The following is a 47,973-nucleotide window of genomic DNA, read 5'->3' on the forward strand; positions in this document are numbered from 1 at the left end:
GCCAGAGCGCCGGATCGACGGACCAGAACAGCGGCGGGCGTGGGCTTCCACCACGGCGGCCAGGCGGTCGGCGGCATCGGGGACACCAACTGAGCGCGCCGCGTCGGCCATCGACTCCAGCTTCAAGCGGCTCGCCAGCAAGGCGGAGAGCTCGGCGTCGAGCCGTTCGGGCGACAGCTCGTCGTCGCGCACCAGCACGGCACCGCCGGCGTCCACCAGTGCACGGGCGTTGGCCGTCTGGTGGTCGCCGGGCGCATACGGCAGCGGCACCAGTACGGCGGGCACGCCCACCACGGCCAACTCCGCCACCGTCGTGCCACCGGCTCGGCACACCACGATGTCGGCGGCGGCAAGCAGGAGCGGCAAGCGCTGCTCGTACTCCACGGGCCGGTGCCAGGGGCCGACCGGCGTCGACATCTCGGCCCAGTCGCGCCGGCCGACCACGTGGTACACGACCGTGTCGTCGCGCCCCGCCCAGCCCACGACAGCCCGGTTGATCGAGCGGGCGCCCAGCGAACCGCCGAACACCCCCACCACGAAGCGGTCGTCAGGCAGCCCAAGCGCGGCGCGAGCGGTCGCCCGGCCGGGCACCGAACGCACCTCGTCGCGGACTGGGTTGCCGGTCACGACGGCGCGCGGCAGCGGCGTGCCCGGGAACGACACCGCAGCGGCCCGGGCGAAGCGGCCCGCCAACCGGTTCGCCAAGCCGGGTACGGCGTTCTGGTCGTGGAGCACCAACGGCACCCGCAGCACCACGGCCGCCAACGCGCACGGCACCGAGGCGTAGCCGCCGACCGAGAGCACCACGGCGGGCCGCAAGCGGAAGACGAGCACCAGTCCTTGCACGACGGCGCCCAGCAGGCCGAACACCGCACCCACGTTGTCGAGCGTCAGCCGGCGGGCGATGCCCCGCCCCGGCAAGAGCGTCACCGAAAAGCCTTCGGCGGGCACCAGTGTCGCTTCCAGCCCGCGGCGCGAGCCGACGAAGTGAATCGACTCCGGCGAGTGCCCACGGGCCACCAGCGCCTTGGCCGCGGACAGCGCAGGCAGCACGTGGCCTGCCGTGCCGCCCCCGGCGATGACCGCCCAGGTGCGTTCGGCCATCAGTCGGCGGGACGGCTGCGCCGGCTCTGCCTGGCGATGTTCAACAGGATGCCGACGGCGCCCATGATGATGACGAGCGACGAGCCGCCGAACGACACGAACGGCATCGGCACCCCGGTCACCGGGAGGATGCCGATGACGGCGCCGATGTTGATGAAGGCCTGCCCCCCGATCCAGGCGGTGACCCCCGCGGCGAGCAGCATGCCGAAGCGGTCGGGCGCCCGCACCGCGGCGCGCACGCCGAGCACGGCGAAGGCCACGAACAGCCCGAGCACGAGCAGGCTGCCGATCAAGCCCATCTCCTCGCCGATGATGGTGAAGATGAAGTCGGTGTGGGCGTTGGGCAGGAAGCCCCACTTGGCCCGACTGGCACCCACGCCCACCCCGGTGATGCCGCCGTCGGCCAGCCCCACGATCGACTGGGCCACTTGGTACCCGGTGTTGTCGGCGTCGGCCCAGGGATCGAGGAACGACATCATGCGAGCCCGCCGGTACGGCTCGGCCATGCCCAACACGAACGCACCGACCACAGAGACCACGCCGAGGGTGGCCATATGGCGCAACGGCGTGCCCGCCACGAACAGCAGGGCCATGGTGATGCAGCCGAGCACCAAGGTGGTACCCATGTCGGGCTGGAGCATGACGAGGAAGGCCACGGCGCCGAAGGCCAGCAACGACGGGCGCAGCGTCTCCCGGGCGTCGTCGACCCGGTTGCCGCGCCGGGCCAGGAGGTCGGCGATGAACAGCAGCACAGCGAGCTTGGCCATCTCCGACGGCTGGATGCGCCAACTGCCGATGCCGAGCCACCGGCTGGAGCCGCTCACCGTGATGCCGACGCCGGGCACGAGCACCAGCGTGAGCAAGGCGAAGCTGGCTGCCATGGCGGGCACGGTGAAGCGTCGCCATGTGCGGTAGTCGGTGCGAGCGGCCACCACCAGCACGGCGGTGCCCACGCCCAGCCACATCAGTTGGCGCTTGAAGAACAGCCACGCCGAGCCGTAGCGCCGCAGCGCCTCCACCGACGACGACGACAGCACCATGACCAGGCCGATGACGCACAACACCGTGACGAGGGCCAGCAGCAACAGGTACCCGGTCGAAGTTGCGGACTTTTCGCGCTGCTTTGCCGCGCGATTCGTACGCAACTTCGGGTTCGACGCCGCCTGCGTTTTCGGCGCAGGCGGGCGCCGATGGGCGGTGGGGTGGCGGGTGCGGGTGGCGGCGCGAGCCGCCACCAGGCGGGCGTGGGCCTCGGGGTCGATCGTGGAGGGCATCAGGCGTCCACCTGTTCGAGGACGGCGCGGCGGAAGTCGTCGCCGCGCTCGGCGTAGTTGCGGTACCAGTCGAACGACGCGCACCCCGGCGACAACAGCACCACGTCGCCCGGTTGGGCGGCGGTGCGGGCCTGGGCGACGGCTTCGTCCATCGACGTCGCCACCGTCACCGGCACGACACCGAAAAAAGCCTTCTCCACCTCGCCTGCGGCATCGCCGATGGCGACGACGGCGCGCAGCTTGGGCGCCACCGAGCGCAGCACGCCGAGGTCGAGCCCCTTGTTGCGCCCGCCCGCCACCAGCACCACCGAGTCGAACCCCGACACGGCGGCGAGCACCGAAGCGGGCGTCGTCGCCTTGGAGTCGTCGAAGAACCGCACCCCACCAGCGTCGCCTACCAGCTCCACGCGATGGGGGAGCCCCCGGAACTCGGCCAACACGTGCGCGCACGACGCCAGGTCGGCACCGGCGGCCACGGCCGCGCCGACGGCGGCCAACGAGTTCGACACATCGTGCGGCAACGTGCGGGGCAGCTCGGCCAACGGCACCACAGGACCGATCGGCCCCACCAGTGCTTCGCCTTCCACGCGCCAGTCGGCGTCACCGCGTCCGAACGTCTCCAGCCGCGCCGGAACCGAGGCGGCAGCGAGCATCACCGCGGCGTCCTCGGCGTTCACCAAGGCCAGGTCGTCGTCGGCCTGGTTGGCCCAGATGCGGGCCTTGGCCGCGGTGTAGTGCGCCATGGTCGGGTGCCAGTCGAGGTGGTCTTCGGCCAGGTTCAGCCACACCGCCACGCGGGGACGGAACCCGTCGGTGTGCTGCAACTGGAACGACGACACCTCGGCCACCACCACGTCGACATCGCGTTCGACGGCGTCGACCAAGGGCAGGCCGATGTTCCCGGCCGCCACCGCCCGACGGCCTGAGCGGTTGAGCATCTCGGCCACCAGCGTGGTCACCGTCGTCTTGCCGTTGGTGCCGGTGACGGCCACCAGCGGCATCGACGCCCGCCGCCACGCGAGCTCGATCTCGCTGAGCACGGGCACGCCCGCGGCGGCCGCCGCCGCGAACACGGGATGGTGGGCGGGCACGCCAGGGCTGGGCACCACCAGGTCGGCGCCCGCCAGGTCGAGCTCGGCCAGCACCTCGACGTCGGCGGCTTCCACCGGACGGTCGTCGTAGACGGCCACGTCGTAACCGTCCTCGCGCAGCACTCGGCTCACGGCCCGGCCGGTGACGCCCAGGCCCACCACCACCGCTCGCATCAGTCGACGCCGCCGAGGGAGATGAAGTCGGCGTAGAAGACGCCGAGGGCCATGGCCGTGCACAGACCCGCCAGGATCCAGAAGCGCACGATGACCGTGGTCTCCGGCCACCCGGCCAACTCGAAGTGGTGGTGGATGGGGGCCATGCGGAAGACCCGGCGGTGGAAGAAACGGAAGCTGACCACCTGCACGATCACCGACAAGGTGACGAGCACGTAGAGCCCGCTGATGACCGGCAGCAAGAGGTCGAGCTTCATCACCAGCGCCAGCGCGGCCAGGCCGCCGCCGATGGCCAGCGAGCCGGTGTCGCCCATGAAGATGCGGGCGGGGGCGGCGTTCCACCACAGGAACCCGGCGCAGGCGCCGGTCAGCGCCACCGCCAACAGGGCGAGGTCGAGGGCCTGGGAGATGCCGTACACGTCGAGGTGCCGGAACTGCCAGAACCCCATGATGGCGAAGGCGGAAAAGGCAAAGGCGGCGGAGCCCGCGGCCAACCCGTCGAGGCCGTCGGTCAGGTTCACGGCGTTCGACGAGCCGATGATCACCAACACGGCCCACACCATCCACACCCAGCCGAGGTCGGGGGTGCCCGGCGCACCGGCCCGGGTGAAGGAAAGAGCGTCGTCGACGCCCACCCACCATGTGGCGAGGAAGGCGAAGCCACCGGCCACCACCAACTGCCCGGCCATCTTGGCCCGCTTGTTGAGGCCGAGGGAGCGCTGGCGCCGCACCTTGATCCAGTCGTCGGCCAGGCCGACGACGCCCAAGCCCACCACTACCAACAGCACGAGCAGCCCGGCCCGGGTGTAGATGGCGCCCGCCCGGGCGTGGCCGACGAGGTAGCCGACGACGGCGCCCGCCACGATCATCAGGCCGCCCATGGTCGGCGTGCCCGCCTTGGTGATGTGGCCCTCGGGGCCGTCCTCGCGTATCTGCTGGCCGATGCCCTGGGCCTGTAACCAGCGGATCAACAACGGGGTGCCGATCAGCGAGAAGAGCAGGGCGATCCCGCCCGAGAGCACGAGGGCGATCACGAGCGCGCCTCCAACAGGCGGCGGGCCACTACGCGGTCGTCGAAGTCGACGGTCACGTCGCCCGTCGTCTGGCCCGTCTCGTGCCCCTTGCCCGCGATGACCACGATGTCGCCCGGCCCCGCGGCCTCCAGCGCCAACGCGATGGCGGCCTCCCGATCGGGTTCGACGACAACCGACCGCCGCAGCGGCACGCCCGCCAACACTTCGCCGATGATGGCCATGGGGTCTTCGCTCCGGGGGTTGTCGTTGGTGAGCACGGCGACGTCGGCCAAGGTCGACGCCGCCTCCCCCATCTGCGGGCGCTTGGCCCTGTCGCGGTCGCCGCCGCAGCCGAAGACCGCTATGACCCGGCCCTCCGACGCAGCGCGGGCCGACTGCAGCACCCTCGTCAGCCCGTCGGGCGTATGGGCGTAGTCGACCACCACGGTGAAGTCCTGGCCCGCGTCGACCGGCTCGAAGCGGCCGGGCACGGCCCGCAACGACGACAGCCCGGCGGCCACCGCCTCGGCCGCCACGCCGAGGGCGTCGGCCATGGCCGCCGCGCACAAGGCGTTGCTCACGTTGAAGTCGCCGCCGAGGTGCAGTTCGACCGACTGGCCCCGCCAGGAGAACGAGCTTCCCGTCGTGCGCAGGGCCAAGCCGTCGGCATCGGCCATGGAGTACGCCCGCACCGGCAGGGCCACGCTCTCCAACAGCCGACGGCCCCACGGGTCGTCGCCGTTCACCACGCCGAGGCGGGCGCGCCCCGGATCGAACAACGACGCTTTCGCCGCGAAGTACGACTCCATGTCTCGGTGGTAGTCGAGGTGGTCCTGGCTCAAGTTGGTGAAGGCCACCACCTCGAACCACGTGCCGTCGACCCGGTGCTGGGCCAGTGCGTGCGACGACACCTCCATCGTCACCGCCCCGCGGCCCTCCTCGACGGAACGGGCCAGCAACGCCTGCAGCTCGGGCGCTTCCGGCGTGGTGCGGGCGCCGCCCAGCGTGCCGATCACCGCAGTGCTGACGCCCGCCGCTTCGAGCACCGAGCGCAGGAAGTAGGTGGTCGTCGTCTTGCCGTTGGTGCCGGTCACCCCCGCCACCCGCAGTTGTCGCGACGGATGGCCGTGGAGGGCCGAGGCGATGGGGCCCATCGAGGCCCGGGCGGACGCCACCCGCACCTGGGTGGCGTCGACCGGCAGCACCCGTTCGCACAGCAGCGCCACGGCGCCCGCCGACACTGCGGCGGGAGCGAAGTCGTGGCCGTCGGCCGCCCCGCCGGGAACGCAGCAGAACAGGGTGCCCGCCACGACCTGCTGCGAGTCGTGGGTGACGGAACGAACGTCGACGTCGAGGTCGCCGCGTCGCTCGAGCACGTCGACGCCGCCGAGAAGGGAAGCGAGTTGCACGGGAGCGCGCGCTCCTACGGGGAATTTCGCGAGCTGGGGGACGGGGGGATGGTAGTGGTGCCGTCCGAGGGGTCACCGGCTTCGCCCACGCCTTCGGCGTCCTTGGGATTGGTGGCAGGCACGCCGCTGGCGGGCGCCTGCGGCACCGCGGCGGGCGGCGGGATGCGGTACTGCCGCAAGGCGTAGCGCAAGATCTCGGCGAACACCGGCGCCGCCACCAGCCCGCCGAAGATCGTCGTGGGCTCGTCGAGCATGACGATGGCGGTCAGCTCCGGCTGCTCGGAGGGCACGAAGCCTGCGAAGCTCGACACGTAGGCGCCCGGCTTGTAGCCACGGGCGTCCTCCAAGGGCTTGCGAGCGGTGCCCGTCTTGCCGCCCACGGTGTAGCCGTCGATGGCGGCCTGCTTGCCGGTGCCCACCCGCACCACCTCGTTGAGCATCGAGGTCATCTGCCCCGCCGTCTCGGGCGAGATCACCCGGCGGGTGTCGGAGGGCTTGGTGTCGTGGCGCTCGCCCTTGGTGTCGATGGTCGCCTTCACCAGCTTGGGCCCCACGTACACGCCGCCGTTGGCCACCGTGTTGTAGGCGGCCAGCATCTGCAGGGCGGTGACGGCCACGCCTTGGCCGATGGAGACGGTGGCCAGCGAGGTGCCCGAGTACTTGGCCGGGTCGAGCAACAGGCCCGACGACTCGCCGGGGAACTCGATGGGCGTGCGCTCGCCGAAGCCGAAGTCGCGCATGTAGTCGTCGAGCCGGTTCTTGCCCAGCTTCTGGCCGATCATGATCGACCCCACGTTCGACGAGTTGGCCACGATGTCGGTGATCGACCACTGCTCGGTCGGGTGCGGGTCGTGCTCCTTGAACGTGTGGTCGGCCACCCGGATGGTCCCGGGCACCACCAGCTTGTCGGTGGGCTGGATGAGGTTCTCCTCCAGCGCCCCGGAGATGGTGATCATCTTGTTGACCGAGCCCGGCTCGTAGACGTTGGTCAACGCCATGTTGTTGGGGGCGGGCTCGATGGCGCCGCTCTCGCCCTTGCGCAGGTTGGCCATGGCCAGCACTTCGCCGGTGCGGGTCTGCATGACGATGGCCATGCCGCCGTGTGCGCTGGACTGCAGGATCTGCGCGCCCAGCGCCCGCTCGGTCTCGTACTGCAACGAACGGTCGATGGTCAGCACCAAGTCGTCGCCGCGGGCCGACGGCACGAACTGGCGCACGCCGCCGGGGATCTCACGCCCGCTCGGGTCGCGCTCGACCACCATGCGTCCGGGCTTGCCCCGCAATGCTTTCTCGAACTTCGTCTCCAAGCCCGACAGGCCCTCGTTGTCGAGGCCCACCCGGCCCAGGAGCGAGGCCGCCAGGTCACCCGCGGGCAGGAACCGCTGGGGTTCGTCGAGCAGCGAGATGCCCGCCAGGTTGAGGTCCTTGACCTGCTTGGCCGTCTCGTCGTCGACCTTGCGGGCCAGGTACACGAAGGCGGCCTTGCGGGTCAGCCGTGTCTGCAGCTCTGCCGGCTCCAACTTGAGGATGGGGGCCAACGCCTCGGAAGCGCCCAACGGGTCGACCACCAGGCGGGGGTCGGCCCACACCGTCGACTGGCGCACCGACAGCGCCAGCTCCCGGCCGTCGCGGTCGAAGATCGAGCCCCGCTCGGCGGGCAGGGCCATGGCGCGCACGCGCTGCGATTCCCCCACGGCGACGAAGCGGTCGCGCGACAACCCCTGCAACTGCGTCACCCGCGCCGCGAGCACGGTGAAGGCCATGACCAGTACGACGAGCAGGGCGACGAGGCGCTTGCGCGACCGGGCCGTGACGACGGCCTGGTCCGACCGGGGGCGGCGTTCGCTCGAACGCGACGCCGGCGCCGGCGTGCCCGGCCGCCGTGGCCGGGTGCTCGGCGCCTGCCCCTTGCGGGGCGTCCGGGTGGTGGTGCTCACGGCCTCGACGCCAAGTGGGGCTTGACGGCGGTCCAGTCGGGCGACTGCGGGGCGGCGTGCTCGCGGGCGCCCTTGCCCGCGGTCGGCGGCGGCCCGCCGTTGACGCCGGTGGGCGACAGGTAGCGCACGCCGGGCGGCGTCACCATGCCGAGCCGCTCCTGGGCGGCGGCCACGATGCGCTGGGGCGATTCGAGTTCGGCCACCTGTAGGCGCAAGCGCTCGTACTGGGCCTGCTGCTCGGCTGCGTTGGCCTCGACCCGCTGCAGGCGGAACTGCCCCTGCGTCAGGACCACGTGCGAGGCCACCAACCCGAAGAGGCCGCCGACGGCCACCAGCACCATGAACCCGATGCGCAGTCGCGCCCGGCGCCGCCGGTCGACCTGGCGGTTGTCCTCCGGCTTGACGACGCGCAGGGGCGGCCGCTGCTTGGGCGCCTGCTTCGGCGCCGGGGCGGGCGCGGCAACGGCACGGTCGTAGTGCGTGGCGGTCATCGCGACATCCCTGGTGCAGTGGCGGAGAGCTTCTCGACGGCGCGCAGGCGGGCGCTTTCGGCCCGGGGGTTGCGCGCCACTTCTTCGGCGGAGGGGCTGCGGCTGCCCCGGTTGAGCAGGCGCACGGTGGGCACCGCCCCGCACCCGCACGGCAGGGCGGGCGGGCACACGCACCCGCCGGTGGCGGCGTAACGGAAGCGGTCCTTGACGATACGGTCCTCGCCCGAGTGGTAGGCGAGCACGACGCAGCGGCCGCCGGGGCGGAGCACGTCGACGGCGGCGTCGAGGGCGCCGGGCAGGATGGCCAGCTCGTCGTTGACGGCGATGCGCACCGCTTGGAACACGCGCTTGGCGGGGTGGCCGCCCGTGCGCCGGGCCGCGGCGGGGATGGCGTCGCGCACCACCTCGGCCAGTTGCGCGGTGGTGGTGATGGGCCGGTTGGCCACGACACGCGAGGCGATGCGGCGGGCAAAACGCCGCTCGCCGTTCTCGGCGAACAGCCAGGCCAGCTCGCGCTCGTCGGTCTCGTTGACGATGTCAGCCGCGGTGCGACCGCCCGACTGGTCCATGCGCATGTCGAGCGGGGCGTCCGCTCGGTAGCTGAACCCTCGTGCCGCCATGTCCAATTGATAGGACGACACGCCCAGATCGAAAAGCACCCCGCTGACGGGTTCCTGAACGAACTCGGGCAAACGGTCGAAGCGGGCGTGCACCAACTGCACGCGATCGCCGAAGGGCGCCAGCGTGCGGGCAGCGGCGGCCAGGGCGTCGGCGTCCTGGTCGATGCCCAGCAGCCGCGATTGGGGATGAGCCCCCAGCAGGGCCCGGGCATGGCCTCCGCCTCCGAGCGTTGCGTCGATCAGCAACCCCGGAGGCACGTCGCCGAAGATGGCGACGATCTCGTCGGCCATCACCGGCTCGTGCTCGAACACCTGGCTCATCCGCAGCCCCTCGACCGGCTTGCAGCCGTCGGGATGTCTCCCCGATCGACAAAGGCAGAAGCGGGCGGAGTAGGGATCTTCCACCTCGCCGATCGAGGGGCAGCGCATGTTCCAGGCAATGCTCCAGCTACCACCGTTCTCCAGATCTAGATGTCGTCCTCCTCGTCCTCGGTCAGCCGGCGTTCTGCCGGCACGACCTTCGCCTCCCACACGGCCGGGCTCCACAGCTCGACCCTGGTGATGGCGCCGTTCACCAACACATCGCCGTCCAGCCGGGCGAACTCCCGCAGGTGATGCGGGATGGCGATCCGCCCCTGCTTGTCCACGTCGACTTCCTGCGTCCCCTGTGCCCACAGCCGGGCCAGGTTCCGTTCCGCACGGCTCTCCTCGGCGGCCGCTTCCATCTGCGTCATCTGCTTGTCGAAGTCCTCGGGCGTCCAGAGGGCGAGGCAGCGATCGTGGAACTGGGTGAGATAGCCCCCGTGCTCGAAGGCGGCGCGGAACTTGGCGGGCAGGATCACCCGCCCTTTCGGGTCGAGCGAGTGCTCGTACCTCCCGAAGAACCGCGCCATTCGAATCGTGTGCTCCCACTTTGCTCCTCGATGCGCTCAGGAACCCCTCCCCTTCGCGCCACTTGGCGCCACCATACGCCCCACTCCCCCACCCGTCAATCCCACTTCACCCCCTTTCCCACCCCGGGGCGTACGGTTTTGCCCCATGACGTCCCTGGATGAGGCAATTGCCGCCGTCGAAGCTGCCGCCGACGACGCCGAACAGCGCCGCTGCATCCCCGAGCCGGCCCTCGAGGCGCTGCGCGGCCTCGGCGTAAACCGGATGCTCCTGCCCGCCGAGTTGGGCGGCTCGGAGACGCCGGTGGCCGACGTCATCGACACGCTGGCGGCCATCGGGGCCGCCGACGGCAGCACGGCGTGGTGTGCGTCGATCGCCTCGGGCAGCAAGGTGTTCGCGGGCTACCTCCCCCGGCCGGTGGCTGCCGAGGTGTTCGCCCGGCCCGATGACGGCGCCGCCGGGGTGTTCGCCGCTCTGGGCACATATAAGGAAGGGCGCCTGAGCGGGCGGTGGCCGTTCACCAGCAACTGCCTGCACTCGTCATGGATCGGGATGGGCGCCTTCGTCGAGGGCGATCCCGTGCCCCGCCTCTTCTTCCTGCCTGCCGACCAGGTGACAGTGCACGAGACGTGGGACACCAGCGGCCTGTGCGCCACCGGGAGCCACGACGTCTCGGTCGACGACGTGGCCGTCGGGCTCGACTACTCGTGCTCGTTTCTCGACGGCCCATGGGCCGCCGGGGACATGTGGCGCATGCCCCTGTTCACGGTGCTGGCGCCGTGCCTGGTGGCGGGCTTGGTCGGCGTCGCCCGCGGCGCCGTCGACCAGGTGTTGGCCCACCTCCCGGACGACCCGGTGCACCTGGCCGAGCTGGCCGCCGCCGACAGCGCCATCCAGGCTGCGCACGCCGCGCTGGTGGTAAACGCCCAGCACATCACCGCCTTGGCCGCCGAGGGGATCCGTGCCGACCGCCGCACGCAGGCCCGGTCGATGCTGGCCGTCCAGCACGCCTGCGACACGGCCGTGGAGGTCGTCTCGACGGCCCACCGCCTGGGCGGCGGCCGGGCTGCGTACTCCTCCAGCCGCCTCCTGCGCTCGCTGCGCGACGTGCATGCGGGCAGGCAGCACGTGGCGTTTTCGCACCGCCATCGACCCGTGCTGGCCCGCATTTTGGCGGGCTCCGAGGAGATGGCGCCACCGTTGGTCATCTAGAAACTTTGTGCAGGTGTCTAGTCAACGGGCGACAGTGCGCGTATCATGTCGCTTGCTACACCACTGGGGGGACACCGACCATGGAAGCCACGCTGAAGGACATCGAGTCGAAGTTCGCAACGACTCGAACCAGCGCGTCCCATGGGCTCGGCACCCGGCGAACATCGCGAACATAAGCGACTCCTCGCCGCGAGCCTGACCCGACGACGCATCGTCGGATCACCCCCGTGCAACACCATCCTGCGCCGGTAGCTTAACGGTAAACGGGCGTAAGCCTTAAGAGCCTTGGTCTTGTAAACCAAAAGATGCGGGTTCGAATCCCGCCCGGCGTACGCAGGTGCAACACACGGAAACGGCCCTCGGCTCGGTACTTGATCGGGCCGAGGGCTTTTCTGTTTCCGACACAGGACATTTCATGCACAACGACCGACACCTCCGAACTTCGAGCGCCCGGCCCGTACTGGCCGCCTCGCGCCCGTCGGGTCGCCGGTAAGGGTGGTGGGGCGGCGATGAAGCTCAAGGCGATCCACCCCACCATCGCCGAAGCCATCGAACTGCCCCGGCTCGTCGCCCTCGGCGACAACCTGTTCGGCGCCGCCTTCAACCTCATGAAGCTCCTGCCCGCCCGGCACATCCTCGACCGGGCCCGGGAAGAGGGGCTGCTGCACCCCGACTCGGTGATCATCGAGACCACCTCGGGCACCTTCGGCCTGGCCTTGGCCATCCTTTCGGCGCTGCGGGGCTACCGCCTGATCATCGTCAGCGACCCGGTCATCGACGAGCCGCTCAAGCGGCGGCTGGAGGACCTGGGGGCGGTCGTCGACATCGTGGCCGAGCCCGCAGCCATCGGCGGCTACCAGCAATCCCGCCTCGACCGGGTGGCTGAATTGGGCAAGCAGCACCCCGACCATTTTTGGCCGTCGCAGTACGAGAACCCCGACAACCCAGGGGCCTATGCGCACCTGGCCGAGTTCCTGGAAGAGGCCCTGGGCGAAGTCGACGCATTGGTGGGCACCGTCGGCTCCGGCGGGTCGATGTGCGGCACCGCCACCGCCCTGCGCACGTCGTTTTCCCACCTCTATGCCGTGGGCGTCGACACCCACGGCTCGGTGCTGTTCGGCGGCAAGGACGAAAAGCGCCTGCTGCGAGGCCTGGGCAACAGCCTCATGCCCAAGAACCTCGACCACACGGTGTTCGACGAGGTGCATTGGGCGAGCTCGGCCGAGGCCTTCCACGCCACCCGCCAGCTGCACCGTCGCCACGGCCTGTTCATGGGCGGCACCAGCGGGGCGTCGTACATGGTGGCCAAGTGGTACGCCGAGCGGAACCCCGACCAGGCCGTCGTCTGCATGCTGCCCGACGAGGGCCACCGCTACCAGGACACCATCTACAGCGAGGCGTGGCTGCAGGAGCACGACGTGTGGCTGCCCGGCCTGCCCGACGAGCCCAAGCTGGTCGAGCGCCGCGACGACTGCGACGGCGAGTGGGGCCGCATGCTCTGGGGCCGCCGCACCTACGAAGACGCCACCGGCGAGGAATTTCAACCCTAGCCATGGCCAATCGCGTCCTCCTCCTCGAGAGCAACACCACCGGCACCGGGCGGTTGTTCGCCCGCGCCGCGGCCAACCTGGGCTTCGAGCCGGTGCTGGCGTGCAAAGACCCGTCCCGCTACCCCTACGCCGCCGAGGACGACCTGCGCGTCGAGGTGCTCGACACCGGCGACGAAGCGGCCGTGCTCGACCTGGCCCGCCGCCTGGAGCCCGTCGGCGTCACCTCGTCGTCGGAGTACTTCATCGCCCCCGCGGCGAGCATTGCCGCCGCCCTCGGCCTGCCGGGCGCCGACGCCGAGGCCATCCGCCGCTGCCGCGACAAGGAGCAGCAGCGCAGCGTCCTGGCCAACGCAGGCGTGCCCGTCCCCGGCTTCCGGGCCGTCGAGACGGTCGACGACGCCGTCGCCGCAGCCGACGACTTCGGCCTGCCGGTCGTGCTCAAGCCGGTGAGCGGCAGCGGCTCCATCGGCGTGCGCCTGTGCAAGAGCGCCGACGAGGTGGCCGCCCACGCCGCCACCCTCCTGTCGCAGACGGTGAACGAGCGGGGCATCGCCGTGCCCGGCCGGCTGCTGGTCGAGGAACTGGCCGTCGGCCCCGAGTACTCCTGCGAAGCCTTCGGCGGACGGGTGCTCGGCGTGGTGCGCAAGCACCTGGGCCCGCCCCCGTGGTTCGTGGAGATCGGCCACGACTTCCCCGCCCGGTTGAGCGAGGACGACGACGCCGCCGTGCACGCCTGCACCGAGGCCGCCCTCGAAGCCCTCGGCCTCGACTTCGGCCCAGCCCACGTCGAGTTGCGCCTGACGCCCGCAGGCCCCGCCCTCATCGAGGTGAACCCCCGGCTGGCCGGCGGGAACATCCCCGAGATGGTGCGCCACGCCACCGGCGTCGACCTGGTGACCGAGACCGTGCGCCTGGTGACGGGCGGACGTCCGCACCTCGACGCCACCCGCAACCGCCACAGCGCCATCCGGTTCCTCCTGGCCCCCGCCGCCGGCACGCTGGAGGCCGTGGACGGGGCCGATCGGGCTGCGGCCGTGGAGCATGTCGTCGACGTGCGGGTGACCCGCTCGGCAGGCGACGCGGTGACGCGCGAGGGCGACTTCCGCGACCGCATCGGGCACGTGCTCACGTGCGCCGACAGCGAGGCAGGGGCGCAGTCGGCGGCCGACGAAGCCCTGCGGGCCTTCGACGTGCGGGTGAAGGCAGAAGCGTGATGGCGGGAACGGGCCGCATCAGCACGGGCATCAAGCCCGAGATCGCCGAGATGCTCTTCGGCACGACGGTCGACGAGGCCATCGACACCGAGCTCGGCTCCATCACCCAGGTCGACCGCGCCCACCTGCTGATGCTGGCCGAACAGGGCCTGGTGGCCGACGACGTGGCCCGCACCGTGCTGCGAGCCATCGACGAACTGCGGGCCACCGACTACGCGGCGCTGCGGGGCAAGCAGGCGGGCCGCGGCCTGTTCCTGCTCTACGAGAGCGCCCTGCCCAACGGCGGGGTCCTGCAGACCGGCCGCTCCCGCAACGACCTCAACGCCACCGTCCTCCTGCTCCGGCTGCGCGACGAATGGCTGGCACTGTCCCGCGCCGTGCTCGGCCTGCAAGCCGTGCTGATCGAACGGGCCGCCGAGTTCGCCGACGTGGTCATGCCCGCCTACACCCACTACCAGCCCGCGGTGCCGATCACCTACGGGCACTGGCTGGCGGGGGTGGCCTTCGCCCTCGGCCGCGACGCGGCGGCCGTCCTCGACGCGGGCCGCACCGGGTTGGCCCGCTGCCCGCTGGGCGCCGGCTCTGCGGGCGGCACGTCGCTGCCCATCGACCCGGCCCGCACCGCCGAGCTCTTGGGCTTCGACCACCCCGTGGCCCACTCCCTCGACGCCGTCGCCTCCCGCGACGTCGTGCTGCGCCTGCTGGCCGCCGCGTCGATCGCGGGCGTCACCCTGAGCCGCCTCACCGCCGACCTGCTGCCGTGGCTGGGCGGCGAGTACGGCTTCCTCACGCTGCCCGACGACCTCGTCGGCTCTAGCAGCCTCATGCCCCAGAAGCGCAACCCGTTCGTGCTCGAACAGGTGCAGGGCCGCACCACTGCGGCCGTCGGGGCCTTCACGGCGGCGGCAGGCGCCATGCATGCCACGCCGTTCACCAACTCCATCGCCGTGGGCACCGAGGCTGTCAGCCATGTGTGGCGGGGCCTGCGCTCGATCACCGACGCCATGCGCCTGGCCACCTACATGGTCGACGGCGCCCGCCCGGTTCCCGAGCGCATGCTGCAGCGCGCCGTCGAGGGCTACACCACCGCCACCGCCCTCGCCGACCGCTTGGTCGTGGGCGAAGGCAAGAGCTTCCGCGACGCCCACCACGAAGTGGGCTCGCTGATCAACCAACTGGAAGCGGCGGGCACCCACATCGAAGAAGACGGCCTCGACCCCGCCTCGGTCGTGGCTGGAAGCAAGTACGGGGGCGGCCCGGCGCCGTCGTCGATCGAGGCAGGCCTGGAGCTGTTGCGGGGCGAGCACGCCGCGCACGTCGAGGCCGTCGAGCAAGCAGACAAGTCGTGGCGAGCGGCAGAAGCCGACCTCGACCGGCACGTCCGACGATTCGTCGAGGGGGGCGAACAATGACCTGGGAGAACTACGCCAGTTCCATAAGCGACGGACCGCTGGGCAACGGCTCGGCCATGGCCCACCACGGCGAACTGCTGCAAGGCATGTTCGTCGGCGGCGCCGGCCGGGCGATGCGCGGCCTGGTCACGCTGCCGTGCCGGCTCTACTGCTCCGAGGCGGTCTTCCGCCCGGGCGGCGAGGGCGTGCGGGTGCAGCCCGATTGGAAGTGGAAGGCCCGCCACGCGGCGGAGCTCACGCTGGCCCATATCGGCGCCGACGGCATGGGCGGCGAACTACAGCTGTCGAGCACCATCCCCATCGGCTGGGGCATGGGCTCGTCGACCAGCGACGTCATCGCCGCCATCACGGCCACGGCCGACGGCTTCGGCGTGCAACTGCCACGCGTCGAGGTGGCCCGCCTGGCCGTCACCGCCGAGACGGCGTCCGACTCCATCATGTTCGGCGACCACGCCCTGCTCTTCGCCCAGCGCGACGCGCTGATCATCGAGGACTTCGGCACCGCCTTCCCCGCCTTCGAGGTGCTGGGCTTCAGCACGGGCAGCGGCGTCGACACGCTGGAGTTCACCCCGGCCGAGTACGACGACCGCGACATCGAGCGCTTCGAGGAACTGCGGGTGCTGCTGCGCGAAGGCATGAAGGACCACGACCCGGGCCTCGTGGGCTACGTGGCCACCGCCAGCTCGCGCATCAACCAGCGCTACCTGCCCAAGCCCGAGTTCGACCGCCTGCTCCTGCTGGCCGACACGTGCGGCGCCGTGGGCGTGCAGGTAGCGCACTCGGGCAGTGTCGTCGGCGTGTTGTTCAACGGCGACGACTCCGAAGTCGACGGCCGCGTCGAAAAGGCCGTGGCCGCCTTGGCCGAACTGGGCTTCGGCCCCACCTGGCGCTTCTCCACCCGACTGCGCACCCCGGAGCACACCTGAGCATGAGCCGCACCGCCGTCTACTTCTTCTGCCGCACCGATGCCGACCCGGTGGCTTCGCGCGTCCTCGACGTGCTGGTGAAGCTGCATGCGCCGGCGGAGGTCGACGTGGTGGTCGACGGCGAGCCCGTGCTCGAACACGGCGACGGGGCGGGCAACCGCTTTCTGTTCGTGCGCACCGACGACGTGCTCAGCCACGACTACCCGCGCTACCTGCCCGTGCTGAACGAGCACTTCGCCGACGCCGACTTCGCCGCCGTCGTGAACTGGCACGAGGGCGCCAACGCCCCTGACCGGGTCATCACCGTGCACTCCACCGGTGACGTGCCCACCGGCTACTGGTCCCCCGCCGACCCCGGGGCCATGCGCAACCTCATGCGGGCCTTCGACACCGAGCGCCAGGCCGCCGGGCTCGACGACTTCGCCGTCGTCACCGAAGCGACCCACTGGTCGGGCGTCCCCTACGGCGGCACCCCCGACCTCATCCCCCAGTACGCGGTGCCCACCTACGACATCGAGATCGGCTCCAGCCCCGAGGCATGGGGCGAAGCGGCGGCCCACGAGGTCGTGGCTCACGGGCTCACGCAGGTCTTCGCCGCCGACGACCAGTCGGCCCAGACCGTGCTGTGCGCGGGCGGGGTGCACGTGGAGACGGCGTGGTCCACTCCCGTGCTCGACGGCGCCTACGCCGTGGGCCACCACCTGCCCAACCAGTGGCTGGTGACCGGCGAGTACGACCAGCCCTCGGCCGACGACAAGCTCGACGCCTGCGTGGCCTCGATCCGGGGCGGCGTGCAGGTGATCGCCGTGCACGACAAGTTGAAGGCCACCTACAAGGAGCCGTTCCGGCGGCTGGCCGAGCGCCTCGGCGTGCCCGTGGTGAAGCACCAAGCCCTGCGGAGGTCGGCATGACCCGTTCTGGGAAGTTGGGCATCGCCGTGCTCACCTCCTCGGGGCCGCACCACCGCTACCTCGTCGCCACGCTGCGGGCCGCGGGCTTCGACGTACGCGTGGTGGTGGTCGAGCCGTGGGCGGCACAACGCCGGCGCCGGTGGAAGCTGGGCAAGCGCAAGGACTGGGCCTGGATCGTCTACCACGACCTGCGCCGCAAGTTCCTCGGGCTCGACGCCTACCGCCGCGGCGCCTTCGCCAACCTGCCCACCCCGCTCGGCCCCGAGCCCCGCACCCTCACCGTCGACTGGATCAACGACCAGTCGGTGGTCGACGCCCTGCGCCAAGCCACCCCCGACGTCACCGTCGTCATGGGCACCGGCATCCTCAAGGACCGCGTGCTGGAAGCGGCGGGCGGCGTGGTCGTCAACATCCACGGCGGCTACCTGCCCGACTACCGCGGCAACCACTGCATGTTCTTCGCCCTCTCCAACGGCGACTTCGACAAGATCGGCACCACGTTGCACTTCGTCGACCGCGGCATCGACACCGGTGACCTCCTCGAAGTGGTGGTCCCCGCCCTGCGGCCCGACGACAACGCCGAGGCCATGTACTGCCGGGCCGAGAAGGCCGCCGTCCACCGGCTCGTCAGTTGGCTCGACCACTACGAGAAGGGCGGCGAACTGCCCCGTGCGCCCCAGGGCCGCAAGGGCAAGCTGCACAACACGAGGGACCGCAAGCCCCAGCACGACCTGTCGGTCTGGTGGCGCCGTCGCACCGGGCGGCTCGTGGTGCCGGAACGAGAGGCGCGGGCACCCCTGCCCGTGCCCGCTACTCGGGAGGACGTCACACATTGAGCGCGGCCAGAGGACTGGGACCGGCCGAGCAGGCGCTGGCCGACGCGCTGCGTGCGCACCTCGGCACCGACGCGGCGATCGAGGTCGAGCCGTGCAGCAAGAACGCGCCTGGCGACTTCCGCTTCGACCTGCGCCCTCTGCTGGGCGCCGGTGAACAGGCCACCAAGGAGGCGTGCCGCGACGCGGCGGCCAAGGTGGCCGAGGCCGACTGGATCGACCAGGCCGTCGGCGTGCCGCCCCGGGTGTACCTGACGCCCCGCCTCGACGTGCTGGCCTCGCAGGTGGTCGACGGCATCTACGACGAGCGCCGCACCTATGGCACCGGCGACGAGCACGCGGGCCGCAAGGTCATCGTCTCCTACAACAGCCCCAACGCCAACAAGGCACTGCACCTGGGCCACCTGCGGGTGTGCTTCATGGGCATGTCGATGGCCAACCTGCTCGAAGCCCGGGGCTACGAGACCCTGCGCTCGGAGATGCTGAGCAACTACGGCATCCACATCTGCCAGGCCATCGCCGCCTACGAGCGGTGGGGCGACGGCTCCACCCCCGAGTCGACCGGCATGAAGGGCGACCACTTCGTCTCGCAGTGGTACGCCATGTACCACGCCCGGCTGGCCGAGGTCCCCGAACTGGAAGACCACGCCGCCACACTGCTGCAGCGCATGGAGGCGGGCGACGACAAGCTGCTCGCCTTCAACGAGCAGTTCACCGAGTGGTCGATCGCGGGCATCTTCGAGACCTACGAGCGCATCGGCGCCTTCCACGACTTCCGCTTCCGCGAGCTCGACACCCTCCCCATCGCCATGCGCCTCATCACCCAGGCGCTGCTGCGGGGCGAGTGCCTGCGCCGGCCCGACGGCTCCGTCTACGTCGACCTCGACGACAAGGGCCTGGGCCAGGTCACCATCCTGCGCCGCGACGGCACCCCGCTGGTGTTCACCCAGCTACTGGCCGTGTGGGTGCGACGCGAACAGTTGCACCCGTACCACGAGGTCATGCACGTCACCGGCGACCAGTGGACGGCAGGCGTCAACGCCCTGCTGGAGATCCTCACGCGCTTCGGCAGCGAGCGAGCGGGCTCCATGACCGAAGGCGTCTACTTCGGCATGGTCAAGCTGCCCGAGGGCAAGATGCGCTCCCGCGAAGGCATCGTCGTCGGTGCCGACATGGTGCTCGACCGGTTGCGCGACCGCATGATCGACGAGTGGGCCACCGCCGCACCCGGCCCCATCGACCACTTCCAGCGCGACGTGTCGGAGCGGCTCGGCCTGGCCGTCGTGAAGTACTGGCTGCTCGGCTTCAAGCGCCATGCCTACATCACCTACGACGAAGAGGTCATGTGGCGCGACGGGCGCGCCGCCCTCGCCGCGGTCGTGCGCGTGCTGCGCTGCGTGGAGGAAGCCGAAACAGCCGAACCGACGGGCACCGCGCCCGGCTCCAAGTCGGCGGCGTTGGCCCGGCGCGAACTCCTGCTCCGTCTCAACGGCATGCCCAAGATCGTGGGGCAGGCACTGGAGCGCCGCGACCCGGCCGACGTCGTCCACTACCTCGACGACGTCTGCCGCCGTGCCGCCCAGTGCGACCGCCAAGCGCAGCTCGACGCGGCAACGTGGCGGGCGGTGGGCATCGTGGTGCGCCGCTCCTTGGCCTTGCTCGACATCACGCTTCCGCCCTCGCTTCGGTACCTGCCGCCGCCCTTCGGCGAAGCCGACCTGGCCGACGACGACGACTCGCTGCCCGAAGCCGTGGCGCCTGTCACTGCCGGTTAGCGGACCTGCCGAAGTAGCCTGCGACCGATGAAGACGTCGGTGCTGGCCGAGCGCTTGGCGCTGGCCGACTTGGACTCGCAGTTGGCCGCGGTCGACGCGCGGCTGGAAGCGGCCGTGCGCACCGGCAACCCCGCCATCTCCCTCCCCGCCCTGCGCGTGGTGAGCGGCGGTGGCAAGCGGCTGCGCCCCGTGCTCGCACTGGCTGCCGCCGTCGCCGCAGGCGGGTCGATCACCGACGAGGTGATCACCGGCGCCGTGGCGCTGGAACTGGTGCACGCGGGCTCCCTGGTGCACGACGACATCATGGACGAGGCCGCCTCGCGCCGAGGGGTGCCCACCATCAACGCCGTGGAAGGCATCCGCGACGCCATCCTGGTGGGCGACTTCCTGCTGGCCCGTGCAGGCGAGCTGTCGGCGTCGATCGGCCAAGAGGTGGCGGGGGCGCTCGCCCGAGCTATCGCCGAGCTGTGCGACGGCCAGTCGCGTGAGACGGGCTCGGCCTTCGACGTCAGCCGCACGGTGGCCGACTACGAAGCGTCTATCGCAGGCAAGACGGCCGCACTGATGCGGGCCTCGTGCGAAATCGGTGCCTTGAGCGCAGGGCGCGTGGAAGCGGCACCGGGGCTGGCCCGCTTCGGAACCGCCTTCGGCATGGCGTTCCAGATCGTCGACGACGTGCTCGACGTGGCGTCCACCGCCGAGGCCATGGGCAAGCCGGTCGGCAACGACGTCAAGGAAGGCGTGTACTCGCTGCCGGTCCTGCTGGTCCTGGCCGGCGCCCGCGGCGACGACGTGCGGGCCCTGCTCGGCCGCGACATGACGGTGGACTCGATCGACAAGGTGCTTCGCCTGGTGGCCGAGGACGGCGGCGTCACCGGCGCCCTGCGCCGAGCGGCGGAGTTCAACGAAGGCGCCGCGGCTGCCCTGGCCGACCTCCCGCCCGGCCCCACAGCCGACGGCCTGCGCGAACTTCCGACCGTCTACCTCGACTGGGCCGTGCAGGAGAAGATGTCGGTCATCGGGGGCTGAAGCCGACGGCGACGAGGGTTCGCCGCTCGCCGGGTGCCAGTGGGGTCCAGCCGTGTTCGACGTCCTGGCCCCGCAGGACCAGTCCCTCCCCTACCGCCAGGGAAACTGCTTCGTCGTCGACCACCAGGACCGACGCCGGTGCCTCGTGGAACACCGTGAGGTGGAAGACGAGGTCGTAGCCCGGGCCGTCGCGATGCCGACGTAAGCGGGTGCTGTCGTCGTGGTACTGGTACAGCGCGTTGTAGGTCGGCACCACCTCGACCCCGACGGCCGCCGACACCGCTTCGCGCAGCTGGCGGCTGACGGCCAGTCGGCGCAGCACCGATCCAGGGCCGCCGTCGGGGCGCTGCCGTTCGGACTCGGCGGCCAGCTCCACGAGGAGCCGGTCACCGACGAACGGCAGGCGCCCGAGACAGTGGAACGCGGTGCTACTCGCCGCCGTCGCAGGGGTCGCCTACGGCCAGGCGGCCACCGGTGACGTCCTCGGCTTCCTCGGCCTCGACGTCGAGGTCGTCGACGCCTGCGCCTTCGGAGGCGTCGCTCACTCGCCGCCCTCGCACGGGTCGGCCCTGCGACCGCCGGTCACGTCGCCCGCCTCGTCCTCGGTGGCGTCGAGGTCCTCGATGCCTGCGCCCTCGTCGATCGGTTCTGTCGTCATGGCCGTTACCTCTTTCGTCGGGATTGTCGCTCGCTGAGCCTGACATCGAAGCCCGGCACCGTCAACGGGCGCGACGATGGGGCTCGATGACCGCTTCCCCGTGGGCACTGCCCGCTTTCGCCGTGGGCAAACGCCCCTATTCGTGGGACGACGTGGCCGCCTTCGCCCGCCGCGACGGCCGGTGGCAACAGTTGGTGCGGGAGGTGCACGAGGGCCTGGCCTGCCGCAAGGCGGGCCACGCGGCCGAGCCCGCGGCGGTGAAGCAGGCGGCCGTCGACTTTCGCTACCGACGGCGGCTCATCACCGGCGAGGAGACCGAGGCGTGGCTGCGGGTACGCCACGTCGAGGTGGGCGAATGGATGGACTGCATGCGCCGCGCCGTGCTGCGGGCCGACCACCCCGGCATCGGCAGCACCGAGGCCGTCGCCTACGACGAGGTAGAGCCGCTGCTGTGGGCCACCGGGCGCTGCCGCGGCCTGCTCGACGACTTCGCCGTGGCCTTGGCCCACCGGGTAGCCGCTCACATGCGCCTCACCGACAGCCTGCCCGCCACCGACGACGACATCGACAGCGCCCTCGACCGCTTCCGGGCGACGGTGGTGACGGCGGCCACCGTGCGGGAAGAGGTGGCCCGCCGCCAACTCGACTGGCTCGCCGTGGCCCGAGAAGAGGCCCGCTTCGCCACCGACGACGCGGCACGGGAAGCGGTGCTGTCGGTGCGCGACGACGGGCTCACCCTCTCCGAGGTGTGCGAGCTGGCCGAGGTGCCGCTGGTGCGCCGCACCACCTTGTTGGAGGAAGTCGACGAGCCCTTGCGCCCGTCGGTGCTCGGCGCCCGCCCCGGCGAGCTGGTGGGGCCGTTGCCGGTGGAGGGCGGGTTTGCCGTCGCCCTTGTCGAATCAAAGGTGGTGCCCTCGGTCGACGATCCCGACATCCGGCGCCGCGCCGCCGAGGCCACAGTGGCCGCTGCCCTGCGGCGCGAGGTGGAAGCACGGGTGCAGTGGCATGACGGCCACTGAGTCGAGCGGCGACGTCCTCCAGTCGCTGCCGCTGCTCGCCTTCCTCGCACCCGAGGTGCGCGACTTGGTGGCAGCCAGCTTCGTGTCGGTGTCGTTCCCCTTCGGCACCGTGGTCTTCGCCGAGGGTGACGCCGGCGATGCCCTCTACGTGGTGACCAAGGGCCGGGCGCGTGTGCTGAAGTCGGGCGAGCAGGGCGAGGTGTCGCTCAGCGTGCTCGGCCCCGGCGACAGCTTCGGGGAAACGGCGCTGCTCACCGGCGAACCCCGCAGCGCCACCGTGCGCGCCGGCAGCCGGCTCGACGCCCTGCGCCTCGACGCGGGCGTCTTCCGGGCGCTCACGGCCCGCGACCCGCGCATCGCCGAATCGTTCGAACTGGCCATGCGCCGCCATGCCCTGGGCGACCTGCTGCGGCTGTCGTCGCCCTTCGCCGGGCTGTCGACCGGCGGGCTGGCCGACCTGCTCCGTGAGCTGCGCCCGGTCGAGGTGACGGCGGGCGGGGTGGTCTGCAGGCAAGGCGACGAGGGCCGTTCGCTGCACATCGTGGAGGACGGCCGCTTGCGGGCCTTCCAGGTCGACGACGACGGCACCGAACGCGACATCGCCTTCCTCGGGGCGGGCGACGTGGTGGGCGAGCGCTCGTTGCTGACGGGCACGCCTGTGTCGGCCACCGTCGTGGCCCTGTCGGACTGCCGGCTGCTGTGCCTCGACCGCCACTCGTTCGCCCGCCTGCTCGACGAGCACCCCGACCTGCAGGAGAAGATCGCGGCGCGCGTGGCGCAGTACGACTACCGCCGCCACGCCCGGGTGCCGCTCGACTTCGGCGAGGAGCTGCTGCCCGCCGAGGCCGACGCCCCGCCCGACGACGACGCCGCCCCCTTCGACACCGGCGACGACGTGTTCGTGAAGCGGGGGCCGCGGCTGCGTCGTTTCCCCCACATCCGCCAGGTCGACGAAGCCGACTGCGGCGCTGCCGCGCTGGCCATGGTGTGCCGGCACTTCGGCGCCCGCGTCAGCTTGGCCCGGGTGCGCCAGGTGGTGGGCACCGGCATCGACGGCACCAGCCTGCGGGGACTGGCCCGGGGCGCGGAGGCGTTGGGCCTGGCCGCACGGGCGCTGAAGGTGTCGCGCCGCAACGTCGACGCCATGCCGCTGCCCGCCATCGTCCATTGGAAGGGCAACCATTGGGTCGTCGTCTTCGACCTCGACGGGACGCACGCCCGCATCGCCGACCCTGCCCTCGGCGTACGCCGCATCCCCCGGTCGGAGTTGGACGAGGCGTGGTCGGGCTACGCCGTGCTCTTCGCTCGCACCGACCGGGTGGACGAACTGGAGGCCAGCCCGTCGGGCTTCACGTGGTTGCGGCCCTTCGTGCGCAAGCACTGGAAGCCGATCGCGGGGGCCACCGCGCTGGCCATGGTCGTGAGCGCGCTGCAGTTGGCGCTGCCCGTCCTCATCTCCGTGGTGGTCGACCGGGTGTTGCCCCCGCGCGACTTCGGCTTGCTGCAGGTGCTCGTGCTGGCCATGAGCGCGGTGCTGGTGGTGAGCGTCTTGGCGTCGTACGTGCAGCGCCTCGTCCTCGCCCGCGCTGCGGTGAGCATGGACGCCGAGACGCTCGACTTCGTGGCGGGCAAGATGCTGGCGCTGCCGATGAAGTACTTCTACGCGCGGCGCACCGGCGACCTCCAGCGCCGCCTGATCGGCATGCGCCAGGTGCGCCAGTTCCTCGTGCAGCACTCGGTGAGCGCCATCACCGCCGCCGTGCAGTTGGTGGTGGCCACCGCCCTGATGTTCGCCTACAGCCGCGTGCTCGCCCTGCTGTTCGTGGCCGCCGTGCCGTTGTACGTGGCCCTCATGCGCTTCGCCGTGCGCCGCATCCGCCCATTGGCCGACAGCCTGGAGGAGGCCTACAGCGCTTACCACTCGTTGCAGGTCGACGCCGTCAAGGGCATCGAGACGGTCAAGGCGCTGGGCGGGGAGGACGCCCTGCGGCGAGCCATGGTGCGGGAGTACAGCGGGCTGGCCCAGCGCCAGCTCAAGGCCGACATGGCGAACATGGCCTACGACGGCGCCGTGCAGGCCATCACCTTCGTGTCGCTGGTGGCCTTCCTGTGGTTCGGCTCGCTGCGGGTGCTCGACGGGTCGTTGACCATCGGCGGGTTGGTGTCGTTCAGCACCCTGCTGGTGCTGGCCAACGGTCCCATCGTGATCCTGCTGGCGCTGTGGGACGACCTGCAGGTGGCCTCGGTGCTGTTGTCGCGGCTGAGCGACATCTTCGAGGAGGAACCCGAGCAGGGCGAGGACCGGTCGCGGCTGCGGCCGGTGCCGTCGTTGGCCGGACGGGTCCGGCTCGACGGCGTGAGCTTCGCCTACGGCGGCTCCGACGCCCCGCCGATCCTGGCCGACGTGAGCTTCGACGTGCCCGCGGGCACGACCGTGGCCATCGTGGGCCGCAGCGGCTCGGGCAAGACCACCTTGGTCAAGTGCCTGGCCGGGTTGGTGGAGCCGACGGCGGGCACCATCTCCTACGACGGCGTCGACATGCGCGAGCTCGACCACCGGGAACTGCGGCGCCACATCGGGGTGGTGCTGCAGGAGAGCTTCCTGTTCGCCGACACCCTGGCCGCCAACATCGCCTTCGGCGAGGACACCCCTGACATGGCCCGGGTGGTGCGAGCGGCCACCGTGGCCAGCGCCCACGACTTCATCACACGGCTGCCGCTGGGCTACGAGACCAAGGTGGGCGAGAGCGGCCTGCTGCTGTCGGGCGGCCAGCGCCAGCGCGTCGCCATCGCCCGGGCGGTGTACCACGAGCCGCCGGTCCTGCTCTTCGACGAGGCCACCAGCTCGCTCGACACCGAGGCCGAACGGGCCGTGCAGGAGAACATGGACCGCCTGCTGGAACGGCGCACGTCGTTCGTCATCGCCCACCGGCTCTCCACCATCCGCAACGCGGATCTCATCCTCGTGCTGGAGCGGGGGCGCTTGGTGGAGCAGGGCACCCACGACGAGCTCATGGCTGCGAAGGGGCTGTACTTCTACCTCTCGAGCCAACAGCTCGACTTGTAGCCAGCACGGCGCCGACGGCGTCGACGGCGACGAACACCAACCGGGCCAGCAGTGCCGCGGCCGCTCCTGCACCGGCGGGCAGGCCCGCAAGAGCGACGAAGGCGGCCTCGCGCACGCCCACGCCCGCGGGGACGGGGCCGGCCACGAATCCGGCCAACCACGACGCCGCCGTGGCGGCCACGACGCGCACGGGCTCGGCGGTGGGATCGACGGCGCGCGCCACGGCCCACGTCGCCGTGCCGATGAGGGCCCACGCAGGCAGGTACTGAGCGGCGACGCGGGCGCGTGGGTGCAGCAGGACGAGCGCGGCCACGGCGGTCAGCAGCGGGTGCACGAGGGCGAGGGCGACAGCAGCGGCCGCCGCGTAGACGGCGATGAGCGAGATGAGGACGCTGCGGTAGGCGGCCTTGCGCTCCACGCCTCGGCGCACGGCGTGCTCGGCCCGACCCACCACCGGCCAGATACCACCGGGCACGTACTTGCCGATCTCGCCCGCGAAGAAGGCGCCCACGAGCGGGGCGCCCGCGATGCGCGACCAGCCGAGGGCGACCACGACGATGCCCGTGGCGGCCGACGGCACGGCCAGCAGCAGCCACGCGAGCTCGGCGTCGGCCAGCGCCGCAGTCGCTGCCGACCAGTGGCGGGCGACCAGCGCGCCGAGGAAGCCAAGTCCCGCCAAGGCGAACCCGACGCTGACCAAGCGTTCTGGCACCGAGATCGCCGCCCCTGCGGGGCGATCTCGGTGCCAGAACCGGCGAGCGGCCGTCACGCGGGCAGGGAAGCGAAGAAGTCGGCCTCCAAGGTGTCGAGCCGGTCGCCCACCCCGACGGCGGCCTCGGCCAACTCGTCCACGGCCTCGGCGGGCAGGCCCAGGTGCGCCACCAACGGCCGGGGGTCCCAGGTGCGGTACACCGCGCACTGGAACAGCGCGCCGTCGCGCGTGCGGCGCTGGGAGATGCCCACGACCTTGCGCCCGCCGACGGCGACCTCGCCCGGTCCCATGCCGCCGAAGCAGACCTGCCGCGACCACCGCGTGCAGACCAGCCCGCCGTGGTGCACCTGGCCGCCCAGCAACTCGGCCCACACCTTGCCCAGCCACCAGAAGGCCCGGCCTACGTCGTCGTGCCACAACGGGTCGTGGCGAGGCACCACCACGTCGACCCACAAGGGGTCGCCGGGGGCGAGCAGCACCGCTCCCCCGCCGCTGCGCCGGCGCACGCCGTCACCATGCTGGGTGGAGCCGAGCACCACCGCCGTCTCCGTCACCTCGCACACGGTCACGGAGCGGTGCCCGTAGTCGACCTCGCGTGCGTGCAACTCACCGGCCGCGCCCCGCAGGCGCGCCAACGTCCAGTCCACTATGCGGATAGTTCGGAGCGGGAGACGTTCAGGTACTGCTCCCAGTCGGAGCGCACCGACCCGGTGGCGACCAGCGCCCACGCCCGTTCCCGCGGCGCTGTGGGCAGGCGGCGCAGGGTGAGGCCGGTCTCGTGGAGGAGGCGGTCCTCCTTGCGGGTGTTGCAGGGGCGGCAAGCGGCGACCACGTTCTCCCACGTGTGCTCGCCGCCCTTCGACTTGGGAATCACGTGGTCGATGTTCTCAGCCGCGGCGCCGCAGTACTGGCAGCGGTGCCCGTCGCGGGCGAAGACGGCCCGGCGGTTCAAGGCCACCCGGGCCTGGTAGGGCACCTTCACGAAGTATGTGAGGCGCACGACCGAGGGCTCGGGGAAGGCGGCACGCTCGGAGTGGAACTCGACGCCGGTGGCGTGGATCAACTCGGCCTTGGAGTCGAGCACCAGCAGCAGGGCCCGCCGGGTCGACACGACGCAGAGCGGCTCGTACGTCGCGTTGAGGATGAGCGCCCGCGACACCGCCAGAGCCCCTCTACCGCGCCTCTGTCCCTGGTGGCACCCGCATGAAGGAAAAGGCTACCGCAGCGCCCGTCGATAGCTCCTGCACCATTTCAGGTAGACGACCACGTCGTCGGGCTCGGGCCGATGGGCGTCGTCGCCGTACATGGTCTGGAGGCGGAAGGCCAGGTAGTCGGGGTCGGGCGTGGGCAGGAACGGCGGCCGCCGCCACCACCCCGGCGCCGCCAGCCGGAACAGTTGCACGACGGCGGTCCACCACAACTGCGGCCGCACCGCCACCGCCCCCACCACTCTGGAGTACATAGCGCTTCATTTTGACGCGCTATGTACTCGGGACGGGACTTGGCTAGCGGCGGACGGTCTCGTTCCAGGGGCCGGTGTCGGCCTTGGGCTCCTTGGGCAGCCCGAGGACCAGTTCGCCGATGATGTTGCGCTGCACCTGCGAGGTGCCCGCGTAGATCGTCCCCGCCCGGGCGTTGAGGAACGTGCCCACCCACGACGCCGAAGAGTTGGGCGCGCCGGGGTCGTCGGCCTGGAAGGCGTTCGTCGGTGCCTTGCCGGTCGGCACGAGCGCTTCGAGGCCGAGGATGTCGACGGCCAGCTCCGTCACTGTGCGGTGGTACTCGCTCCAGTAGAGCTTGGTGATGGCGGCCTCGGGGCCGACATGGCCGCCACCCAGCCAGGCGGTCAGCGCCCGCATGCCGAGGTAGCGCATGATCTCGACCTTGCTGTAGCACCAGGCCAGCCGCTGGCGGACGAGCGGGTCGCCCGCCTTGCCTCGATCGCGGGCCAGCTCCAGCAGCCGGTCGATCTCTGTGCGGAAGCGCACCGGCAGCACGGCGGCCGCCTCGCCCCGCTCGAAGCCCAACAGGGTCATGGCCACGGCCCAGCCGCCGTTGACCTCACCGACCACGTTCTCCTTGGGGGTGCGGGCGTCGGTGAAGAAGACCTCGTTGAACTCGGACTCGCCCGAGATCATCTGGATGGGCCGCACCTCGACGCCCGGCTGGTCCATGGGGCACAGCAGGAAGGTGATGCCGCGGTGCTTCGACGCCGTGGGGTCGGTGCGGCCGAGCACGAAGATCCAGTTCGCCAAGTGGCCGGCGGACGTCCAGATCTTCTGGCCGTTGATGACCCACTCGTCGCCGTCGAGCTCCGTCCGGCAGCCGAGGTTGGCCAGGTCGGACCCGGCGTTGGGCTCGGAGTAGCCCTGGCACCACACGTCGGCGCCCGAGAGGATGCGGGGCAGGAAGTGGCGCTTCTGCTCCTCGGTGCCCCACTGCACGATGGTGTTGCCGACCATCTGGATGGAGAAGACGTCGTTCATGGTGCCCTGGGGCACGCCCGCCTTGGCGAACTCCTCGGCCAGGATGACCTGCTCGAGCGGGCTCAGCCCGGCGCCGCCGTACTCCTGCGGCCACGACACGGCCAGGTAGCCGTTCTCGTAGAGGACTGTGCGCCACTCGGAACTGAAGCGGTCGGCGGCCTCTTTGTCGAGGGCCCCGATGCCCTGCCAGTCGGCGGGGAGGTGCTCGGCCAAGAAAGCCTGGACCTTCTCGCGGTAGGCCTCGGCTTCGGCGGAGTAACGAACGTCCATGTCGTAGACGTTACCGTTCGGTAACCGCCGAAGCCCAGCCCGTCATCTTCTCTACGGCACCCACTCGGACAGCATCACCGGGCAGTAGAACCAATAGCCGGTGTCCTCGCACACGAAGACGCCGCCGCCTGCGCCGCCCAGCGGACCGAACACGGGACCGTCGGCCCCGCCGAACAGGAACACGGCGAAGCAGTGCTGGAACGTGTACGACGAGTGGTGCTCGCACACCGACGGGATCAGGAAGACAGAAACGGCATCGCCCCAGGGAGCCGAATTGAAGGCGCCCCCGACGCCGCCCGCTTGGGCGCAGGTGTATGTCGAGCCCTCGTGCCAGCACAGATAGCCGTAGGCGCCACCGATGGCCCCGCTGGTCCCGTAGGCGTAGACGGCGGGGCTGCCGCCGATCTCGAACCGCTGTGTGTTGTCCGGGTGGATGCACACGGCGGCAGTAGGTGCTGTCGGCGTTGTCACGTCAAGGCTGATGCCCACGGTCTTCTGGCCCGCCACGACGAACGGCTTGGTGCACGATGTCGACACCGCCCCGGCGGGCGTGCTCACCCCCACGGCCACGGCCGCGATCGCTACAACCATCAGGATTCGGCGCATTTCTCTTCCCCCAGCACTTTGGAAACGGGTACGAACTCGCTGCATTCGACGGGTGACAGCGTCACCCCTGCTCCGTGTTCCGCCGGGCGACAGCGGCGGCACCGACCAGCGGCCCGTCCGCCCCCAGGCCCGCGGGCACGATGCGGGCGCCCCGGGAGAAGTCGAGCCGGCACAGCGCGTCGAGCTCGGCTTGGGCGGCGGCGAAGAACGGCTCGCCGAAGCCCAACGCCACCGAGCCGGCGACGACGGCCAGGCGCAGGTCCAACACGTTGCAGACGGACGCCACGGCTCGCCCCACCAACCGCCCCGTGCGCTCCACCACCGCAGGGCCTGCTTCGGCCGCAGGCCGGCCCGTCATGGCGGCGATGGCTGTGCCCGAGGCTTCCGCCTCCAGGCAACCGGCTGCGCCGCACGCGCACACGCGCCCGCCCGGCTCCACGATCAGGTGGCCGATGTGGCCGGCATTGCCCGAGGCCCCGTCGAGCAGCCGCCCGTTGAGGACGACGCCGCCACCGACGCCCGTCGACACCACCATGGCCAGGTAGTCGTCGACCCCCCGAGCGGCCCCGACCCAGCCCTCGCCCAGCGCCAGCGCCTTGGCGTCGTTGTCGACGAACACCGGCAGCCCGGTCAGCGCCGCCAACGACGAACGCAGCGGGAACGCCCGCCACGACGGGATGTTCAGCGGCGACACGGCCTCGCCACTCGACGTCATCGGCCCGCCGCACCCCACCCCGCATACCTGCGCGGCAGGTACGAGCGGAACCACCAGCGAAGCCAGCACGTCGTAGACGTTGGTCGACGGCGTCGGCGCCGAGCGGGCATCGAGCACCACCCCATCGGAGGTGACCAGGCCTGCAGCCAGCTTCGTGCCGCCGATGTCGACCGCCAGCACCACCGAGTCGTCCACGGCCCGAGTGTCTAGTCGTGGGCCGGCCGGTACGCTTGGCAAGCCTATTTGCGCGGAATGAGGAGACGGCGTTGGCCAGACAACGAGCGGCGGCCCGCAACCAGGCCGGGTTTGCCGAGGTGTTCGACGCCATCGTCGAGAACGTCGAGCGGGTCATTCAGGGCAAAGACGCCACAATCCGCCTGGCATTGGTGTGCATGGTGGCCGAAGGGCACCTCCTCATCGAAGACGTCCCGGGCGTGGGCAAGACCAGCCTGGCCAAGTCGTTGGCCGCCTCGCTGGGCGTCGACTGGCACCGCATCCAGTTCACCCCCGACCTGCTGCCCTCCGACGTCACCGGCGTCAACGTCTACAGCCGGGCCAAGGGCACCTTCGAGTTCCGCCCCGGCGGCATCTTCGCCAACGTGGTCCTCGGCGACGAGATCAACCGGGCCTCGCCCAAGACCCAGTCCGCCCTGCTGGAGGCCATGGAGGAGCAGCAGGTGACGGTCGACGCCACCACCTACTCGCTGCCCACGCCGTTCATGGTGATCGCCACCCAGAACCCCATCGAGCACGAGGGCACCTACCCGCTCCCGGAGAGCCAGCTCGACCGTTTCCTCATGCGCATCCGCATGGGCTACCCCGACCGCCGCTCCGAGATCGAGATGCTCGACACCCACGGCGGCGCCAGCGCCGTCGACGAGCTCGAACCGGTGGCCACCGGCAAAGACGTGGTGACGATGACATCGGTGGCCCGAGCCGTGCACGTGGCGCCCAGCATCAAGGGCTACCTCGTCGACCTGGCCGAGGCCACCCGCAAGCACAACAGCCTGGCCCTCGGCATCTCGCCCCGGGCCACCCTCGCCGTGCAGCGCGCTGCCCGCGCCCGGGCCGCCGCGGCAGGCCGGGAGTTCGTGACCCCCGACGACGTGAAGTCGGTCGCCGGGCCTGTCCTCGAACACCGCTTGGTGCTGACCCCCGAGGCCTCCATCGGCGGCATGGGCGCGGCCGAGGTGCTCGAGGAAGTGCTCGACGCCGTGCCCGTGCCCACCGGGAGGAGCTGAACCGGTGCTCACCCGGCGGGGGTGGCTGCTCGTCGCCGGCTCGGTCGTGCTCACCGTGGCCGGCCGCCTCCTGGGCCTGGCCGAGCTCTTCGCCCTGGCCGCCGCCGCCTTGGTCCTGGCCGTGACCGCCCTCGCCTACGTGCGCCTCACCACCTTCAAGCTGGAAGCCACCCGCGAGTTGCGTCCGCCCCGGGTGCACGCGGGCACCGCCAGTCGCGTGGAACTCACGGTGCGCAACGTGGCCTTCCGTCGCTCGCCTGTGCTGTCGGCCCGCGACCCGTTCGACAACGGCCGCCGCTGGGCCCGGTTGCTGCTGGCGCCGCTCGGCCCCGGCGAGACAGCCCGTGCCGCCTACCGCCTGCCCACCGACCGCCGAGGCGTGTTCGACTTGGGCCCGTTGCAGCTGCAGTTGTCCGACCCGTTCGGCCTGGCCCAGGCAACGACCGAGGCGGCGGCGCTCACCAAGCTCACGGTCTACCCCCACATCGACGACGTCGAGCCGCTGCCGCTCAGCCAGGGCAACGATCCCCACGCCGGGGCCGCTCGCCACAACGCCATCAGCCAGAGCGGCGAGGACTTCTACGGCTTGCGTGACTACGAGGAGGGCGACGACCTCCGTCGGGTGCACTGGGGCGCCACCGCCAAGCTCGACGAGCTGATGATCCGCCAGGAGGAGATGCCCTGGCAGGGCCGGGCCACCGTCCTGCTCGACCTGCGCAAGGGCGTGCACACGCCCGAGTCGCTGGAGATCGCCGTCTCGGCGGCGGCCTCGATCGTCAGCGCCTGTTACAAACGTCGGTCGCTCATCCGGTTGCTGGCCACCGACGGAATGGACTCCGGCTTCGCTGCGGGCCACGCCCACGTGGAGGCCGTGCTCGAGCACCTGGCCGGAGCCACCTTGGAACGGGGCGCCCACTTGGCTCCGTTCCTGGCCCGCCTGCGCCGCCAGGGCAACGGTGGCGCGTTGTCGGTGGTGACCACGGCGGCGGCCGACAACGCCGACCTCGACGGCATCGCCCGCCTCCGGGGCCGGTTCGGGTTGCTGTCGCTGGTGCTCATCGAGCGCAGCGCCTTCGAGCGCACGCCGCCCGGCCAGCGCCCCTCGCAACGCCCGCTCCCCCCGCTCAACATGGTGGCCCGCATCGGCGCGGGCAAGCCGTTCCCGGCCGCGTGGTCGGAAGCGCTGCAGACGGCCACGGGCCCGGCCCGGGCCGCCACGGGAGGTCGACGATGACGAGGACGACGTCGACGGCAACTGCGCCTGCGACCAGCCGCCAGGCCGACCCCACGGCGTCGGCCACCATCGCCCTCACCGTGCTCACCGTGGCCACGGCGGTGGGCATGGGCCGACTGTTCGAGAACCGCGACTTCCTCGTCCCCTTCCTGTCCGCTGCCCTCGTCGCCCACTGGCTGGCCTGGCTGAGCCGGCGCTACGACATCTCGCTGCCCGTCGCCCTGCCGCTGTCGCTGGTCGGCGTGCTGGTGGTGGCGGCGTGGACGATCTTCCCCCACACCACGGCCTTCGGCATCCCGTGGAGCGGCACCTTCAACGCCATCGTCGACGCGTGCCGGCTGGCATGGACCGACTTCGCCACCGTCGTGGCCCCCGCCCCGGCGAGCAAAGGCTTCCTGTTCGCAGGCGCCCTCGGCATCGGGGTCGCCGCCCTCCTGGCCGACTGGGCCGCCTTCCGGGTGCGGGCGGTGTTCGAGGCCGCCATCCCCTCGTTCACCTTGTTCGTGTTCACCGCTGTCCTGGGGGCCGACGACTACCGGGGCCTCTCGGTCGCCGCCTACCTGGCTGCCTTGTTCCTGTTCCTGCTCGTGCACCAAGCGGGCATGGCCACGGAGTCGGCATCGTGGTTCGCCAGCCGGGCCAAGGGGGGCATGGGCGCCCTGCTGCAAGGGGGTGCGCTGCTCGGCACCGTGGCCATCGTCGCCGCCTTGGTGCTCGGCCCCAACCTGCCGGGCAGCGACGCCGACCCGATCATCGCCTGGCGCGACGCCGACGGGTCGGGGCCGTCGAGTCGCACCACGGTCAGCCCCTTGGTCGACATCCGGGGCCGGCTGGTGGAGCAGTCCAACGTGGAGCTGTTCACAGTGCGCTCGAACCAACCGGCGTACTGGCGGCTGACCTCGCTCAAGGAGTTCGACGGCAACATCTGGCAGTCGAAGGACAACTACCGCGACGTCGGGCGAGGCTTGCCGCAGGGCGTGCCCGTCACAGTCGAGCGAGCCACACTCACACAGGAGTTCACCATCACCGCCCTGTCGTCGATCTGGCTGCCCGCTGCCTACCGGCCTGCGCGCATCGAAGGCATCGACGCCAGCTTCAACGCGGACAGCGGCAGCCTCATCACCGACGCAGCCAGCACCGACGGCTTCACGTACACAGTCACGTCGGAGATGCCCCGCCCCACGGCCGCCCAGCTCGACGCCGCACCGCCGCTCACCGGCGACCGGCTGGACGAGTACCTGAAGCTGCCCAGCATCCCGGGCCGGGTGCAACGCCTGGCCGTCGACCTCACACGGAACCAGCCCACCGCCTACGACAAGGCCAAGGCCATGCAGGACTGGTTCCAGAAGAACTTCACCTACGACCTCAAAGCCCGCCCGGGCCACGACGGCCGGGCGCTGGAGCGGTTCCTGTTCGAGTCCCGGCGGGGCTACTGCGAGCAGTTCGCCGGAGCCTTCGCGGTGATGGCCCGCGCCATCGGCTTGCCCGCCCGGGTGGCAGTCGGGTTCACCCCGGGAGAGGTCGATTCCGAAGGCCGCTACCACGTGCGGGGCCTGAACGCCCACGCCTGGCCCGAGGTCTACATCGACGGCTACGGCTGGGTGTACTTCGAGGCGACGCCCGACCGGGGCATGCCGGGCGCCACCTGGACGCAGCTACCGCCCCAGCAGGCGCGGCTCGACAACCCGGCCGAGCCCGCGCCGATCACCACCACCACCACGGTCGCCCCGGCCGGCCCGGATGACAACACGCCCGCCACCACCCCCGAGGACGGCGAGACCGACGTCAGCACGTCGCCTGAGGCGCCCGATCGCTCCCCCCTGCGCAACCCTCTCGTGCAGGTCGTGGTGGCCGCCCTCGTCGTGGCGGCGGCGACGGCGATCGGGGTGCCGCTGCTCAAGCGTTCGCGCCGAGCCCGACGCCGGGCCGAGGCGGGCGACGTCAGCCGGCGGGTGCTGGTGGCCTGGACGGAGGCGGAAGAGGCACTGGCCTCGGTGGGAGCCGCCCGGCGGCCCTCGGAGACCATCGACGAGTACGCGGTGCGCGCCCCCAAGGCGGCCGCCCTGCCCGTCCCGGCCACCACCGCGCTGCACGAGCTGGCCCACGACACCACGATCGCCAGCTATGCGCCGACCACGCCCACGGCCGAGACGGTGCGCCGGGCCACGGCGTCGGCCGCCACCATCGAGCGGGCCTTGCAGGAGCGGTCGACCGTGCGCCAGCGGGTGTGGCGGGGCATCGACCCCCGTCCGTTGCTGCCCACCAGCGAACTGCGGGCCACGCGGGCGAGCTTGGTGTCGAGGGTGCGAAAGCGCTTGGGGCGCTAGCGGGTCAGCTCTCGTCTTTGCGGAAGCGGTCGCGCAGGCGGGTGCGGGTGTTGGTCATGGCGTCGCCGATGCCCTTGTCGCGCATCGACTGCGTCACCTGCTGCCACCCGGCCCGGCCCATCTTGCGCAAGTTGCGCTCGAAGACGAAGGCACTGCCCAGCATGGCGAGGAAACCGACCATGCCGAGGATGAGCGACGTGGCGAACGAGGCCACCAGCACCACCATGCCGACGATGAAGCCGGCCGCCGCGTACTTCAGGTTGCGCCCGGCGTGGCGGTAGAGCGTGGTCTCGCTGACCCCGCGGGCGAAGGCAGGGTCGTTCTCGTAGAAGCTCCGCTCGATCTCGTGGAGGATGCGCTGCTCGTCCTCTGAAAGCGGCACGGCCACTACCCCTTCGCCCGATTGCTTCCTGCCATCTTCGCGCACGCCTGACTGGTCGACAACGCGCCACTCCCGTGCCTTCCAGTCGTTTTCACGCCATTCACTGCTCTACCGGTCGCGTTTTCCTCGCGGTCCCCATTGCTGTTCCCCTTTTCGCTTGATTCGCAGTCCTTCTTCCTCGACCAAGGCGGCGGGACCGACGGCCCGGTCGCCGAACTTGTCGCGAATGGCGTCGACGGCCCGCGACGCCTCGTCCCACGCGGGCGAGGCGGCGTCTTCGAGGGTGAGCTGCCGGGCGGCCCCGGCCATGAGGTTCGACATGCTCACGCCGAGCAGGCGGATGCCAGGGGTGGAGTCGATCTGCTCGACGAGGGCGACGGCGGCCCGGGCGATCTCGGGGGCGGTGTCGACGGCGGCGGCGAAGGTGTGCGAGCGGGTAATCGTCGAGAAGTCGTGGAAGCGGACCTTCAGGGTCACCGTGCGCCCGGCCAGGCCGTTCTTGCGCAGGCGGGTGGCCACCGAGTCGGCCATGCGCACGGCCTCCCGGTGGAGGTCGTCGGCGTCGACGAGGTCGACGGCGTAGGTCTCCTCGTGGCCGATGCTCTTGGTGGGACGTACCGGTTCGACGGGGCGGGGGTCGCGTCCCCAGGCCAACTCGTGCAGGTGGTTGCCGTGGGCGGTCCCGATCGACGAGACGAGGGTCTGGCGGGGGACGGCCGCCAGGTCGCCGACGGTGCGCACGCCGAGCCGTCGCAACCGCTCCTCGGTGGCGGGGCCGACGCCCCACAGGGCGGTGACGGGGAGCGGGTGCAGGAAGTCGAGCTCTGTGCCCGGGCGGACGACGAGCACCCCGGGGCCGGGGACCTTGCCCTGCATGGTGGCCTTGGGCTTGGCCGCCTTGGAGGCCAGCTTGGCGATCAGCTTGGTGGTGGCCACGCCCACGGCACAGTCGAGGCCCAGATCGTCGGTGATGCGGCGGCGGACGGCATGGGCGATGGCCTCGCCTGAGCCGAACAATCGACGGGCGCCCGCCACGTCGAGGAAGGCCTCGTCGAGGGCGATGCCCTCCACCAGCGGGGTGAACGAGGCGAACACCTCGTGGATGCCGCGGGAGTACTCGGCGTAGGCGTCGAAGTCGCCGTGCAGGAAGACGGCGTGCGGGCACAGGCGCCGCGCCCGGACCGAGGGCATGGCCGAGGAGATCCCGTAGGCGCGGGCCTCGTAGGAGCAACTGGCGACCACGCCGCGGTCGCCTGCCCCGCCCACGATGACCGGCTTGCCCCGCAGTGTCGGGTCTCGCAGCATCTCGACCGACGCGTAGAAGGCGTCCATGTCGACGTGGAGGATGCTCGGCTCGGCCTCGCTCAAAGCCGCACGACCGACAGGCGCTGCCGGTCGGCGCCGTCGACCCGGTAGCGGTACGACCGGCTCTCCACCCACCGCTCGGCCAGCCAGGCGCCCAAGGGTTCGCGCACCCAGGGATGGCACGCCTCCAGGTGCCCGGCGCAGTCGCCCACGTCGACGAAGCGGGCGTCGACGACGATGCCGTCGGGGTCGTCGATGCGCAGGTCGCCTTCGTAGGCGACCGCTCGGTGGACCTCGACCCGCATGGTCCAGCCCATCTCGGCGGCCACCGCTTCCACCTCGTAGACCGGGCCCGTCCACTCGGTGACGCGGATGCCGGTCTCCTCTTCGACCTCGCGGGTGAGGCCGTCGCGCACCGACTCGCCGTCGGCCACCTCGATCACCCCGCCGGGCGGCGACCAGTCGAGCGAGCCGTCACGGCGGCGGTTCTGCACGAGCAGCAGGCCGTCCGGACCCTCCACCAGCCCCCCTGCGACGACCCATGCTCGCATGCCCCGAATTCTGGCAGTCTGCTCGGCCGTGCACCGCAACGTCGCCGCCTTCCTCGACGCCGCCTCGACCTTGGGGGTCGAGGTCTCGCCCCGGGAGTTCCCCGAGTCGACCCACACCGCCGCCGACGCGGCAGCCGCAGTAGGCGTGGAAGTCGGGCGCATCGTGAAATCGTTGGTGTTCTCCGTCGACGACGAGGTGGTCGTGGCCTTGGTCAGCGGCCCCAACCGACTCGACGAGCGCAAGCTGGCGGCTGTCGCGGGCGGCGCTCGGGCCGGGCGGGTCGACGCCGACGCGGCCCGGGCCGCCACCGGCTTCCCCATCGGCGGGGTGCCGCCGTTCGGGCACCGCAACAAGCTGCGGGTGTTCGTCGACGAGGCTTTGCTGGCCTACGACGAGGTGTGGGCGGCGGCGGGCATGCCCAACGTGAACTTCGCCGTTGCACCGGCCGAACTGGTGCGGGCCACCGACGGCGTCGTATGCGACCTCGCTAAGGACTGAGGGCGCGGCGGCGGAACTGCAGCACGCCGGTGGCCACCACCCAGTCCTGGCCCCGCTGGGCCAGCGGCCGCACGGCCCGGGCGGCGGGGCCGAACAAGGGGTGGCAGAAGTCGAGGGCCCACTGCAGCCGCAGGTCCGTGCCCTCGTCGGTGGGCGTCAGGTGGAGGGAGGCGCCGCCCGCCAGGTCGCCCCGCACAGCCACGTCGATCCGGCGGGCGGGGACCACGTCGAGCACCTCGACGGAGAAGTGGATGCCGAAGGGCACGACGGGGGCGCTGATGGCGCAGGTGGCCACCGTGCCCGGTGCCAGCGCCGGGGGCGACACGTCGAAGCGGCGCAGCCACGGCCACCAGCGGGGGTACTCGCGTGTGCGGTCGAGCACGGCCCACAGGTCTTCGGGCGGGAGGCGGAACCGCCACGTGCGGTCGAAGCGGAACATGGGTGCGTCCTCTCCTACGATGGCGCCGCTCATGCGTGCCGACGAACGACCGCTCTCCGCCCTCCCCTCCCCCCGGGCCCGCGCCCTGGCCTTCGGGGCCATCCTGCTGGCGGGGATCTGCGGGGCCCTCATCGGCTGGTCGTTCGTGCGCATCGGCTGCACCGAGAACTGCACGACCATCGGCGGCGCAGGCGCGGTGGTGGGCGGGCTGGTGGCAGGCGGCGGCGTGTCGGTTGTCGCCGTGCTCACCCTGCGGGCCATGGGCGAGTGGCGCACGATCAAAGAGGCGGAGCAACAGCCCCAGCCGGAGTAGCCCGCCCTAGATCGACATCACCATGGCGGCGAAGAAGAGGGCGGCGCCCACGACCACGCCGATGGTGCCGAGCACGATGGCCGCAACGGCCAAGCCCGCACCGCGCTCGTGCCGCTCGGCCAACTGCGCCTTGGCCGTGGCGCCGAGCACGACGGCGGCCGCCGAGGCGAGGCCTCCGAGCCACAGCACGGCGAGCACGAAGGCGATGACGGCCAAGCTGTTGGTCTCGCCTGCAGGCGACTGCCCCCCAGCCGGGTCGAGGTCGAGCCCGCCGCACGCCGGGCATGCCGTGGCTTCGTCCGGCACGAGCGACTCGCACCAGCGGCACATGCGCGCCGCCATCGTCAGTCGACCAACCGGAGCAGCCGGAACCCCTCGGCGTAGTCGACGCCGGCTTGGCGACCCGCTTCCTCGGCCCGCTGGCGCACCACCTGGCGCAGCCACTCCCCCGGCTCGCCCAGTTGGCTCTCGTGGCACATGAGGGCTTCGGCCTTGCGGTCGACGGCGTCGCTGATGTCGATCCAGGCATCGGGCTCCAGCGTGCCCGAGAGGTACACGGCCTCCACCTGGTGGGCGGCGCCTGCGTCGGGGAAGTAGTGGGGGCTGGCCGCTGCGGGCGCCACCGCGTCGAGCGTCGCCCACCCGAGCTCGCGGTGGTCGCGGTGGTTGAAGTAGCGCCGTCCGAAGAACACCGCAGTGGGGTCGGGGCACACGACGATCTCGGGGCGGATGTCGCGCACGATGCCCACGAGGGCGCGGCGTAGCTCGGCGGTGTTGTCGACCTCGCCGTCGGGGATGCCGAGCAGTTGGTGGCCGGCCAGGCCGAGCACGGCCGCCGCCGCGGCTGCTTCGGCCGCCCGGCGCTGCGCCAGCGCGGCCGGGTCGGCGGCGGGGTCGGACGACCCTTTGTCGCCTTGGCCGACGACGACGACGTGCACCTCGGCGCCCGCCGCCGCCCAGCGGGCGAGGGTCCCCCCGCAGGAGACCTCGGGGTCGTCGGGGTGGGCGTAGACGGCCAGCGCCCGCGCCGGCACGACGTCCACGAGGTCGGGCATGCGCCGGAGAGTACCGTCGGGCTCGTGCGCGCCGACGAATCGGGCATCGACGACCCGGAGGCCCTGGTGTGGACGACGCTCGGTCGCCTCGGCATGGCGAACCTGGTGGGGGCGTTGGGCGTGTTCGTCTACCTCGTTTGGCTGAGCCCGGACGCCGCCGGGGAATCCCAGCCCGACGACCACATCGTGGCCTACGTCGCCACGTTCGCCGTGTTCATGGCGCTGTCCATGGGCGACGGGTTCCGCCGTGGGCATCGACGCCTGCGGCGCTCGTTGGCGTGGCTGCTCGAAGGGCGGGCCCCGCATCCCTCGGAACGGGAACGGGTGCTGCAGACGCCATGGCGCCTCGTGCGTCCTGCGCTGGCGTACTGGATGTTGGCCCCGGTGCCGTTCGCCGTGCTCAACCTGCTCGTGCTCGACCGGCCGTGGCTGCCCACCGTTCGCAACTGGATCGGCATCCAGCTCGGCGGGCTCATCACCGGCGCGTTGGCGTTCCTGTTGGTGGAGCGCACGCTGCGGCCCGCCTTCGCCTTGGCGTTGGCGGGTGAGCCGCCCGCCCGTGAGCGCTACCTCGGCATCCGGCCCCGGCTGATGCTGTCGTGGGCGCTGGGCTCGGGAGTGCCGTTCCTGGCCATCTGCTTGTCGTTGGTCTTCGCCGGGCGCCAGGACATCCGGCTGCCGATGGCGTTCCTGTCGGTGAGCGGGTTGGTCATCGGCTGGCTGATCATGTTCATCGCGGCGCGGTCGGTGGCCGACCCGCTGGAGGCCATGCGGGGGGCGGTGCGGCGGGTCGGCGAAGGCGACCTCGACGTGGCCGTGCCGGTCGACGACGGCGGCGAAGTCGGGTTGCTGGAGGCGGGCTTCAACCGCATGGTGGCGGGGCTGCGCGAGGAACGGGAGTTGCGCGACCTGTTCGGCCGCCACGTGGGCGTGCAGGTGGCTCGCCAAGCCCTCGACCGCACCGGGCTGGGCGGCGAGCAACGGGCGGCGTCGGCGTTGTTCGTCGACCTCATCGGCTCCACGGCGCTGGCGCAGCGGCTGCCCGTGGCCGACGTGGTGGCCACCCTCAACGCCCTGTTCGGGGCGGTGGTGGCGACCGTCGAGGCGGAAGGCGGCTGGGTCAACAAGTTCGAAGGCGACGGGGCGTTGTGCGTGTTCGGCGCCCCCATCGACGAGCCGGATCACGCGGCCCGGGCATTGCGGGCGGCCCGGGCGCTGCACCAGTCGCTGGTGCGGCTGCGGGTCGAGTACCCGTCGCTCGACGCGGGCATCGGCGTGTCGTGCGGGTCGGTGGTGGCGGGGAACGTGGGCGCCGAGCAGCGCTACGAGTACACGGTGATCGGCGACCCGGTGAACGAGGCGGCCCGGCTGACCGAGCACGCCAAGCAGCGCGACTGCCGGGTGCTGGCGTCGGAGGCGGCGGTGACTGCCGGAGGCGAAGAAGCTCGGTGGTGGCGCCGAGCGGGCGAGTTCCCCATCCGGGGCCGGGCGTTGCCCACCGTCGCCTACGAGCCGGAGTTCGACTGACCTACGGAGCGGTGGCCACGGCCTTGCGGGCGCGCTCGATGCCGTCGTCGTCGATGTCGTGGTGCGTCACGAAACGCAGGACCCCGGGGGCGATGGTGCCTGCGGCGACGCCTTCGCTCGCGAGGTGAGCGAGGACGGCGTCGGGGTCGGCATGGTGCCAAGTGACGACGTTGGTGGCGATGCGGGCGGGGTCGCAGCCGCTGTCGGGCCAGCGTTCGGCCACGGCGTCGGCCAGGCGGCGGGCCCGGGCGTGGTCGTCGGCCAGCCGCTCGACCATGGCCTGGAGGGCGACGAGCCCGGCGGCGGCGATCACGCCCGCTTGGCGCATGCCGCCGCCGAGTCGTTGGCGCTCGCCGCGGGCGGCGTCGATCAGGTCGGCAGGGCCGGCGAGGACGGAGCCGACGGGGGCGCAGAGGCCCTTGGAGAGGCAGCACATGACGGTGGTGGCGTTGGCGGCGTAGTCGGCCGCGGTGATGCCGGTGGCGACTTCGGCGTTGAACAGGCGGGCGCCGTCGAGGTGGACGGGCAGGTCGCCGGCGGCGGCTCGGACGGCCCGCATGGCGTCGAGCGGCCATGGCGCGCCGTCGGCGGGCATGTGGGTGTTCTCGATGCAGACGAGGCTCGGGGTGGGCTGGTGGTGTGCTGCGGCGGCGATGGTGGCGGTGACGGCCGTGGGGTCGATGGTGCCGTCGTCGTCGTCGACGGTGGTGAACTGCACGCCCGCGTTGCGGCCCGCCGCGCCGTTCTCGTAGAGGACGATGTGCTGGCGCTTGCCGGCGATCACCGTGGTGCCCGCGGTCGTGAGCAGTCGGACGGCGAGCTGGTTGGCCATGGTGCCCGAGGGGACGTAGAGGGCGGCCTCCTTGCCGACCCGGGCGGCGAAGGCGTCCTGCAGGGCGTTGACGGTGGGGTCCTCGCCGTACACGTCGTCGCCGACCTCGGCGTCGGCCATGGCGCGGCGCATCTCGGGGGTGGGACGGGTGACGGTGTCGGAGCGGAGGTCGATCACGCCCATGCGGTCAGGCTAGACCTGCCGTGGTGGACGACCTGCAGCCCCTTCTGGAACTCGCCGTCGATGTCGCGCACCGGGCCGGTGCGCTGTTGCTCGACGGGCTCGACTCGGTGCGCACGACGGTCGAGACCAAGTCGACGCGCACCGACATGGTCACCGAGATGGACCGGGCCAGCGAGCGGCTGGTCGTCACCGCACTGCGGGAGGCGCGGCCCGACGACGCCCTGCTCGGCGAGGAAGGGACGTCGTCGGGCGGCACGTCGGGCGTGCGGTGGGTGGTCGACCCCCTCGACGGCACTACCAACTACCTGTACGGGTTTCCTGCATGGGCGGTGTCGGTGGCGGCCGAAGTCGAGGGGGCGTCGGCGGTGGGCGTGGTGCACGACCCGGTGCACGGCGAGACGTTCACCGCCGTGCGGGGGCAGGGCGCGTGGTGCAACGGCGAGCGGCTGGCGGTGGCGGGCGCACCCGACTTGGCCACTGCACTGGTGGGGACGGGGTTCTCCTACGACGCCGTGCGCCGGGGCGAACAGGCGGCGCTGCTGGCCCGGGTGCTGCCCGTGGTGCGCGACATCCGGCGGGCGGGGGCCGCGGCCCTGGACCTGTGCTGGGTGGGGCTGGGACGGCTCGACGCTTTCTTCGAACGGGGGCTGGCGCCGTGGGACTCCGCCGCCGGCTCGCTGGTGGCGGCCGAGGCCGGCGCCTTGGTCGAACAGTTGCCGGACGGGACGTGGGTGGCCGCTGCGCCCCAGTTGTTCGAGCCGTTGCGGGCCTTGCTGGCGGCGGCCGACGGCCTCAGAGGCCCAGGAACAGGCGAGTGACGCGGTCGCGGACGGCCGTGGGCGTGAAGGTGTTGGCGAAGGCCGCCATCTGGGCGTCGATGCCGACGAGGTAGCGGGCCCGGGGCGCACGGGAGTCGAGGGCCGAGGCGATGACCTTGGCCACGGTGGCGGGGTCGCCCATGACCGGCTCGGTCAGGCGGATGGCCTGCAGGCTGCGCCGGTAGGAGGAGGCGTAGCGGGTTCCCGCCTCCTCGCGTTTGGCCACGTCGCGTTCGGTGTCCTCCCAGATGCCGGTGCGGAAGCCGCCGGGCTCCACGAGCACGACGCGGATGTTGTCCTTGGCGACCTCCATGCGCAGGGCGTCGCTGGCCGCTTCGAGGGCGTGCTTGGCCGCCGTGTACCAGCCCGCGAAGGGGGCGGTGGCCCGGCCTGCGATCGACGAGATGTTGACGATGCGGCCACCGCCGTCCTCTCGCATGGCGGGCAGGGCAAGACGGGCGAGGCGCATGGGGGCCACGACCATCGTCTCGAGGATGTTGCGGGCTTCCTCGTCGGGCACGTCCTCGATGGCGCCAGTCACTGCGTAGCCGGCGTTGTTGACCAGGCCGTAGAGGCGCAGGCCTGCCAGCGCTTGTTCGCATTGGGCGGCGTCGGCGACGTCGAGCAGGACTGTCGACACCTCGACGCCCGCGTCGGCGGCCGCCTTTGCCACCAGTTCGGCCTTCTGCTCGGAGCGGACGGAGCCGATCGAGTGGTAGCCCCGCCGGGCCAGCTCGATGACCGTGGCCAGGCCGATGCCGGAGTTGGCGCCCGTGGTCAGGACCGAGCGCTGAGGTGTCGAAGCCGAAGCCATGACGCCATCGTGCCCCGCCGCCGGGCGGGGCATTCGGGGTCAGCCGAAGAAGGGGACGGCGACGTGCCGGAACAGCTCGGGGTCGACGGTCTTGAGCTCGGTGACGGCCTCGGCCAGCGGGACCCGGACGATGTCGCCCGCCCGCAGCGCCACCATGTGGCCGAAGGCGCCGTCGTGCACGGCCTCGATGGCGGCGATGCCGAAGCGGGTGGCCAGGACCCGGTCGAAGGCGGTGGGCGTGCCGCCTCGCTGGATGTGGCCGAGGATCGTCACCCGGGTCTCGAAGCCGGTGAGCGCTTCGATCTGCTCTGCCACCAGGTTGCCGATGCCGCCCAGGCGGACGTGGCCGAACTGGTCGACCTCCTTGGAAACCAGGGCCATCGTGCCCTCGGCGGGCTGGGCGCCCTCGGCCACCACGATGATGGAGGCGTAGCGGCCCTTGTCGTGACGATGCTTGATGCGCTCGGCGATCTCGTTGATGTCGAAGCGCTCCTCGGGGATGAGGATCTCGGCGGCCCCGCCGGCGATGCCCGCGTAGGTGGCGATCCAGCCGGCGTGGCGGCCCATGACCTCGCACACCATGACCCGGTCGTGGGACTCGGCGGTGGTGTGCAGGCGGTCGATGGCGTCGACGCAGATCTGGACGGCGGTGTGGAAGCCGAAGGTCAGCTCGGTGGCCGACAGGTCGTTGTCGATGGTCTTGGGGACGCCGACCACCTGCACGCCTTCGGCCGCCAGGTTGTTGGCCACCCCGAGCGTGTCCTCGCCGCCGATGGCGATGAGGGCGTCGAGGTTGTTGTCCTGAAAGCTCTGCTTGGCCCGCTCCACGCCGCCTTCGACCTTGAAGGGGTTGGTGCGCGACGAACCGAGGATGGTGCCGCCCTTGGGGAGGATGCCTCGGCAGCGCTCCACGTCGAGCGGCATGGTGCGGTTCTCGATGACGCCCTTCCAGCCGTCGGTGAAGCCGATGAGCTCGTCGCCGTACTCACGCTCACCCTTGCGGACGACGGCGCGGATCACCGCGTTGAGCCCGGGGCAGTCGCCCCCGCCGGTCAGGACCCCAACTCGCATCCGCCACCTCCAACTCGGTCGAAACCGCTCAAGCACACCCCGTTCGTGCGCCGACGAACCTTAGCGATGGGACGCGCCCTCGCCGCCATCGTGGCTGCGGCCCTCTTGCTCGCCGCCACGCCCAGCGCACCGGCATCCGCCGATGCGCGCTCCGAGCGCGCCACCCTGCTCGATCGCATCGCCGCGTTGACCGACGAGGTCGCCGACCACGAGGCCGATGTGGTGGCCGCCCAGTTCCGCCAGCAGGCCGCCGCCCAGCGGTTGGCCGACGTCCGAGCGCGGCTGCGTGAACGGGCCGTGGTCGCTTATATGAACGGGGGCCGCATCGGCGGGCCTGGCACCGGCCACGGGGCCCCAGCGGCCTATCTGGAGATCGCGGCAGCCAAGGAGCAGGCGCTCATCACCGGCCATCGCCAGGCTGCTGGAGCCGCCGAGGCCGAAGAACGGCGCGCCGAAGAGACCGCCGGCGACCACCGGCGGTTGGCCAAGGAGTTGGACGAGGCCCGCACCCGCCTCGACGCCACCATCGCTGCCGAAGACGCCCAGCGGGCGTTGGAGCAACGGCGGGCCGACGAAGCCCGGGCCAAGGCACAGGCCGCCCGTGAGGCGGAGTTGGCCGCAGCCCGGGGACGCGCTCGCGCCGGCACGAGCGCGCCCGAGGGCTACAGCCCCAGCCCGCTGGACCCCGATGCTCTGGTCCCCCGCCACCGCCGGGCCACGGAGCGGCAGCGAGAGATCATGAAGCAGTGGCCCTTCGGGCCCCTCCCTGCAGGCAATGCCCTCCCTGCCGGCCTGCGGGCGACCGGCACACGGGTGGAAGGCATTGCGTCCTGGTATGGCCCCGGATTCGACGGGCGCCCGACGGCAAGCGGGGCCATCTACGACCAGGAGGCGTTCACCGTGGCGAGCAAGGAGCTCCCGCTCGGCACCTTCCTCGTCGTGAGCAGAGGAGCAGCCCGCGTGCTCGTGCTCGTGAACGATCGTGGTCCCTATATCGAGGGACGAGTGTTGGACCTGAGTCACGCTGCGGCGACCGCGCTCGGGATCACGGGAATCGCCCCCGTGACCGCCGAGGTGGTCGTCCCCGGCTGAGGCGTTTCAGTCGGGCCGCTTCGGCTCCGTCGATTTTGTGAGCAGGCCCACCTCTCGCTCGAAGTCGCCAACGTCCTCAAAACCCTTGTAGACGCTGGCGAAGCGCAGGTAGGCGACGTCATCCAGGACCCGTAACCGCTCGAGGACGGCCAGGCCGATTTGTTGGCTGGTGAGCTCCGGCCCCTCCAGGCGTAGGGCTTCTTCTACTTCGGCGGCCAGCGCCTCGAGCTGGTCGTCCGACACCGGCCGGTTCTTGGCGGCAGCCCGAAGGCCGCCGACGATCTTGGCCCGATCGAAGGGGGAACGATGCCCCGATCGCTTCACGACGACAAGCGCGACCTCCTCGACTCGCTCGAACGTGGTGAAACGCCTGCTGCAGGTAAGGCACTCACGGCGCCGACGGATGGCTGCCCCGTCGTCGGCCAGGCGCGAGTCGACGACCTTGTCGTCGAGGCTCGCACACGATGGGCACCGCATGCCTGCGACGCTACTCCCGCCATGGCCCTGGTCACGGCAGCGTGATCCTCTCCCCCACCTGCAGCGCCGCACCCGACCGTTGCGCCGAGAGCTGGTGCACCAGACGGCGCACGTCGCCTTCAGGCTGGAGTCGCTGGGCGATCGTCCACAAGGTGTCGCCAGGCTGCACGACGTGCACCTGCTGGGTGATGAGCACCGGTGACGTCGGCTCGGGGGCGGAGAGGGGTCCGCCCCCCAGTGAGCCGACCACCACTCGCCCTGCGAGGAGCATCGTCAGGACGAGCGACCCCACCCCCACCCGACGGCGGCGGTAGCTCGCAGGAGTAACCCGCGGGCGCACCGGCACCCGGGCCGCGCCGACAGCGGGCCGGGTGCTCCTGCCTGCCTTCGGTAGACCCGGCATCGGGTACGCCACTGCAACCATCACCGAACTCCCATCTCGATCTCGCATGAGTTCGATCATGACGAGGGGGTGTGACAATGAACTGGGCCGATCGTGAGTCCACCGGTCCGCCCTCCCTCCGGCGAACACACGTTCGGCTCGTCTACCTAATCACGAACACTTGTTCCCGTCAAGAAAAAGTCGAACAGATGTTTGCCATCGGCCGGTCGCCGTGCTACTTTTTCCTCGAACACCTGTTCGCCAGTGAAGGGGCGTGGCATGGCTGATGTGCTGACCGGCAAGCGACGGGAAATCCTCGAGTTCATCGCGGAGCACCTGCGCGACCGCGGCTACCCACCGTCGGTGCGCGAGATCGGCGAAGCGGTGGGGCTGACCTCCTCCTCCACGGTCCACTCCCACCTGGGCACGCTGCAGCGCCTCGGGTACCTGCGCCGTGACCCGACGAAGCCCCGTGCCATCGAGGTGCGCTACGACCCGTCGAGCAGCACGCCCGTCGAGCGGCGGCCGGTGCAGCATGTGCCCTTGGTGGGCGACGTGGCTGCAGGCACCGATGTGCTGGCCGAGGAGAACATCGAGGAGTTGATGCCGCTGCCCGCCGACTTCACCGGCGACGGCCAGCTCTTCATGCTGCGGGTCCGCGGCGACTCGATGATCGACGTCGGCATCTTCGACGGCGACTACGTGGTGGCCCGCCAGCAGCCCGACGCCAAGAAGGGCGACGTCGTGGTCGCAGGCATCCCCGGCGACGAAGCCACGGTGAAGACGTTCTCGCGCAAGGGCAACAAGGTCGTCCTCCTCCCGGCCAACGAGCGCCTCGCGCCCATGGAGTTCGATCCGAAGGAGGTGACGATCTACGGCAAGGTCGTAACCGTTCTTCGCCGCCTCTGACCGCGCGGCGGCATTGGCGGGAAGGCCCGCGACAATGGGCACATGCGCCCGCTCAGGCTCGGCTTCCTCGTTGCTGCAGCCCTGGCCATGTCGTTGCCGACGCCTTCTGGTGCGGCAAACGAC

At 71.4% G+C, this 47,973-nt stretch carries 48 protein-coding genes and 1 tRNA gene; 21 read left to right on the forward strand and 28 right to left on the reverse strand.

Annotated features, from left to right (window positions below; genetic code table 11):
- The 9 genes from murG to mraZ form a co-directional block, all read right to left on the reverse strand.
- Nucleotides 1-1,104 (reverse strand): undecaprenyldiphospho-muramoylpentapeptide beta-N-acetylglucosaminyltransferase (gene murG, locus VM938_04860; protein HVF74357.1); only part of this gene is annotated, 1,104 nt, incomplete at its 3' end.
- Nucleotides 1,104-2,378 (reverse strand): putative lipid II flippase FtsW, encoded by a 1,275-nt coding sequence (gene ftsW / locus VM938_04865; protein ID HVF74358.1) that lies wholly within the window; start codon nucleotides 2,376-2,378, stop codon nucleotides 1,104-1,106. The genes ftsW and murG, both read right to left, overlap by 1 nt.
- On the reverse strand, nucleotides 2,378-3,643 hold the full coding sequence (murD, locus tag VM938_04870) for a UDP-N-acetylmuramoyl-L-alanine--D-glutamate ligase (protein ID HVF74359.1): 1,266 nt from the start codon (nucleotides 3,641-3,643) through the stop codon (nucleotides 2,378-2,380). The genes ftsW and murD overlap by 1 nt, the downstream gene beginning before the upstream one ends.
- Entirely contained in the window at nucleotides 3,643-4,677 is a 1,035-nt protein-coding gene (gene mraY, locus VM938_04875; protein HVF74360.1) for a phospho-N-acetylmuramoyl-pentapeptide-transferase, read from the reverse strand. The genes murD and mraY overlap by 1 nt, the downstream gene beginning before the upstream one ends.
- Nucleotides 4,674-6,065, reverse strand: a complete 1,392-nt coding sequence (locus VM938_04880; protein HVF74361.1) for a UDP-N-acetylmuramoyl-L-alanyl-D-glutamate--2,6-diaminopimelate ligase — start codon at nucleotides 6,063-6,065, stop codon at nucleotides 4,674-4,676. Before VM938_04880 ends, mraY begins: the two co-directional genes overlap by 4 nt.
- 14 nt (nucleotides 6,066-6,079) lie before the next feature.
- The gene (locus tag VM938_04885; GenBank protein ID HVF74362.1) at nucleotides 6,080-8,002 is read right to left on the reverse strand and encodes a penicillin-binding protein 2; all 1,923 of its coding nucleotides are present in this window, start codon (nucleotides 8,000-8,002) and stop codon (nucleotides 6,080-6,082) included.
- The gene (locus VM938_04890) at nucleotides 7,999-8,493 is read right to left on the reverse strand and encodes a hypothetical protein (protein ID HVF74363.1); all 495 of its coding nucleotides are present in this window, start codon (nucleotides 8,491-8,493) and stop codon (nucleotides 7,999-8,001) included. The genes VM938_04885 and VM938_04890 overlap by 4 nt, the downstream gene beginning before the upstream one ends.
- A complete protein-coding gene (gene rsmH / locus VM938_04895) occupies nucleotides 8,490-9,542 on the reverse strand; it encodes a 16S rRNA (cytosine(1402)-N(4))-methyltransferase RsmH (GenBank protein ID HVF74364.1) in 1,053 nt (350 codons plus the stop codon). Before rsmH ends, VM938_04890 begins: the two co-directional genes overlap by 4 nt.
- A gap of 38 nt (nucleotides 9,543-9,580) precedes the next feature.
- Entirely contained in the window at nucleotides 9,581-10,006 is a 426-nt protein-coding gene (mraZ, locus tag VM938_04900; protein HVF74365.1) for a division/cell wall cluster transcriptional repressor MraZ, read from the reverse strand.
- A 145-nt stretch (nucleotides 10,007-10,151) separates the two neighbouring features.
- Here mraZ and VM938_04905 point away from each other — a divergent pair, with 145 nt between their 5' ends.
- The 10 genes from VM938_04905 (at nucleotide 10,152) to VM938_04950 (ending at nucleotide 20,866) form a co-directional block, all read left to right on the forward strand.
- Entirely contained in the window at nucleotides 10,152-11,216 is a 1,065-nt protein-coding gene (locus VM938_04905) for a hypothetical protein (GenBank protein ID HVF74366.1), read from the forward strand.
- Between the two features lie 242 nt (nucleotides 11,217-11,458).
- Nucleotides 11,459-11,548: transfer RNA gene (locus VM938_04910), tRNA-Thr, on the forward strand.
- A gap of 177 nt (nucleotides 11,549-11,725) precedes the next feature.
- Nucleotides 11,726-12,766 (forward strand): cysteine synthase family protein, encoded by a 1,041-nt coding sequence (locus VM938_04915; GenBank protein HVF74367.1) that lies wholly within the window; start codon nucleotides 11,726-11,728, stop codon nucleotides 12,764-12,766.
- A 2-nt stretch (nucleotides 12,767-12,768) separates the two neighbouring features.
- Nucleotides 12,769-13,980: an ATP-grasp domain-containing protein gene (locus VM938_04920; GenBank protein HVF74368.1), complete on the forward strand. Its 1,212-nt coding sequence runs from the start codon at nucleotides 12,769-12,771 to the stop codon at nucleotides 13,978-13,980.
- On the forward strand, nucleotides 13,980-15,392 hold the full coding sequence (locus VM938_04925) for an argininosuccinate lyase (protein ID HVF74369.1): 1,413 nt from the start codon (nucleotides 13,980-13,982) through the stop codon (nucleotides 15,390-15,392). Before VM938_04920 ends, VM938_04925 begins: the two co-directional genes overlap by 1 nt.
- Nucleotides 15,389-16,318, forward strand: coding sequence for a hypothetical protein (locus VM938_04930; GenBank protein ID HVF74370.1), 930 nt, complete (start codon nucleotides 15,389-15,391; stop codon nucleotides 16,316-16,318). The genes VM938_04925 and VM938_04930 overlap by 4 nt, the downstream gene beginning before the upstream one ends.
- Nucleotides 16,319-16,320: 2 nt before the next feature.
- Nucleotides 16,321-17,229 carry a D-aminoacyl-tRNA deacylase gene (locus tag VM938_04935; protein ID HVF74371.1) on the forward strand — a complete coding sequence of 303 codons (909 nt, stop codon included), beginning with the start codon at nucleotides 16,321-16,323 and terminating at the stop codon, nucleotides 17,227-17,229.
- Entirely contained in the window at nucleotides 17,226-18,065 is an 840-nt protein-coding gene (locus tag VM938_04940; protein HVF74372.1) for a formyl transferase, read from the forward strand. The genes VM938_04935 and VM938_04940 overlap by 4 nt, the downstream gene beginning before the upstream one ends.
- Complete coding sequence (gene argS, locus VM938_04945) at nucleotides 18,062-19,837, forward strand: arginine--tRNA ligase (GenBank protein HVF74373.1); 1,776 nt, start codon at nucleotides 18,062-18,064, stop codon at nucleotides 19,835-19,837. Before VM938_04940 ends, argS begins: the two co-directional genes overlap by 4 nt.
- Nucleotides 19,838-19,864: 27 nt before the next feature.
- Nucleotides 19,865-20,866, forward strand: coding sequence for a polyprenyl synthetase family protein (locus VM938_04950; GenBank protein HVF74374.1), 1,002 nt, complete (start codon nucleotides 19,865-19,867; stop codon nucleotides 20,864-20,866).
- Here the strand turns inward: VM938_04950 and VM938_04955 are convergent.
- Nucleotides 20,853-21,242, reverse strand: a complete 390-nt coding sequence (locus VM938_04955) for a hypothetical protein (protein HVF74375.1) — start codon at nucleotides 21,240-21,242, stop codon at nucleotides 20,853-20,855. The two genes, VM938_04950 and VM938_04955, sit on opposite strands and share 14 nt — an antisense overlap.
- A 368-nt stretch (nucleotides 21,243-21,610) precedes the next feature.
- On the opposite strand from VM938_04955, the gene VM938_04960 reads away from it, so the two are divergent.
- Together VM938_04960 and VM938_04965 are read left to right on the forward strand one after the other, a co-directional pair.
- Nucleotides 21,611-22,543 carry a hypothetical protein gene (locus VM938_04960; GenBank protein ID HVF74376.1) on the forward strand — a complete coding sequence of 311 codons (933 nt, stop codon included), beginning with the start codon at nucleotides 21,611-21,613 and terminating at the stop codon, nucleotides 22,541-22,543.
- The gene (locus VM938_04965) at nucleotides 22,530-25,610 is read left to right on the forward strand and encodes a peptidase domain-containing ABC transporter (protein ID HVF74377.1); all 3,081 of its coding nucleotides are present in this window, start codon (nucleotides 22,530-22,532) and stop codon (nucleotides 25,608-25,610) included. Before VM938_04960 ends, VM938_04965 begins: the two co-directional genes overlap by 14 nt.
- Here the strand turns inward: VM938_04965 and VM938_04970 are convergent.
- The 7 genes from VM938_04970 to VM938_05000 form a co-directional block, all read right to left on the reverse strand.
- A complete protein-coding gene (locus VM938_04970) occupies nucleotides 25,555-26,379 on the reverse strand; it encodes a hypothetical protein (GenBank protein HVF74378.1) in 825 nt (274 codons plus the stop codon). The two genes, VM938_04965 and VM938_04970, sit on opposite strands and share 56 nt — an antisense overlap.
- On the reverse strand, nucleotides 26,376-26,969 hold the full coding sequence (locus VM938_04975) for a hypothetical protein (GenBank protein ID HVF74379.1): 594 nt from the start codon (nucleotides 26,967-26,969) through the stop codon (nucleotides 26,376-26,378). The genes VM938_04970 and VM938_04975 overlap by 4 nt, the downstream gene beginning before the upstream one ends.
- Nucleotides 26,969-27,481 (reverse strand): HNH endonuclease, encoded by a 513-nt coding sequence (locus VM938_04980; protein ID HVF74380.1) that lies wholly within the window; start codon nucleotides 27,479-27,481, stop codon nucleotides 26,969-26,971. The genes VM938_04975 and VM938_04980 overlap by 1 nt, the downstream gene beginning before the upstream one ends.
- Nucleotides 27,482-27,538: 57 nt before the next feature.
- Nucleotides 27,539-27,784, reverse strand: a complete 246-nt coding sequence (locus VM938_04985) for a hypothetical protein (protein ID HVF74381.1) — start codon at nucleotides 27,782-27,784, stop codon at nucleotides 27,539-27,541.
- A gap of 43 nt (nucleotides 27,785-27,827) precedes the next feature.
- Entirely contained in the window at nucleotides 27,828-29,078 is a 1,251-nt protein-coding gene (locus VM938_04990; protein ID HVF74382.1) for an acyl-CoA dehydrogenase, read from the reverse strand.
- A 51-nt stretch (nucleotides 29,079-29,129) separates the two neighbouring features.
- Nucleotides 29,130-29,669, reverse strand: a complete 540-nt coding sequence (locus VM938_04995) for a hypothetical protein (GenBank protein HVF74383.1) — start codon at nucleotides 29,667-29,669, stop codon at nucleotides 29,130-29,132.
- 76 nt (nucleotides 29,670-29,745) lie between these two features.
- Complete coding sequence (locus VM938_05000) at nucleotides 29,746-30,594, reverse strand: ROK family protein (protein ID HVF74384.1); 849 nt, start codon at nucleotides 30,592-30,594, stop codon at nucleotides 29,746-29,748.
- 71 nt (nucleotides 30,595-30,665) lie between these two features.
- Between VM938_05000 and VM938_05005 the strand changes: the two genes are divergently transcribed.
- The 3 genes from VM938_05005 to VM938_05015 are packed head-to-tail and all read left to right on the forward strand — an operon-like array spanning nucleotide 30,666 to nucleotide 35,201.
- A complete protein-coding gene (locus tag VM938_05005) occupies nucleotides 30,666-31,640 on the forward strand; it encodes a MoxR family ATPase (GenBank protein ID HVF74385.1) in 975 nt (324 codons plus the stop codon).
- A 4-nt stretch (nucleotides 31,641-31,644) separates the two neighbouring features.
- A complete protein-coding gene (locus VM938_05010) occupies nucleotides 31,645-32,874 on the forward strand; it encodes a DUF58 domain-containing protein (GenBank protein HVF74386.1) in 1,230 nt (409 codons plus the stop codon).
- Nucleotides 32,871-35,201 carry a DUF3488 and transglutaminase-like domain-containing protein gene (locus VM938_05015; protein HVF74387.1) on the forward strand — a complete coding sequence of 777 codons (2,331 nt, stop codon included), beginning with the start codon at nucleotides 32,871-32,873 and terminating at the stop codon, nucleotides 35,199-35,201. Before VM938_05010 ends, VM938_05015 begins: the two co-directional genes overlap by 4 nt.
- A 4-nt stretch (nucleotides 35,202-35,205) precedes the next feature.
- Here the strand turns inward: VM938_05015 and VM938_05020 are convergent, their stop codons facing one another.
- From VM938_05020 to VM938_05030, 3 genes are all read right to left on the reverse strand, one after another.
- A complete protein-coding gene (locus tag VM938_05020; protein ID HVF74388.1) occupies nucleotides 35,206-35,583 on the reverse strand; it encodes a DUF3040 domain-containing protein in 378 nt (125 codons plus the stop codon).
- A gap of 108 nt (nucleotides 35,584-35,691) precedes the next feature.
- A complete protein-coding gene (locus tag VM938_05025) occupies nucleotides 35,692-36,951 on the reverse strand; it encodes a DNA polymerase IV (protein HVF74389.1) in 1,260 nt (419 codons plus the stop codon).
- Complete coding sequence (locus tag VM938_05030; protein ID HVF74390.1) at nucleotides 36,948-37,439, reverse strand: NUDIX hydrolase; 492 nt, start codon at nucleotides 37,437-37,439, stop codon at nucleotides 36,948-36,950. The genes VM938_05025 and VM938_05030 overlap by 4 nt, the downstream gene beginning before the upstream one ends.
- Here VM938_05030 and VM938_05035 point away from each other — a divergent pair.
- A complete protein-coding gene (locus VM938_05035; protein ID HVF74391.1) occupies nucleotides 37,438-37,938 on the forward strand; it encodes a YbaK/EbsC family protein in 501 nt (166 codons plus the stop codon). The two genes, VM938_05030 and VM938_05035, sit on opposite strands and share 2 nt — an antisense overlap.
- Here VM938_05035 and VM938_05040 read toward each other — a convergent pair.
- Nucleotides 37,928-38,377, reverse strand: a complete 450-nt coding sequence (locus VM938_05040; GenBank protein ID HVF74392.1) for an SRPBCC family protein — start codon at nucleotides 38,375-38,377, stop codon at nucleotides 37,928-37,930. The two genes, VM938_05035 and VM938_05040, sit on opposite strands and share 11 nt — an antisense overlap.
- 31 nt (nucleotides 38,378-38,408) lie before the next feature.
- Between VM938_05040 and VM938_05045 the strand changes: the two genes are divergently transcribed.
- Nucleotides 38,409-38,690 (forward strand): hypothetical protein, encoded by a 282-nt coding sequence (locus VM938_05045; GenBank protein ID HVF74393.1) that lies wholly within the window; start codon nucleotides 38,409-38,411, stop codon nucleotides 38,688-38,690.
- Between the two features lie 6 nt (nucleotides 38,691-38,696).
- On the opposite strand, the gene VM938_05050 is transcribed toward VM938_05045, so the two are convergent.
- Both VM938_05050 and VM938_05055 read right to left on the reverse strand, forming a co-directional pair.
- On the reverse strand, nucleotides 38,697-39,032 hold the full coding sequence (locus tag VM938_05050) for a DUF4190 domain-containing protein (GenBank protein ID HVF74394.1): 336 nt from the start codon (nucleotides 39,030-39,032) through the stop codon (nucleotides 38,697-38,699).
- A gap of 2 nt (nucleotides 39,033-39,034) precedes the next feature.
- Entirely contained in the window at nucleotides 39,035-39,745 is a 711-nt protein-coding gene (locus VM938_05055) for a PIG-L family deacetylase (protein HVF74395.1), read from the reverse strand.
- Nucleotides 39,746-39,769: 24 nt separating this feature from the next.
- Here VM938_05055 and VM938_05060 point away from each other — a divergent pair, with 24 nt between their 5' ends.
- Nucleotides 39,770-41,272 (forward strand): adenylate/guanylate cyclase domain-containing protein, encoded by a 1,503-nt coding sequence (locus VM938_05060; GenBank protein ID HVF74396.1) that lies wholly within the window; start codon nucleotides 39,770-39,772, stop codon nucleotides 41,270-41,272.
- Nucleotide 41,273: 1 nt separating this feature from the next.
- Here VM938_05060 and VM938_05065 read toward each other — a convergent pair whose 3' ends face one another.
- Complete coding sequence (locus tag VM938_05065) at nucleotides 41,274-42,287, reverse strand: GntG family PLP-dependent aldolase (protein HVF74397.1); 1,014 nt, start codon at nucleotides 42,285-42,287, stop codon at nucleotides 41,274-41,276.
- 23 nt (nucleotides 42,288-42,310) lie between these two features.
- Here VM938_05065 and VM938_05070 point away from each other — a divergent pair, with 23 nt between their 5' ends.
- Entirely contained in the window at nucleotides 42,311-43,105 is a 795-nt protein-coding gene (locus tag VM938_05070; GenBank protein HVF74398.1) for an inositol monophosphatase family protein, read from the forward strand.
- Here the strand turns inward: VM938_05070 and VM938_05075 are convergent.
- Complete coding sequence (locus VM938_05075; GenBank protein ID HVF74399.1) at nucleotides 43,080-43,919, reverse strand: SDR family oxidoreductase; 840 nt, start codon at nucleotides 43,917-43,919, stop codon at nucleotides 43,080-43,082. The two genes, VM938_05070 and VM938_05075, sit on opposite strands and share 26 nt — an antisense overlap.
- Nucleotides 43,920-43,958: 39 nt before the next feature.
- On the reverse strand, nucleotides 43,959-44,990 hold the full coding sequence (locus tag VM938_05080; protein ID HVF74400.1) for a 6-phosphofructokinase: 1,032 nt from the start codon (nucleotides 44,988-44,990) through the stop codon (nucleotides 43,959-43,961).
- Between the two features lie 66 nt (nucleotides 44,991-45,056).
- Here VM938_05080 and VM938_05085 point away from each other — a divergent pair, with 66 nt between their 5' ends.
- Nucleotides 45,057-46,082, forward strand: a complete 1,026-nt coding sequence (locus tag VM938_05085) for a septal ring lytic transglycosylase RlpA family protein (protein HVF74401.1) — start codon at nucleotides 45,057-45,059, stop codon at nucleotides 46,080-46,082.
- A 6-nt stretch (nucleotides 46,083-46,088) separates the two neighbouring features.
- Here the strand turns inward: VM938_05085 and nrdR are convergent, their stop codons facing one another.
- Nucleotides 46,089-46,559 (reverse strand): transcriptional regulator NrdR, encoded by a 471-nt coding sequence (gene nrdR / locus VM938_05090; GenBank protein ID HVF74402.1) that lies wholly within the window; start codon nucleotides 46,557-46,559, stop codon nucleotides 46,089-46,091.
- Between the two features lie 31 nt (nucleotides 46,560-46,590).
- Nucleotides 46,591-46,830: a LysM domain-containing protein gene (locus tag VM938_05095; GenBank protein HVF74403.1), complete on the reverse strand. Its 240-nt coding sequence runs from the start codon at nucleotides 46,828-46,830 to the stop codon at nucleotides 46,591-46,593.
- A gap of 390 nt (nucleotides 46,831-47,220) precedes the next feature.
- Between VM938_05095 and lexA the strand changes: the two genes are divergently transcribed.
- Complete coding sequence (gene lexA, locus VM938_05100) at nucleotides 47,221-47,850, forward strand: transcriptional repressor LexA (protein HVF74404.1); 630 nt, start codon at nucleotides 47,221-47,223, stop codon at nucleotides 47,848-47,850.
- Nucleotides 47,851-47,973 lie beyond the last annotated feature (123 nt).

It is taken from the genome of Acidimicrobiales bacterium (genome assembly GCA_035536915.1).
Taxonomy (GTDB): domain Bacteria; phylum Actinomycetota; class Acidimicrobiia; order Acidimicrobiales; family JAHWLA01; genus JAHWLA01.

Excerpts from the sequence above, each read along its gene's own strand:
- nrdR (HVF74402.1), bottom strand. The coding sequence starts at position 46,559 with ATGCGGTGCCCATCGTGTGCGAGCCTCGACGACAAGGTCGTCGACTCG.
- VM938_04920 (HVF74368.1), top strand. The coding sequence starts at position 12,769 with ATGGCCAATCGCGTCCTCCTCCTCGAGAGCAACACCACCGGCACCGGG.
- VM938_04915 (HVF74367.1), top strand. The coding sequence starts at position 11,726 with ATGAAGCTCAAGGCGATCCACCCCACCATCGCCGAAGCCATCGAACTG.
- VM938_04960 (HVF74376.1), top strand. The coding sequence starts at position 21,611 with ATGACCGCTTCCCCGTGGGCACTGCCCGCTTTCGCCGTGGGCAAACGC.
- VM938_04905 (HVF74366.1), top strand. The coding sequence starts at position 10,152 with ATGACGTCCCTGGATGAGGCAATTGCCGCCGTCGAAGCTGCCGCCGAC.
- VM938_05075 (HVF74399.1), bottom strand. The coding sequence starts at position 43,919 with ATGGCTTCGGCTTCGACACCTCAGCGCTCGGTCCTGACCACGGGCGCC.
- murD (HVF74359.1), bottom strand. The coding sequence starts at position 3,643 with ATGCGAGCGGTGGTGGTGGGCCTGGGCGTCACCGGCCGGGCCGTGAGC.
- VM938_05040 (HVF74392.1), bottom strand. The coding sequence starts at position 38,377 with ATGTTCCGCTTCGACCGCACGTGGCGGTTCCGCCTCCCGCCCGAAGAC.
- VM938_05080 (HVF74400.1), bottom strand. The coding sequence starts at position 44,990 with ATGCGAGTTGGGGTCCTGACCGGCGGGGGCGACTGCCCCGGGCTCAAC.
- VM938_04990 (HVF74382.1), bottom strand. The coding sequence starts at position 29,078 with ATGGACGTTCGTTACTCCGCCGAAGCCGAGGCCTACCGCGAGAAGGTC.
- VM938_05035 (HVF74391.1), top strand. The coding sequence starts at position 37,438 with ATGCCCCGAATTCTGGCAGTCTGCTCGGCCGTGCACCGCAACGTCGCC.
- VM938_04965 (HVF74377.1), top strand. The coding sequence starts at position 22,530 with ATGACGGCCACTGAGTCGAGCGGCGACGTCCTCCAGTCGCTGCCGCTG.
- VM938_05095 (HVF74403.1), bottom strand. The coding sequence starts at position 46,830 with ATGCTCCTCGCAGGGCGAGTGGTGGTCGGCTCACTGGGGGGCGGACCC.
- VM938_04985 (HVF74381.1), bottom strand. The coding sequence starts at position 27,784 with ATGTACTCCAGAGTGGTGGGGGCGGTGGCGGTGCGGCCGCAGTTGTGG.
- VM938_05015 (HVF74387.1), top strand. The coding sequence starts at position 32,871 with ATGACGAGGACGACGTCGACGGCAACTGCGCCTGCGACCAGCCGCCAG.
- lexA (HVF74404.1), top strand. The coding sequence starts at position 47,221 with ATGGCTGATGTGCTGACCGGCAAGCGACGGGAAATCCTCGAGTTCATC.
- ftsW (HVF74358.1), bottom strand. The coding sequence starts at position 2,378 with ATGCCCTCCACGATCGACCCCGAGGCCCACGCCCGCCTGGTGGCGGCT.
- VM938_04935 (HVF74371.1), top strand. The coding sequence starts at position 16,321 with ATGAGCCGCACCGCCGTCTACTTCTTCTGCCGCACCGATGCCGACCCG.
- VM938_05065 (HVF74397.1), bottom strand. The coding sequence starts at position 42,287 with ATGGGCGTGATCGACCTCCGCTCCGACACCGTCACCCGTCCCACCCCC.
- VM938_05030 (HVF74390.1), bottom strand. The coding sequence starts at position 37,439 with ATGCGAGCATGGGTCGTCGCAGGGGGGCTGGTGGAGGGTCCGGACGGC.
- VM938_05045 (HVF74393.1), top strand. The coding sequence starts at position 38,409 with ATGCGTGCCGACGAACGACCGCTCTCCGCCCTCCCCTCCCCCCGGGCC.
- VM938_04940 (HVF74372.1), top strand. The coding sequence starts at position 17,226 with ATGACCCGTTCTGGGAAGTTGGGCATCGCCGTGCTCACCTCCTCGGGG.
- VM938_04930 (HVF74370.1), top strand. The coding sequence starts at position 15,389 with ATGACCTGGGAGAACTACGCCAGTTCCATAAGCGACGGACCGCTGGGC.
- VM938_04925 (HVF74369.1), top strand. The coding sequence starts at position 13,980 with ATGGCGGGAACGGGCCGCATCAGCACGGGCATCAAGCCCGAGATCGCC.
- VM938_05085 (HVF74401.1), top strand. The coding sequence starts at position 45,057 with ATGGGACGCGCCCTCGCCGCCATCGTGGCTGCGGCCCTCTTGCTCGCC.
- VM938_04995 (HVF74383.1), bottom strand. The coding sequence starts at position 29,669 with ATGGTTGTAGCGATCGCGGCCGTGGCCGTGGGGGTGAGCACGCCCGCC.
- VM938_05050 (HVF74394.1), bottom strand. The coding sequence starts at position 39,032 with ATGGCGGCGCGCATGTGCCGCTGGTGCGAGTCGCTCGTGCCGGACGAA.
- VM938_05055 (HVF74395.1), bottom strand. The coding sequence starts at position 39,745 with ATGCCCGACCTCGTGGACGTCGTGCCGGCGCGGGCGCTGGCCGTCTAC.
- rsmH (HVF74364.1), bottom strand. The coding sequence starts at position 9,542 with ATGCGCTGCCCCTCGATCGGCGAGGTGGAAGATCCCTACTCCGCCCGC.
- VM938_04950 (HVF74374.1), top strand. The coding sequence starts at position 19,865 with ATGAAGACGTCGGTGCTGGCCGAGCGCTTGGCGCTGGCCGACTTGGAC.
- VM938_04890 (HVF74363.1), bottom strand. The coding sequence starts at position 8,493 with ATGACCGCCACGCACTACGACCGTGCCGTTGCCGCGCCCGCCCCGGCG.
- mraZ (HVF74365.1), bottom strand. The coding sequence starts at position 10,006 with ATGGCGCGGTTCTTCGGGAGGTACGAGCACTCGCTCGACCCGAAAGGG.